This is a genomic window from Myxococcus sp. AM010 (assembly GCF_013372585.1).
Taxonomy (GTDB): Bacteria; Myxococcota; Myxococcia; order Myxococcales; family Myxococcaceae; genus Myxococcus; species Myxococcus vastator.
This window is the reverse complement of record NZ_JABXEO010000001.1, coordinates 57,672-114,425: the sequence shown is the minus strand read 5'-3', so window position 1 is coordinate 114,425 and position 56,754 is coordinate 57,672. Positions and strand designations below refer to the sequence as shown.

At 70.4% G+C, this 56,754-nt stretch carries 51 protein-coding genes and 1 riboswitch (2 of these 52 running past the window's edge); of the genes, 27 read left to right on the top strand and 24 right to left on the bottom strand.

Going from position 1 to position 56,754, the window contains the following annotated elements:
• A protein-coding gene (locus HV826_RS00485) for a DUF3526 domain-containing protein (RefSeq protein WP_176415035.1) crosses the window boundary here: on the top strand, nt 1-666 show its 3' portion. Its footprint begins 750 nt before the window's first position; only the last 666 of its 1,416 coding nucleotides appear in the window; its start codon lies off the left edge, out of view; the stop codon is at nt 664-666.
• 214 nt (nt 667-880) lie between these two features.
• Nucleotides 881-1,363, top strand: a complete 483-nt coding sequence (locus HV826_RS00480; protein WP_176415034.1) for a MerC domain-containing protein — start codon at nt 881-883, stop codon at nt 1,361-1,363.
• Between the two features lie 32 nt (nt 1,364-1,395).
• Here HV826_RS00480 and HV826_RS00475 read toward each other — a convergent pair whose 3' ends face one another.
• From HV826_RS00475 to HV826_RS00460, 4 genes are all read right to left on the bottom strand, one after another.
• Nucleotides 1,396-3,654, bottom strand: coding sequence for a di-heme oxidoredictase family protein (locus HV826_RS00475; RefSeq protein WP_368670804.1), 2,259 nt, complete (start codon nt 3,652-3,654; stop codon nt 1,396-1,398).
• A 102-nt stretch (nt 3,655-3,756) separates the two neighbouring features.
• Complete coding sequence (locus HV826_RS00470) at nt 3,757-4,779, bottom strand: hypothetical protein (protein WP_176415032.1); 1,023 nt, start codon at nt 4,777-4,779, stop codon at nt 3,757-3,759.
• Nucleotides 4,770-5,267, bottom strand: coding sequence for a hypothetical protein (locus HV826_RS00465; protein WP_176415031.1), 498 nt, complete (start codon nt 5,265-5,267; stop codon nt 4,770-4,772). Before HV826_RS00465 ends, HV826_RS00470 begins: the two co-directional genes overlap by 10 nt.
• Nucleotides 5,264-7,489, bottom strand: a complete 2,226-nt coding sequence (locus HV826_RS00460; RefSeq protein WP_176415030.1) for a hypothetical protein — start codon at nt 7,487-7,489, stop codon at nt 5,264-5,266. The genes HV826_RS00465 and HV826_RS00460 overlap by 4 nt, the downstream gene beginning before the upstream one ends.
• A 425-nt stretch (nt 7,490-7,914) precedes the next feature.
• Here HV826_RS00460 and HV826_RS00455 point away from each other — a divergent pair, with 425 nt between their 5' ends.
• The 3 genes from HV826_RS00455 to HV826_RS00445 are packed head-to-tail and all read left to right on the top strand — an operon-like array spanning nt 7,915 to nt 10,896.
• Nucleotides 7,915-9,105: a sensor histidine kinase gene (locus HV826_RS00455; protein ID WP_176415029.1), complete on the top strand. Its 1,191-nt coding sequence runs from the start codon at nt 7,915-7,917 to the stop codon at nt 9,103-9,105.
• Nucleotides 9,080-9,793: a response regulator gene (locus HV826_RS00450; protein WP_176415028.1), complete on the top strand. Its 714-nt coding sequence runs from the start codon at nt 9,080-9,082 to the stop codon at nt 9,791-9,793. The genes HV826_RS00455 and HV826_RS00450 overlap by 26 nt, the downstream gene beginning before the upstream one ends.
• On the top strand, nt 9,790-10,896 hold the full coding sequence (locus tag HV826_RS00445) for a sensor histidine kinase (protein ID WP_176415027.1): 1,107 nt from the start codon (nt 9,790-9,792) through the stop codon (nt 10,894-10,896). The genes HV826_RS00450 and HV826_RS00445 overlap by 4 nt, the downstream gene beginning before the upstream one ends.
• Before the next feature lie 24 nt (nt 10,897-10,920).
• Here HV826_RS00445 and HV826_RS00440 read toward each other — a convergent pair whose 3' ends face one another.
• The 6 genes from HV826_RS00440 to HV826_RS00415 form a co-directional block, all read right to left on the bottom strand.
• Nucleotides 10,921-12,834, bottom strand: coding sequence for a M56 family metallopeptidase (locus HV826_RS00440; RefSeq protein WP_176415026.1), 1,914 nt, complete (start codon nt 12,832-12,834; stop codon nt 10,921-10,923).
• Nucleotides 12,831-13,226, bottom strand: a complete 396-nt coding sequence (locus HV826_RS00435) for a BlaI/MecI/CopY family transcriptional regulator (protein WP_176415025.1) — start codon at nt 13,224-13,226, stop codon at nt 12,831-12,833. The genes HV826_RS00440 and HV826_RS00435 overlap by 4 nt, the downstream gene beginning before the upstream one ends.
• Nucleotides 13,227-13,310: 84 nt before the next feature.
• Nucleotides 13,311-14,726: a sigma-54 dependent transcriptional regulator gene (locus HV826_RS00430; RefSeq protein ID WP_176415024.1), complete on the bottom strand. Its 1,416-nt coding sequence runs from the start codon at nt 14,724-14,726 to the stop codon at nt 13,311-13,313.
• Between the two features lie 27 nt (nt 14,727-14,753).
• Entirely contained in the window at nt 14,754-15,251 is a 498-nt protein-coding gene (locus HV826_RS00425; RefSeq protein ID WP_176415023.1) for an OsmC family protein, read from the bottom strand.
• A gap of 117 nt (nt 15,252-15,368) precedes the next feature.
• Nucleotides 15,369-16,760 carry a DASS family sodium-coupled anion symporter gene (locus HV826_RS00420; RefSeq protein WP_176415022.1) on the bottom strand — a complete coding sequence of 464 codons (1,392 nt, stop codon included), beginning with the start codon at nt 16,758-16,760 and terminating at the stop codon, nt 15,369-15,371.
• A 71-nt stretch (nt 16,761-16,831) separates the two neighbouring features.
• Entirely contained in the window at nt 16,832-17,260 is a 429-nt protein-coding gene (locus HV826_RS00415; protein ID WP_176415021.1) for a CBS domain-containing protein, read from the bottom strand.
• A 219-nt stretch (nt 17,261-17,479) separates the two neighbouring features.
• Nucleotides 17,480-17,587: riboswitch (TPP riboswitch) on the top strand.
• A 49-nt stretch (nt 17,588-17,636) separates the two neighbouring features.
• Between HV826_RS00415 and thiC the strand changes: the two genes are divergently transcribed.
• Entirely contained in the window at nt 17,637-19,511 is a 1,875-nt protein-coding gene (thiC, locus tag HV826_RS00410) for a phosphomethylpyrimidine synthase ThiC (protein WP_176415020.1), read from the top strand.
• Nucleotides 19,512-19,627: 116 nt separating this feature from the next.
• Nucleotides 19,628-20,017: a DUF4870 domain-containing protein gene (locus HV826_RS00405; RefSeq protein WP_020478852.1), complete on the top strand. Its 390-nt coding sequence runs from the start codon at nt 19,628-19,630 to the stop codon at nt 20,015-20,017.
• Nucleotides 20,018-20,100: 83 nt separating this feature from the next.
• Here HV826_RS00405 and moaA read toward each other — a convergent pair whose 3' ends face one another.
• From moaA to thiO, 3 genes are all read right to left on the bottom strand, one after another.
• Nucleotides 20,101-21,105, bottom strand: coding sequence for a GTP 3',8-cyclase MoaA (gene moaA, locus HV826_RS00400; RefSeq protein WP_176415019.1), 1,005 nt, complete (start codon nt 21,103-21,105; stop codon nt 20,101-20,103).
• A gap of 15 nt (nt 21,106-21,120) precedes the next feature.
• Nucleotides 21,121-22,356 carry an HD-GYP domain-containing protein gene (locus tag HV826_RS00395; RefSeq protein ID WP_163786561.1) on the bottom strand — a complete coding sequence of 412 codons (1,236 nt, stop codon included), beginning with the start codon at nt 22,354-22,356 and terminating at the stop codon, nt 21,121-21,123.
• A 177-nt stretch (nt 22,357-22,533) separates the two neighbouring features.
• Nucleotides 22,534-23,652 (bottom strand): glycine oxidase ThiO, encoded by a 1,119-nt coding sequence (thiO, locus tag HV826_RS00390; RefSeq protein WP_176415018.1) that lies wholly within the window; start codon nt 23,650-23,652, stop codon nt 22,534-22,536.
• Between the two features lie 299 nt (nt 23,653-23,951).
• On the opposite strand from thiO, the gene hisG reads away from it, so the two are divergent.
• The 10 genes from hisG to HV826_RS00340 all read left to right on the top strand — a co-directional run bounded on the left by hisG (nt 23,952) and on the right by HV826_RS00340 (nt 31,854).
• Nucleotides 23,952-24,812, top strand: a complete 861-nt coding sequence (gene hisG / locus HV826_RS00385) for an ATP phosphoribosyltransferase (RefSeq protein ID WP_176415017.1) — start codon at nt 23,952-23,954, stop codon at nt 24,810-24,812.
• Complete coding sequence (gene hisD, locus HV826_RS00380; RefSeq protein WP_176415016.1) at nt 24,812-26,122, top strand: histidinol dehydrogenase; 1,311 nt, start codon at nt 24,812-24,814, stop codon at nt 26,120-26,122. Before hisG ends, hisD begins: the two co-directional genes overlap by 1 nt.
• A complete protein-coding gene (locus tag HV826_RS00375) occupies nt 26,119-27,156 on the top strand; it encodes a histidinol-phosphate transaminase (protein ID WP_176415015.1) in 1,038 nt (345 codons plus the stop codon). Before hisD ends, HV826_RS00375 begins: the two co-directional genes overlap by 4 nt.
• Entirely contained in the window at nt 27,153-27,746 is a 594-nt protein-coding gene (gene hisH, locus HV826_RS00370) for an imidazole glycerol phosphate synthase subunit HisH (RefSeq protein WP_176415014.1), read from the top strand. The genes HV826_RS00375 and hisH overlap by 4 nt, the downstream gene beginning before the upstream one ends.
• Nucleotides 27,743-28,459, top strand: coding sequence for a HisA/HisF-related TIM barrel protein (locus tag HV826_RS00365; protein WP_176415013.1), 717 nt, complete (start codon nt 27,743-27,745; stop codon nt 28,457-28,459). Before hisH ends, HV826_RS00365 begins: the two co-directional genes overlap by 4 nt.
• A complete protein-coding gene (locus tag HV826_RS00360; protein ID WP_176415012.1) occupies nt 28,456-28,992 on the top strand; it encodes an imidazoleglycerol-phosphate dehydratase in 537 nt (178 codons plus the stop codon). The genes HV826_RS00365 and HV826_RS00360 overlap by 4 nt, the downstream gene beginning before the upstream one ends.
• Nucleotides 28,989-29,753, top strand: a complete 765-nt coding sequence (gene hisF / locus HV826_RS00355) for an imidazole glycerol phosphate synthase subunit HisF (protein WP_368670803.1) — start codon at nt 28,989-28,991, stop codon at nt 29,751-29,753. The genes HV826_RS00360 and hisF overlap by 4 nt, the downstream gene beginning before the upstream one ends.
• A complete protein-coding gene (gene hisN / locus HV826_RS00350; protein ID WP_176415010.1) occupies nt 29,750-30,529 on the top strand; it encodes a histidinol-phosphatase in 780 nt (259 codons plus the stop codon). Before hisF ends, hisN begins: the two co-directional genes overlap by 4 nt.
• Nucleotides 30,529-31,137: a bifunctional phosphoribosyl-AMP cyclohydrolase/phosphoribosyl-ATP diphosphatase HisIE gene (gene hisIE / locus HV826_RS00345; protein ID WP_176415009.1), complete on the top strand. Its 609-nt coding sequence runs from the start codon at nt 30,529-30,531 to the stop codon at nt 31,135-31,137. The genes hisN and hisIE overlap by 1 nt, the downstream gene beginning before the upstream one ends.
• Nucleotides 31,138-31,404: 267 nt before the next feature.
• Complete coding sequence (locus tag HV826_RS00340; RefSeq protein ID WP_176415008.1) at nt 31,405-31,854, top strand: DofB protein; 450 nt, start codon at nt 31,405-31,407, stop codon at nt 31,852-31,854.
• Between the two features lie 14 nt (nt 31,855-31,868).
• Here the strand turns inward: HV826_RS00340 and HV826_RS00335 are convergent, their stop codons facing one another.
• Nucleotides 31,869-33,005, bottom strand: a complete 1,137-nt coding sequence (locus HV826_RS00335; RefSeq protein WP_368670802.1) for a hypothetical protein — start codon at nt 33,003-33,005, stop codon at nt 31,869-31,871.
• Between the two features lie 80 nt (nt 33,006-33,085).
• Here HV826_RS00335 and lpdA point away from each other — a divergent pair, with 80 nt between their 5' ends.
• The 5 genes from lpdA to lipB all read left to right on the top strand — a co-directional run bounded on the left by lpdA (nt 33,086) and on the right by lipB (nt 39,628).
• Entirely contained in the window at nt 33,086-34,483 is a 1,398-nt protein-coding gene (gene lpdA / locus HV826_RS00330) for a dihydrolipoyl dehydrogenase (RefSeq protein ID WP_176415006.1), read from the top strand.
• A gap of 257 nt (nt 34,484-34,740) precedes the next feature.
• A complete protein-coding gene (lipA, locus tag HV826_RS00325) occupies nt 34,741-35,670 on the top strand; it encodes a lipoyl synthase (RefSeq protein WP_176415005.1) in 930 nt (309 codons plus the stop codon).
• A gap of 60 nt (nt 35,671-35,730) precedes the next feature.
• Nucleotides 35,731-36,987: a dihydrolipoamide acetyltransferase family protein gene (locus tag HV826_RS00320; RefSeq protein ID WP_176415004.1), complete on the top strand. Its 1,257-nt coding sequence runs from the start codon at nt 35,731-35,733 to the stop codon at nt 36,985-36,987.
• Nucleotides 36,988-37,124: 137 nt separating this feature from the next.
• Nucleotides 37,125-38,558, top strand: coding sequence for a ClpX C4-type zinc finger protein (locus tag HV826_RS00315; protein ID WP_255207627.1), 1,434 nt, complete (start codon nt 37,125-37,127; stop codon nt 38,556-38,558).
• Nucleotides 38,555-39,628 (top strand): lipoyl(octanoyl) transferase LipB, encoded by a 1,074-nt coding sequence (gene lipB, locus HV826_RS00310; protein WP_176415002.1) that lies wholly within the window; start codon nt 38,555-38,557, stop codon nt 39,626-39,628. The genes HV826_RS00315 and lipB overlap by 4 nt, the downstream gene beginning before the upstream one ends.
• On the opposite strand, the gene HV826_RS00305 is transcribed toward lipB, so the two are convergent.
• The 3 genes from HV826_RS00305 to glp form a co-directional block, all read right to left on the bottom strand.
• Entirely contained in the window at nt 39,618-40,451 is an 834-nt protein-coding gene (locus tag HV826_RS00305) for an MBL fold metallo-hydrolase (protein WP_176415001.1), read from the bottom strand. The two genes, lipB and HV826_RS00305, sit on opposite strands and share 11 nt — an antisense overlap.
• A 49-nt stretch (nt 40,452-40,500) precedes the next feature.
• Complete coding sequence (gene ribA, locus HV826_RS00300) at nt 40,501-41,175, bottom strand: GTP cyclohydrolase II (RefSeq protein ID WP_176415000.1); 675 nt, start codon at nt 41,173-41,175, stop codon at nt 40,501-40,503.
• A gap of 117 nt (nt 41,176-41,292) precedes the next feature.
• Nucleotides 41,293-42,525 carry a gephyrin-like molybdotransferase Glp gene (glp, locus tag HV826_RS00295; RefSeq protein ID WP_176414999.1) on the bottom strand — a complete coding sequence of 411 codons (1,233 nt, stop codon included), beginning with the start codon at nt 42,523-42,525 and terminating at the stop codon, nt 41,293-41,295.
• A 195-nt stretch (nt 42,526-42,720) separates the two neighbouring features.
• Here glp and HV826_RS00290 point away from each other — a divergent pair, with 195 nt between their 5' ends.
• The 3 genes from HV826_RS00290 to HV826_RS00280 all read left to right on the top strand — a co-directional run bounded on the left by HV826_RS00290 (nt 42,721) and on the right by HV826_RS00280 (nt 48,026).
• On the top strand, nt 42,721-44,130 hold the full coding sequence (locus HV826_RS00290; RefSeq protein ID WP_176414998.1) for a protease inhibitor I42 family protein: 1,410 nt from the start codon (nt 42,721-42,723) through the stop codon (nt 44,128-44,130).
• Between the two features lie 112 nt (nt 44,131-44,242).
• Entirely contained in the window at nt 44,243-47,758 is a 3,516-nt protein-coding gene (rnr, locus tag HV826_RS00285; RefSeq protein WP_176414997.1) for a ribonuclease R, read from the top strand.
• Between the two features lie 49 nt (nt 47,759-47,807).
• A complete protein-coding gene (locus HV826_RS00280) occupies nt 47,808-48,026 on the top strand; it encodes a DUF3185 family protein (protein WP_163777026.1) in 219 nt (72 codons plus the stop codon).
• Nucleotides 48,027-48,157: 131 nt separating this feature from the next.
• On the opposite strand, the gene fghA is transcribed toward HV826_RS00280, so the two are convergent.
• From fghA to HV826_RS00255, 5 genes are all read right to left on the bottom strand, one after another.
• Nucleotides 48,158-49,009, bottom strand: a complete 852-nt coding sequence (gene fghA, locus HV826_RS00275; protein WP_163777028.1) for an S-formylglutathione hydrolase — start codon at nt 49,007-49,009, stop codon at nt 48,158-48,160.
• Nucleotides 49,006-50,118, bottom strand: a complete 1,113-nt coding sequence (locus HV826_RS00270; protein WP_176414996.1) for an S-(hydroxymethyl)glutathione dehydrogenase/class III alcohol dehydrogenase — start codon at nt 50,116-50,118, stop codon at nt 49,006-49,008. The genes fghA and HV826_RS00270 overlap by 4 nt, the downstream gene beginning before the upstream one ends.
• Before the next feature lie 159 nt (nt 50,119-50,277).
• Entirely contained in the window at nt 50,278-51,063 is a 786-nt protein-coding gene (locus HV826_RS00265; RefSeq protein ID WP_176414995.1) for a tetratricopeptide repeat protein, read from the bottom strand.
• Between the two features lie 148 nt (nt 51,064-51,211).
• Nucleotides 51,212-52,384 carry a metallophosphoesterase gene (locus HV826_RS00260; RefSeq protein WP_176415244.1) on the bottom strand — a complete coding sequence of 391 codons (1,173 nt, stop codon included), beginning with the start codon at nt 52,382-52,384 and terminating at the stop codon, nt 51,212-51,214.
• A 173-nt stretch (nt 52,385-52,557) separates the two neighbouring features.
• Nucleotides 52,558-53,079 carry a hypothetical protein gene (locus HV826_RS00255; RefSeq protein WP_176414994.1) on the bottom strand — a complete coding sequence of 174 codons (522 nt, stop codon included), beginning with the start codon at nt 53,077-53,079 and terminating at the stop codon, nt 52,558-52,560.
• 159 nt (nt 53,080-53,238) lie between these two features.
• Here HV826_RS00255 and HV826_RS00250 point away from each other — a divergent pair, with 159 nt between their 5' ends.
• The gene (locus HV826_RS00250; RefSeq protein WP_176414993.1) at nt 53,239-54,558 is read left to right on the top strand and encodes a DUF4105 domain-containing protein; all 1,320 of its coding nucleotides are present in this window, start codon (nt 53,239-53,241) and stop codon (nt 54,556-54,558) included.
• Here the strand turns inward: HV826_RS00250 and HV826_RS00245 are convergent.
• The gene (locus tag HV826_RS00245; protein ID WP_176414992.1) at nt 54,536-55,867 is read right to left on the bottom strand and encodes a sensor histidine kinase KdpD; all 1,332 of its coding nucleotides are present in this window, start codon (nt 55,865-55,867) and stop codon (nt 54,536-54,538) included. The genes HV826_RS00250 and HV826_RS00245 overlap by 23 nt on opposite strands.
• A 19-nt stretch (nt 55,868-55,886) precedes the next feature.
• Between HV826_RS00245 and HV826_RS00240 the strand changes: the two genes are divergently transcribed.
• The gene (locus tag HV826_RS00240) at nt 55,887-56,441 is read left to right on the top strand and encodes a response regulator (RefSeq protein WP_368670801.1); all 555 of its coding nucleotides are present in this window, start codon (nt 55,887-55,889) and stop codon (nt 56,439-56,441) included.
• A gap of 9 nt (nt 56,442-56,450) precedes the next feature.
• Here HV826_RS00240 and HV826_RS00235 read toward each other — a convergent pair whose 3' ends face one another.
• Nucleotides 56,451-56,754: the 3' portion of a type 1 glutamine amidotransferase domain-containing protein gene (locus HV826_RS00235; protein WP_176414990.1), read on the bottom strand. It continues 254 nt past the right edge of the window; the window shows 304 of its 558 coding nt (coding positions 255-558); the start codon falls outside the window, past its right edge — the gene reads right to left on this strand; its stop codon occupies nt 56,451-56,453.

Here is a 56,754-nt window from a genome sequence, read left to right as displayed (position 1 = left end):
CTGAGCTCCGCCACCAACGCGCTGGTGCTCGTGGGGGCGTGGCTGGTGCTGGTGGTCGTGGTGCCCGCGGTGGCGCAGCTGGGCGTCAGTGGACTGTACCCGGTGCCGTCCCGCGTGGCGCTGGTGGGGGCCACGCGCGAGGCGTCCCTGGAGGCGCAGAAGCGCGGCAGTGAGGTGCTGTCCGCCTACTTCGAGGACCATCCGGAGCTGGCGCCCAAGGGGGCCAGGGCGGAGGGGTACTGGCCCACGGCGCTGGCCGTGCAGGACGAGGCGGCTCGGGCGACCGCGCCCGTGGTGGCGGCCTTTCAGTCACAGCTGGAGCGGCAGCAGAATGCGCTGGGTGTGCTGCGCTTCCTGTCTCCCGCGCTGGCTTTCCAGCAGGCGCTCCAGGACGTGGCGGGCACGGGAGGCTCACGGCACGAGCACTTCTTGCGGCAGGTCGACCACTTCCACACCAGGTGGCGTGAGGCACTGCTTCCTCGCGTCTTCTCGGGCGCCACCTTGGGGGCCGCGGAGCATGCGCGGCTGCCGCGATTCGCATATGTCGAGCAGCCTGGCACCGACGTCGTAGCCCAGGTGGCGCTGGGGTTGCTCGCGCTCGTGCTGCCGACGCTGCTGACGTTGGGGCTGGGCCTGGCCTGGTTGGGACGGCCCCGCATCGCTTGAGCGTGTGGCGGGCGTCGTCAGGAGGTCAGCGCGGTTCGCGGCCCGCGAGGAGGGACTCCTCGCGGGCCGTTGCCGTGTGTGGGCGCTCTTCACGCCTCTTCGCTGCGGAACGTCCGCGCGCTGACCCGCCGCGCACGGGCACGTGTGTCGCGGGATTGTCGAACAACTCGGCTCCGGAATTCACCGGGGCCACCTTCTCCCTGGAATGACCGTGATGCGCTCCTCCTCTTCCTCCGTCCCTGATGCGGCCTGCGACTGCGCTCATCACCGAGGGCAAGCCGCTACCGACCCGACCGAGCCCGTGAAGGTGCCGGGAGGCCGCTGGTCGATGCTGGTGCCGTTGCTGGCGTGTGCGCTGTGCCCCACCTGCCTGGCGGCCTACGCGCAGGTGCTGTCGTTCCTCGGCGTGGGGCTGTCGCTGACGGAGTCCGCGCACCAGGTGATGCTCGTCGTGGCCGTCACCGTGTCATTGGCCGTGAGTGGCTGGCGGTCGCGGCGGCTGCGGCGGGTGGGCCCGCTGCTGGTGACTGCCGCGGGGTGCTCGCTCCTGGTGCTGGGGCATGCACTGGAAGAGGATCCGGTGCTGACTTGGAGCGGGGTGGTGGTGTTGCTCGCGGGGGGCCTGTGGGAGCGCCGTGTCTGGCGCCAGCTCTTCACCCGCGGTTCCGCTTCCGAGCGCCCCGCCGTCCAGCCCTGAGCGGGCGGGACGGCGGGACTCCGGAACGGCACTCAGAGCGTCTGGAGGAATGCGAGCAGGGCGTCTCGCTCCGGCGCCGAGAGGGCTTCGTAGGCGCGCCGTGAGGACTCCGCCTCGCCGCCATGCAGGGTGATGGCGCTGGCCACGGTGCTGGCGGCGCCGTCGTGGAGGTAGGGCGCCGTCTGGGCAAGGCCCCACAGCGGCGGGGTGCGCAGCTCGTTCACCTTGGCCTCCCCGTCCTCCACGCCCCGGCGTCCGTCGCGCATCACGTCATGCAGGAGCAGGTCGCTGAAGAGGCGGACGTCGCGGCCATCCGTCGTCGGGAAGGCGGGGACATGACACTTCGCGCAGCCCACGTCATGGAACAGCGCGAGGCCCGCGTCGTCCAGGTCCGGTCGGGCACTGGTGCGAGGCGGAGGCGCCAGCGAGGCCAGATAGAAGGTGAGGGTTTCAATGGTGGGCAGCCCCACCTCCGGGTCCGCGACGTCGTCGTCATCCCGGGCGGTGCCGAAGGTGCGCCCTGGCTCGTCGACCAGCGTCAGTCCCAGCTCGTTGCTGAGCGCGTCGCGAACGAACTCGTGCACGGTGGGCACATTGGCCTTCCAGCCGAAGCGCCCCAGCCGGCCGTCGGCCAGGCGATGGGCCCGGCCGCGAATCCCGTCGCCGTCGACGTCATCGGGGTCTTCGTTGGCGAGGATGCGCGCCGCGGGGATGAGCTCGATGAGCCCCAGGCCCAGCACAGAGGGCGTCTGACGCCGCTCGAAGAAGTTGCTGCGCGGGTCCAACGGCGGCCGAGCGTCCACCGCGCCGTGCCGGTGCGCCATGGTGCCGGCCATGGGGTAGACGAAGGTGCCGTCCACGAAGATGCCCTGGCGCGTGACATCCAGGTCCAGGCCTCCCGCGCCCCCCGGCACCGGGTCGAAGTGACAGGCACGGCATGAGTCGCCATTGAAGTGGGGGCCCACGCCTTCGCGGAGGCCGAAGTCCCGGTCGAACAGGTGCTGGCCCTGGCGGAAGCGCTCCTGGTCCCGCGCGTTGAGCGCGGCCGCGGGCCCCCCCCAGTCGCCGGTGGGAGGCACCGGCGCGTCTTGCGGCAACATGCCATCGCTGCGTTGTTCACGCCCGCCCAGGGACTCCAGGAAGTGGATGACGCGCGCCTGCTCCGCGTGGCTCAGGGCGACGTAGGCGTCCCGCGAGCGTTGGCCTTCACCTCCGTGGAGACGGATGGCCTCGTCCAGGTCATCCGCGCGGCCGTCGTGCAGGTAGGGGCCCGCGGCGGCGATGCCCCACAGCGGCTGGGTCCGGAACTCCGAGCCACCCGCCAGCTTCATCACGATGCCGTCGTCCAGCGCCGGCCCCATGTCGTGCAGGAGCAGGTCACTGTAGAGCGGGATGAGCCCACGAGGTCCCTCCAACGCGGGCACGTGGCAGGCATCGCAGCGAAGCTGGGTAAAGAGCTGCTGCCCGGCCGCCGACGCTGGCGTGGGCGCGTCCGGCCGAGGCGCCGCCGTGAGCATGGAGAAGGACACCAGGTCGAACAGCTCCTGCTCGCTCATCTCCGGATCTGTCACCCCGTCATCATCCACGGTGGGCTCGTCGGGGGCCGCCGCCTGGGCCTGGCGCACTGTGCGCAGGCCGTCCGCGCGCCGACTGGCGCCAGGCAGTCCATCCAGCGCGCTGGGCACCGGAAGGCGTGCCTTGGCTTCCTCCGACAGGGGGTTGGAGGTGAGGCCCATGTGGTTGAAGACAGGGCCACGGATGAAGCCCTCGATGGACACCGTCTGCGACTTCCGGCCGAAGCGCCCGACGAAGCCGCGGTCGTAGTTGGGCCGGCCGCTGATGCCGTCGCCGTCCGAGTCGTCAGGGTCCGCGTTGCGCAGGATGACCTCGTCGGGAATCTCCGCCAGCAGGCCCACGCCAAAGAAGGGGATGGGGTTGCGGGTGGCCAGGGTGTTGGTGGCGTCGTCTGTGGGACGGCGCACGCCCTCCAGCGTGAAGTGTGGCTGCACGCCATTGACGCCGGTGGGGACGAAGGAGCCATCCGGCAGTGTCTGGCCCACCAACAAGAAGTTGCGGTACCGGCCAGCGCCGCCACCGACCACGGGCTTCTCGTGGCAGTTCACGCAGCTCGCCACGTTGAAGGAGGGGCCCAGGCCTTCCTCCGGCGTGAAGCGGCGCAGCATCACCTGGCGTCCCCGCTCGAAGCTCTCCCGTTGCTCCGGCGTCGCGAAGGGGATCACGTCCCCCAGGGCGCCGAAGATGTCTGGGGCAATCCGGGGTTCTTGGGGCACGGGTGTCTCCGAGGCCGTGGGCGAGCACCCCACGAGTCCCAGTGCGCAACCCAGCCCACGCATCCAGCGTGTCATCTTTGTCATCGTCGTTGTCTCGGGTGATTACTCGTTGGGACCCAGCGGCCGGGTCCAGGCAAGGCCCTGGTACGCATCCGCCAACGCGCCCAGATTGCCGCCCACGGCGGTCAGGTTTCCGGACGCGTCGCCGAACACACTGTGGAAGGTGAGCCGCGTGGTGGCGGGCACGGGGTGGGCGGTGAGCGTGTCCACGTCCAGCACCGCCAGCGTCCCTTCGATGCCCACCACGTGCGCCACGGAGGGCGTGCGCATCCACACCCCATTGAGGCCGGGCAGCGGTGCCAGCTCGCGGGAGGTCCAGGCCTGGCCATCCCATCGGGCCACGACGCCGTTGCTGCGTCCGCCCACGACGATGACTCGCTCCCGCCCGGCGCCCCAGACGGAGATGAGGTCGTCGCTGATGCCCACGAAGTGCTCGGTCCAGGCCGTGCCGTCCCAGTGCAGGACGGCGCCCTTCTGGCCCACGACCCAGACGTCATCGTGCGCGCTGCCCCAGACCTTGTAGAAGGCGGCCACGCGGTCACGCTGGAGCGGCGGCACCTGCACCCCCGTCCACTCGCGACCGTCGAAGTGGAGCAGGGTGGCGTCGCCCGCCTGGCGGCCGCGACCGCCGACCGCCCAGAGGTCATCCGGCGCGGCGCCCCAGATGCCCCAGAGGTCCTGGTCCGTGGGCACCGGCACGCGCCGCCACTGCACGCCATCACCGTGCAGCACCGTGCCTTCATTGCCCACCACCCAGACGTCGTCCGGGCCGAAGCCGTGGCTCCAGTTGAGCAGCGGTACCGCTTCGGTGAATGACACCAGTGCCCAGCCGTCGGCGCGCCGCTGGTACATGGCTCCCTGGTCGAAGCGCCCCCCCACGGCGAGCAGCGGGCCGCCGGGGGGCGCGGAGACGTTCATCAGCCAGCCCGCGTCCGTCGCGTCGAACGCGGGTGCCCAGCCCGCGGGCGCGTCCGGTTCCGGAGTGGGCGCGGGCTCGCCACAGCCGGTGGCGAGCGCCCACCACAAGGCGGCCCCCATGAGGCCAGACAGGCGCTTCACGGGCATGCGTCTGGCCCCCACTGAACGACGCCCTCCCGGGAGGCGGTCGCGGACTGGCCGCCCGCGTCCTCCAGCCGCGCCTCCAGGGTGACGCGCTCCCCCAGCGCCTCGGAGGGCTCCGGGACGACGAGCAGCAGGCCGGAGAGCATCGCGGGGCGCTGCTCCGTCGCGGGCTCGAACGGCAGGCGCAACTGGTAGGGCAGCGACACCCGCTGGCCATCCGACTGACGCGTGAGCGACAGCGACACCGTGGCGGTGAGGGGCTCCAGGCTCCAGGCCTGGAGCGACACGAAGACGTGCTGGCTGCCCTGACACCCGCGCTGCAGCCGCAGCGTGTCACCGGGCTGCACGGGAGCGTATTGGCCCGGCCGCCCGACGCCAACGGCCACGCGCGGAGTCCTCTCCGCAGGGGGCTCCTCGGCGGGGCCGCTCTCTCCGCCGCAGCCCGCGAGCCACGCCGCCGTGGTGACGCACAAGAGGCGCGGCGTCCTCACGGCGCCGCCTGGGGCCGCGCCAGGTAGACGCCGTGGTCGGAGAGGAGCGCGATGTCCTGCTCACCCACCGCCACCGACTGCGGGAAGTAGAGCGTCGCCTCGCGGAAGGCCACCCGCTGCCCGGGGCCGATGCCCCCGCTGCGCACGGGATTTCCCAGCCACGTGGACACCGTGCCCGCCTCCAGATTCACCGACCGGATGACGTGGTTGCCGCTGTCGGCGACGTAGAGGCGCGTGCCCGCCGCGTTCAACGCGACTCCGGAAGGCCCCTTGAAGAGGGCCTCCGCCACGGTGCCGTCCACCACGCCCGTGGTCCGGTCCTGCCCGGCGACGGTCGTCACCTCGCCGGTGGCCAGGGTGATGGAGCGCAGTGTCTGGGCGGTGGCGTCGGCCACGTAGAGGCGGCCAGCCGCCGCGTCCAGCGCGAGGCCCGCCGGCTCCCGGAAGCGCGCGGCGGCGCCCACGCCGTCCACGGTGCCTTGCTCGCCCGCCGCACCGGCCAGCGTCGTCACCCCGCCCGTGGCCGTGGTGATGGCGCGCACGGTGCCGTTTCCCGAGTCCGCGACGTACAGCGTGAGGCCATCCGGTGACAGCGCGAGGTGCTGCGGGCTGGAGAAGCGCGCGGCGGAACCTTCGCCGTCGGTGGCGCCGGCCTCGTCCGCCGCTCCCGCCAGCGTGCGCACGGTCCGGGTTTGCAGGTCGATGGCGCGCACGGTGTGAGCGCCCATGTCCGCGACGTAGAGCCGCTGCGTGGCCGCGTGCCAGGCGAGCCCCACCGGATAGCTCAGCGTCGCCGTCTCCCCGGGGCCGTCCACGCCGCCGGACGTCCTGGGCCTGCCCACCAGGGTCCGCGTCTCCCCAGTGGCGAACGCCACGGCGCGCACCGTGTGGTTGTACGTGTCGGCGACGAACCAGGCGCCGTCCCCCGCGACGATGGCGGAGGGGCTGTCGAAGCGGGCCTGGCTACCCGGGCCATCGGCGCTGCCGGACGGCTGCGCGGCGCCCGCGAGCGTCGTCATCTCCAGCGTGACCAGGTCCAGCCGGCGCAAGGCGTTGGCGTCGCGGTCGTTGTAATAGAGGATGCCGCGCGCGGCGTCGAGCAGCGGCGGACCGAAGGCGATGCCCAGCCGCACCGCTTCACCGATGCCATCCACCGGGCGCACGTCGTCCGCGTTGCCAAGCAGGGTGGTGGTGCTCCCATCCGCCAAGGCCACGCGCCGCAGCAGCCCGTCCCAACCGGTGATGTACAGGAAGGAGGCGTCGCCCGTCAGCGACTGGGGCGTGTCGAAGCGCGCCGCGGCCCCCACGCCGTCCTGTGCCCCAGCCTCTCCCGCGGTGCCCGCCAGGGTGGCGACGTCGAACGTCGTCAGGTCGACCCGGCGCACCGTATGGTTGAAGGTGTCCGCCACGTAGAGGTTGGTGCCCACGCGGACGATGCCGCCCAGGCCGCTGAAGCGCGCCGCCGCGCCGCGCGCATCCACGCTCTGCTCCGCGCCGGTGTAGCGGGTCCCCGCCACGGTGCTCACCCGCCGGCTGGCCAGGTCCAGTGTCCGGAGCACGCGGTTGGTGCGGTCCGCGATGTAGAGCGTGGCGCCGTCCTCGGAGATGGCCAGGCTGTGGAGGAGCGAGCCCAGTCGCGCCTCGTCACCCACGCCGTCCACGTTCCCCGGTGAGTCCGGGCTGCCGGCGAGCGTCGACACCTGCGCGTCCGGCAAGGAAATCTTGCGGAGGGTGGGGCCATCCGCCAGGTACAGGGCGCTGCCGTCCGGGGCGTAGGCCAGCGCGCGCGGACTCTTGAAGCGTGCCTCAGTGCCCGTGCCGTCCACGGCGCCCATCTGCTGCACGCGACCCGCCAGCGTCACGACGTCGCCCGTGGTGGTGTCGATACGCCGCAGCAGGTTGTTGAACGTGTCCGCCACGTAGACGAACGCGCCGTCGGGCGTCAGCACCGCTCCCGCCGGGCCGCTGAAGCGCGCCGCCGTCCCCAGGCCGTCCACGAAGCCCGTGGCCGTGTTTCCCGCCAGCAACTCCAGGGTGTCGCGTGTTTCAACCACGCCGCCGTCTGGCAGCGAGCCTGCGTCCGGTGTCGTCCCCGCGTCCGGTCGAACGCCGGCATCGGGTTCCGCGGGAGTGGACGTGTTGCTGCACGCCGAGCCTAGCAGGAGCAGGGCCGAGGTGAGCGTCCACCGGAAAAGCCACGTCCTCGTGCTTCTGAAATTCATGGTGCCTCGTGGGTGAGGCATTCTGGTTATTGTAATCGTGTTTCATTTGCAATGAAGATGGTGAGCGGGAGCGGTGTCGTTCCCGCGCGGAGTCGGGCGACGCGGACAGGAGTTCTCTGTTGTCCGGATTTGCCGTGAGCTCAGGCGCGCGCAAGCCTTGCGCGGAGCGGAGCTGGACGGGGGGGGGCGCGCACAGCTTGCGCGCGTCTTCATGTCTTCCCACGCGCACAGGTACTGGCCTGGGGCTTGCTGAAGAGTTCCCGCCGGGCCGGAATGGCCAGGCTCGCGGTCCAGTTCATGTCCCCGGCGGAGTCCTTGGACTCGCGGGAGGTGACCCCTGGGCGGCGTGCCGAGCCGATACGATGCGGGGGAGGAAGTTCCTGCTCTCAGGCGTTCAGCGCGGATAGGCTCGCACCCCAGGACTCATGGCGGAAACCTTGTTCGAGGAATTGAAGCGGTATGTGGGGTTCAGCTCGGTCGACGAGCAGGCTCTCGTGACCTTGCACGCCACCGCGAAGCCCCACTTCCCGCGCTTCGCTCGCGTCTTCTACGACCGCATCCTGGAGCATGAGAGGGCCCGGCAGGCGCTCGAAGGGGGAGAGAGCCAGGTGGGCCACCTGCGCGGCACCCTGCAGGTGTGGATGGACCAGCTCCTCCGCGGCCCCTGGGACGAGGCCTACTACGCGCTGCGCTGCCGCATTGGCCGCATGCACGTGCGCATCGCGTTGCCACAGCACTACATGTTCGGCGCGATGAACGTCCTGCGGCAGGAGTTCAACAGCCACATCGACGCCACCTACCTGGATCAGCCCGTGGCGCTCCGGGCGGCCCGCTCCGCGTTGGGGAAGATTCTGGACCTGGAGCTGGCCATCATGCTCCACACGTACCGGGAGGACCTGCTGGCGCAGCAGGCGCGCAGCGAGCGGCTGTCGACGTTTGGCCAGCTGGTGGGCTCCATCGGCCACGAGCTGCGCAATCCGCTGGGCGTCATCGAGACGTCGCTCTACATCCTCCGTGGCCGCCCGGGGGCCGTGGACGAGCGCACGACGAAGCACCTGGACCGCATTGGCGACCAGGTGGGCATCGCCAACCGCATCGTCTCCGACCTGCTGGACATGATTCGGGACCGACCCCTGCACTGGCAGGAGGTCTGGCTGGACGAGGTCTGGCAGGAGGCGCTCAAGGCCGTGCAGCGGCCCGACACGGTCACCGTGAGCGCGGAGGGCCTGACCTCATTGCCCGCGGTGCAGGGAGACGCGGGGCAGCTGCGCCAGGTGTTCGTGAACCTGCTCGACAATGCCGTCCAGGCCTTGGAGGAGACGGGCGGGACGGTGTCGCTGTCCGCCGCCACGAGCGAGCCGGGGATGGTGGAGCTGGTGCTGGAGGACTCCGGGCCGGGCGTCAGCGACGTCATCCGCCGCCGCCTCTTCGAGCCGCTGATGACGACGAAGGCGCGCGGCATCGGGCTCGGGCTCCCGCTGGTCAAGCGCATCCTGGAGCGGCATGGGGGGGGCATCGCGTATGCCCCCCGTCCCGGTGCGGGGGCGCGCTTCGTGATTCGGCTTTCCCTCATCGCTTCGGAGGAGACGCGTGCGCCAATACCTCCTGCTGGATGACAACCGGGCGTTCGCGGAGAACCTCGCGGAGATCCTCCGTGACGCCGGGGACGCGGCCACCGTCGTCACCAGCGGCGACGAGGCCGTGCGGCTGGCCCGCACCACGCGCTTCGACGCCCTGCTGACGGACATGCGCATGCCCGGCATGAGCGGCGCGGATGCCGTGCACCACCTCCGCCGCGTGGACCCGGGCCTGGCCGCGGTGGTCATCACCGCGTACCCACGCCAGGACGATTTGGAGACGGCCCGGCGGGAAGGACTGCTCGCGGTGCTGCCCAAGCCCGTGCCCATCCCCACGTTGGTGGAGCTGCTGTCCGGTGCTCGCCGGGATGGGCTGGTGGTGCTGGTGGAGGACGACCCGGCGCTGAGCGACAACCTCGCCGAGCTGCTGCGCGGGCGCGGCTTCTCCTGTGTGACGGCGGCCTCGGTGCTGGACGCGGACCGCATCCTCTGTGTGCGCCCCTTCGCGGCGCTGGTGGACCTGCGCGTTCCCGGTGGGCCGGATGGCGAGGCCCTGCGCCGGCTTCGCGCGCGTTATCCGCGCCTGCCCACGTTCGTCATCACCGCCTATCCCGACGCGGCCCCGCTCGATGGGGCCACAGGCGTCTTCTCCAAACCCTTCGACCCGGGCGCGCTGCTGGAGGTGCTGGAGACGGCGCACGCGGCACGCCCCACCCACGCCTCATGAGCGAGCCCACCCCTCCGTCCCTTCCGTCCGTCCTGGTGGTGGATGACAACGCGGCCTTCCTGGACAACTTGGAGGAGCTGCTCGGGGACGCGGGCTACGCCGTCCGAGGTGCGTCCAGCTGCAAGGCGGCGCACGCGCGGGCCCGCGAGGGCTTCGACGTGGCCCTGGTGGACCTGCGCCTGCCGGACGGAGATGGGACGGCGCTGGCCGCCGAGCTGAAGGCCGCCTCGCCGGACTCGGAGGTGGTGCTGCTCACGGGCTTCGCCACGCTGGAGACGGCGGTGGCCGCGGTGCGGGCGGGCGCGTGTGCATATCTGATGAAGCCGTGCGCGCCGCAGGAGCTGCTGCTGACGTTGGAGCAGGCGATGCGGCAGGTGCGTCTGCACGCGGAGAAGCGCGAGCTGGCACGGCGCGCCCAGGTGACGGAGAAGCTGGCGGCGGTGGGGACGATGACAGCGGGCCTGTCCCACGAGATCCGCAACCCACTGAACGCGGCGGCGCTCCAGCTCTCCGTGCTCGAGCGGCGGCTGCGGCGGCTGCCAGACGGACAGCAGGCGCCCTTGCTGGAGCCCCTGCTGTTGGTGCGTGATGAGATCCGCCGCCTGGACCACGTCCTGGAGGACTTCCTCCAGTTCGCGCGGCCTCGCGAGTTTCGTCCCGCCGCCGTGGATGTGAACGAGCTGCTGCGGCGGGTGGTGGACCTGCTGAGCGGACAGGCCGCGTCCCGCAAGGTGTCGCTGGAGCTCACGCCGCGCGAGGCGCCGGTGTCGTCGGTGGCGGGCGAGGAGGAGCGGCTGCGTCAGGTGCTCATCAACCTGTGCCTCAACGCGCTGGAGGCCACGCCCGCGGGGGGCCGCGTGACGCTGTCCGCGGGGCACGAGGGCGGGCGCGTGTGGCTCACCGTGGACGACAGCGGCCCGGGCGTTCCCCAGGAGGTCCGGGATCGCATCTTCGAGCCCTTCTTCACCACGAAGGCCCAGGGCTCGGGGCTGGGGCTGTCCATCGTCCATGCCATCGTCACGCAGCATGGCGGTTCGCTGGAGGTGGACACGGCGCCCGGTGGGGGCGCCCGCTTCATCCTCCGGCTGCCGCTGGCGGGGTAGGGCCCGTCAGCGGCAGGCGGGACGCTACCGCTGCGCCGTCGGGCTGTGGAACTCGAAGGCGTCGCAGTCGTCGCACGTCCGTGGGGCCGCGGCGCCCACCACGTCGGAGAGGTCGAGCCCCGCGAGCTGTCGGGACTCGCTCGTTCCGCCACCCGGATCCTTCGTGAACCAGATGTCGAAGACGTAGCGCACGGCCACGGGCTTCCCGTTGAGCGTGGCGGGCTCGTAGCGCCAGGTGGAGAGCGTGCGGATGACGCCTTCCTCCAGGCCCCGCAGACCCTGGATGGGCTGGCACTCGGTGACGGAGCCCTGCGCGGTGATGATGCAGCGGGCCACCACCGCGCCCTTGGGGAAGCCCCCGAAGTGGGACTGAATCCCGTAGGCGATGTTGGGGAGGTGGATGCGCTCGCCCGAGAGGAACCGGGGCGGGGTGATGCCGGGTCGGAGCGTCTTGACGGGGGCCGACGCCTTCATGGCCTTGTAGACGGTGTCGAACGCGGACGCCCGTGAAGGAGCGGGCGCGGAGACGACCACCCGGGGCAGCTCGGCGGCGTGTTCATCGGCGTGCGCGGAGGCGGCCTCGGCCAGGGCGGCCTCGGGTGACTCCAGGGGGGCCTCGAGCAGGACGGGCGAGGCCGGCTCCCCGTCGAGCGAGTAGGGCACGCGCGACAGCTCCGTGCGGGCAATCGTCGCCGTGTCCGGGATGAGCAGGGGCGCGGGCTTCGTGGAGCGGGCCCTCGCCGCGGGTGCTCGCTCCGCCTTCGCCGCCGCCTTCGGGCGCTCGACGGGCGCGGGGGCCTGCCGGGCCTGGGCGGAGAAGGTCGCCGGGGCCACGAGCAGGTGGTGCATGGGCAGGGGGCTGGACAGGCGCTGCCTCGTGCCGGGTGTTGCCTCCACGAGGAGGGACGGCGCGTTCACAGGCTCCGTGGCATGGGCCGTCTCCGGCAACTGCGACGACCCCAGGGCCACGGCGAGCACGGCGCTGCCCAGCCCGCTGGCGAGTCGCCAGGACCGGCGCGGCGTCATTCCCTCGGACACGGACAGCAGGCGGCGCACGCGCATCAGCAGCGAGCCGTCGCTGACGCCCAGGGCGGGGTGAGGTGAAGGGGCCAGGCGCAGCTCCTCGATGTGGGCCAGGGCGCGGGCGTAGAGCAGCGCATCTCCACAGCACTGGACGGCCAGGTCATCCGCGCAGTGCTCACGCTCCTCGCGGATGCGGTGGGACAGCCACCAGACGGCCGGGTGGTAGAAGAGGAGCGTTTCGACGAAGGACTGGAGGAGGTTGACCAGGTAGTCGTGGCGCCGGATGTGGGCCAGCTCATGGGCGAGGATGGCCTCCAGCTGCGCGGAGGACAGCCCGGTGAGGGCACCCGCCGGCACCAGGATGAGGGGGCGCCACAGGCCGATGACCATGGGCACGTCGACGCGGGCCGAGGCCAGCAGGCGCACGGTCCGGGAGAGTTGGACGTGGCGCAACGCACGCGTCAGCGCCTCGCGCCAGGGGGCGGAGGGGGCCTGCGTCTCCTGCCGGGCCAGCCGGTGGGTGATGACCCACGCGACCACGGTCCGGGCCGACAGGAGGAAAACGCCGCAGCACCACGCCGGCAGCAGCCAGGGCCGGAGCACCTCCGTCCAGTGCGTCGCCGCCAGGGACGCGGTCTCCGTCGTGACCACGGTCAGCATGCTGGGCTGGGCCAGGGAGTCGAAGGCGCCGAACGTCACGGCGCGCGAGGCCTCCGCCAGCGCCTTCAGGAACGTCACCACGGGCAGCACGGCCATGGCCACCAGCCCCAGGCACGCGGTGGCGTAGCGCGTCCGCGCGGCGCGCTGCGGCGTCAGGGCCAGGATACCCGCGACAGCCAGGGCCACCGCCGCGCCCTGCCACAGGAAGCCGAGCAGGGCCTGTTCCAAGGCGTGGAGATAACGCGCGTCCATCACATCCCCCGCTTTTCGTGTGCGTCGAGCAGCCTGCGAATCTCCGCCAGCTCCTCGGCGGAAGCGCGCTTCATGGACAGCGCCTGGGCCACGACCGACGTGGCCGACCCCCCGAAGGCCCGGTCCATCAAGTCGCGCAGGAGGTCGCGCTGGGTGCGCGTCTCGCTGATGGCGGCTTCATAGACATGGGTCCGCTCGCTCTCGTCACGCTGGACGATGCCTTTCTCCGTCATGTTCTGGAGGAGCTTGAGGACCGTGGTGTAGCCGGTGTCCTTGTCCTGGGTGCCGCGGAGCAGCTCGTGCACCTGCCGGACGGTGCTGGGGCCCTGCTTCCAGAGCACACGGAGGATGGCCAGCTCGGCACGCGTCGGCTGCGGGAGGGCGTGGGTGGTCATCTCGCGGAGTATTACGACGGCCGTCGTAAGAGTCAACGACGGCCGTCGTAGATGTCCGGTCCTGGAAGGCCTTGCCCAAAGCCGCTACGACTCCGCGGCCAGGTCATCCGCCTCGTCGGCCAAGGCCTTCAGCGGCGCGCCGCCCGGCGTGCCGTACTCCTTGAGCCGGTACTGAATCTTCCGCACGCTGATGCCCAGCACCTCGGCGGCCCGTGACGTGGAGCCCTGCACCATCTCCAGCGTGCGCAGGATGGCCTCGCGTTCAATCGCCGCCAGCGTGGCGCCCGGGATGAGCGCCCCCGTGGACGTCCCGTGCGGCCGAGGCCCCCGCAGCACGGGCGGCAGGTCATCCGTGCTCAGCTCTTGCTCCTGCGCCAGCACCACCGCGCGCTCGATGGCGTTCTCCAGCTCGCGGATGTTGCCCGGCCAGTCATGGGACAGCAGCGCCTGGAGCGTCCCGGGCGCCAGGCCCCGCACCTGCTTGCCGTACGAATCGCTGTACTTCTCCAGGAAGTGGTTCACCAGCGCGGGGACGTCGCTCTTGCGGTCCCTCAGCGGCGGCAGCGTCACGCTCACCACGTTGAGCCGGTAGTAGAGGTCCTCGCGGAACCGGCCCGCCTTCACCTCGGCCACCAGGTCCCGGTGCGTGGCCGCGACGATGCGCACGTCCACCTTCAGCGTCTGGGTGCCACCCACGCGCTCGAACTCACGCTGCTGGAGCACGCGCAGCAGCTTCACCTGCACGGCGGGGGAGATTTCTCCAATCTCGTCCAGGAACAGCGTGCCGCCGTCCGCCAGCTCGAAGCGGCCCTCCTTCCGGGCCAGCGCCCCGGTGAATGAGCCCTTCTCGTGACCGAACAGCTCGCTCTCCAACAGGTTCTCCGACAGGGCCGCGCAGTGCACCCGGATGAAGGGCTTGTCCTTGCGTGGCGACTCCTGGTGCAGGGCCTGGGCAATCAACTCCTTGCCCGTGCCCGACTCTCCCAGGATGAGCACCGTGGCGCGCGTGCCCGCCGTCCGGCGGATGACGTCGTAGATGCCCTGGAGTTGGGGCGACTCACCGATGATGTCGTGGAAGCGGCGGACGCGCGAGCGCACCTGATCTCTCAGGGCCTCGGCCTCCTGGCGCAGGCTGCGCTTCTCCAGCGCCTTGCCCAGGGTGACGAGCACCTGGTCCGCGTCCAGCGGCTTGAGCAGGAAGTTGTCCGCGCCGGACTTCATGGCCTCCACGGCCGTCTCCACGCTGGCGAACGCCGTCATCATCACGAAGGTGGCGTCGCTGCCCTGCTCGCGCGCCGTCTTCAGCAGCGTGAGGCCGTCCATCTGCGGCATGCGCACGTCGGTGAGCACCACCGCGGGGGAGAACTCGCCGATGCGGACCAGGGCCTCGGCGCCGTTGGCGGCCTCGGCCACATCGTAGCCTTCCTCATTCAGGATGGTGGCAATCGCCCGGCGGGCATTGTCCTCATCGTCGACGACCAGGATGCGTTGTGGGGACATGGGGGAGGTGGAGCCTTTGCTGTCAGGTCAGGATGCGGGGGCCATCGCGGCGGGCACGCTTCGCCCGCTGCTACGAGCGTGCCACGCCTCGACCACCGGTTCGATGCGCGGAGTGATGTTGATGACGGAGCTGGGGAAGCAGTGCGCGGGGAGCTCGGTGAAGATGAGGCGGACGGCCTCCGCGTCGGCCTCGGTGGCCACGGCCACGTGGGGGCGCACGATGAGGTCGGTGAGGTGCGGCGGCCCGTCCACGCCAGACACCACGCGGGCCACCGCGGAGCTTTGGTAGAAGAGCACGCGCACGTCCGCCTCCCGCGCGTGTTCCAGGAACGCCAGCAGGGTGCGCCCCTCCACCGCGCCCACGAGCAGGGCCTCCGGGGACCAGGGGCCCACGGCCACCGCGTCCTGTCCGGTCAGCGGCTGGCCAATGGGCACGGGCGGCGCTCGGTCGCTCGTCAGCACGGCGCCGCGCGCTCCTTGCCAATAGAGGCGCGTTTCGTATTCAGTGATGGTCACGTTCGTCACGAGCTCACCTCCGCCGAAGCCTGAGCAGGCAGTGCCCCTTCAACGCGCATGCCGCGCGACTGCTTCTTCCGGGACGCCGCGTTCGTACCGTGGTGCCGGCCAGGCGGGGAGAGAAACTCATGGCAGTCCAAAGAGGCGCAACACGGCCGGTCCCGAGAGGCTCACCAGCAGACAGCCGCCCAACATCAGGGGAACCCCCAACTTCATCAGCTCTGAGGAGGCCAGGCCTTCGCCCACCGCCATCGCGTTGGGCGGGGTGCTGATGACGAAGGGCATGCCCAGCGAGCATCCCAGGGCCACGAGGACCGGCGTCGACGCGGCGGGATGCAGCTGCGTGGCCAGGGGGATGAGGAGCGCCGCGGTCCCCGTGTTGCTCATCAGCGCGGACAGCACCGCCGCCGCGGCCACCAATATCGCCAGTTGCACCGGCACCGGCCAGCCCGCGAGGTCCGCGCTGGCCAGCGCGCGAGCGATGAGCCCGGAGTGCTCCAGCAGCCGGCCCAGGGCGATGCCGCCGGCGATGAGGAGCAGCGTGGCCCAGTCCAACCGGCCCAGGTCCTCTCGCCTCAGCAGGCCGCTGCCGAAGAGCAGCGCGGTGGCGGCCAGCGCCACCACGGGCGCGGGCACGCCGTGGAGCGGCTCCGTCAGCCAGGCCACCACGCACGCCGCGCTCACCCAGAGCACGCGGCGTCCTGGGCGCGCCAGGGGCACGGGCGCCTCGGTGGGCAGCGTCAGGCTGCCGCCCACGCGGAAGCGCAGCAGCACCAGTCCGAAGCCCACCAGCAGCAGGAGCAGCGTGAGCGGCAGGGCGAAGGACATCCACTTCGCGAAGGTGACTTGCGCATGCCCGGACGCGGCGGATACGGCGAGCGCATTGGGACCGCTGCCCATGGGCGTGGCGATGCCGCCGACGTTGGCGCCCAGGGCCACGCCCAGCAGCAGCGCGGGCCGCAGCGGCGCGCCAGCGGGCATCGCCTGGAGCAGGGGACGCAGCGCGGCCAGCATCATCGCCGCCGCGGCCACGTTGGACATCCACATGGAGAGGAAGGCCACGCCCGCCATCACCCACAGCACCAGCCGCCGCGGCCGTCCACCCGACAGCCGCATCACGTGCCGCGCCACCGAGGCGTCCAGGCCGTGCCGCATGGCGGCCACTTCCAGCGTGAAGCCACCCAGGAACAGGATGAGCACCGGGTCCGCGCACCACGCGAGCACGGACGGCAATTGGTAGGCGCGGTCCAACGGCCCCAGGAGGACGGGCGTGGCGCCCAGCAGCAGCAGCGTGGGCACGAAGGACGGCACCACCTCTGTCAGCCAGAGCACCAGACACGCACCGCCGATGAGCACCGTGCGCGTGGCCACCGGCCCCTCGACGCCGAGGAGCGCCACCAGCGCCACCCCCGCGAGCCCGGCCAGCGCGAACGCATGCCGGGACGCGGAGACGCCGGGGGGAGTCGCGGAGAGGGGCGCCTCGGCGGAGGCCGCTCCGGCCAGGGGAGTGGTGGACATGGGATGGCTGGGGGAGCGCGCGCCAGGCGGAGCGGGGACGTGGGGCCGCCGCTCACGCGCTGGCAGCGACGTCAGGTGTATTCGGCGGCCAGCTCCCGGCGGTCCTGCTCTCCGATGAGGTGCTGGGCGTAGCGGACCAGGTCCGCCTCGGTGAGGAGGCCCTGGAGGACGCCGCCCTCATCCACCACGGGCAGGCAGCCGTACTTGTGATCGAGCATCAGCGTCACCGCCCGGCGCAGCGGCGTGTCCGGACGCACCGTCTGCACGTCGCGCGTCATGATGTCCGCGGCCCAGAGCGGCTGCGCGGCAGGATCCGTGGCGTGGTTTGCGGCGGCGCGCAGCAGGTCTCGGTGGGTGATGAGGCCCACCAGCTTCTCTTGCCGTACCACCGGCAGGTGCCGGATGCGGTGCAGCCGGAGCAGCTCGTCCGCCTTGGCCAGGTTCTGCGTTTCCTTGAGCGTGACGACGTCACGGGTCATCAGCTCTCCGACAATCTGCATGGCGGTGCTCCTGGCGGGTGGAAGACGTCTACCGTCCCTTCTTTACTGCATCTACTGCATCTCTGGGGCCAACCGGTCTACCCCAGGGAACGGTGTTTCCTGGCCTGGGGCCGCGCAAGGTTTGCGTGGAGGCTCGTCGCTCCGCAGACATTGCGCGGTCGACAAGCGCTTGGGCCCGCGGCCGGGTTGAAGCCGGCCTCGCTGTGCGCTAGATGCTCACCCTGTCGCTAGGGGTGCCCCGGAAGGGGCTGAGACGGCCGTGGTTCCGGCCAACCCTTGGAACCTGAACCGGTTCGTACCGGCGGAGGGAAGCGGCCCGGGAGGCTTGCCGCCCTCCGAGCGTCTGCCCGTCCGCCCTCTGAAGAGGAGATGCGTGATGAGCGGAGCGTCCAGAAGCCTGAAGGTCGACGGGAAGGTGCTGGAGGGAGTCAGCCGGGGCCCGCTGCCAGCCTCGCGCAAGGTGTACGTGTCCGGCGTGCTGCACCCGGAGCTGCGCGTGCCCCTGCGCGAAATCAGCCAGACGCCCACGCGCCACGGCCATGGGCCGGACGCGAAGGAGACGGCCAATCCGCCCGTGCACGTCTACGACTCCAGCGGGCCGTACACGGACCCGGCGGCCGAACTCGACCTGCGGCAGGGCCTGCCCGCGCTGCGCGAGTCCTGGATTCTAAGCCGCAACGACACCGAAGCGCTGTCCGGGGTGAGCTCCGAATACGGCCGCGCCCGTGAAGTGGATCCGCGCCTGGCGGGGCTGCGCTTCGCCCACCGCCGCGCGCCGCGCGTGGCGCGGTCCGGTGCCAACGTCACGCAGCTGCACTACGCGCGCAAGGGCATCATCACCCCGGAGATGGAGTACGTGGCGCTGCGGGAGAACCTCCAGGTGGAGGCCGCGCTCGCCGCCCAGCACCCGGGCCAGTCCTGGGGCGCGGCGATTCCGCGCATGATGACGCCCGAGTTCGTTCGAGACGAAATCGCGCGCGGCCGCGCCATCATCCCGGCCAACATCAATCACCCGGAGCTGGAGCCGATGATCATCGGCCGCAACTTCCTGGTGAAGATCAACGCCAACATCGGCAACTCGGCCGTCACGTCTTCCATCGAGGAGGAGGTGGAGAAGATGGTGTGGTCCATCCGCTGGGGCGCGGACACGGTGATGGACCTGTCCACGGGCCGCAACATCCATGAGACGCGCGAGTGGATTCTCCGCAACGCCCCGGTGCCCATCGGCACCGTGCCCATCTACCAGGCGCTGGAGAAGGTGGGCGGCAAGGCGGAGGACCTCACGTGGGAGCTGTACCGCGACACGCTCATCGAGCAGTGCGAGCAGGGCGTGGACTACTTCACCATCCACGCGGGCGTGCTGCTGCGCTACGTGCCGTGGACGGCGAAGCGCCTCACCGGCATCGTCAGCCGCGGCGGCTCCATCATGGCCAAGTGGTGCCTGGCCCACCACCGGGAGAACTTCCTCTACACGCACTTCGAGGAGATCTGCGAAATCATGAAGGCGTACGACGTCAGCTTCAGCCTGGGAGACGGGCTGCGGCCGGGCTCCATCGCGGACGCCAACGACGCGGCGCAGTTCGGCGAGCTGGAGACGCTGGGCGAGCTGACCAAGGTCGCCTGGAAGCACGACGTGCAGGTGATGATTGAAGGCCCGGGCCACGTGCCCATGCACCTCATCCAGGAGAACATGACGAAGCAGCTGGCCGTGTGCGGCGAGGCGCCGTTCTACACGCTGGGGCCGCTCACGACGGACATCGCGCCGGGCTACGACCACTTCACCAGCGGCATCGGCGCGGCGATGATTGGCTGGTTCGGCACGGCGATGCTCTGCTACGTGACGCCCAAGGAGCACCTGGGCCTGCCCGACCGGGACGACGTGAAGGAAGGCGTCATCACGTACAAGATCGCCGCCCACGCCGCGGACCTGGCCAAGGGACATCCAGGGGCCCAGGCCCGGGACAACGCGCTGTCCAAGGCCCGCTTCGAGTTCCGCTGGGAGGACCAGTTCAGCCTGTCGCTGGACCCCGAGCGCGCCCGCGCCTTCCACGACGAGACACTGCCGGCGGAGGGCGCGAAGGTGGCCCACTTCTGCTCCATGTGCGGTCCGCAGTTCTGCTCCATGAAGATCACGCAGGAGGTGCGCGACTTCGCGGAGAAGCAGGGCATGAGCGACGACGCCGCGCTCCAGGCCTCGCTCGAGGAGAAGAGCGAGGAATTCAAGAAGGCGGGGAGCCAGTTGTACCGCTAGGCGGGCGACCCGTCAGATCACCTGTCCTGGACGTGACAATCAGCGCGGGTGCGTGTCATGGTGAACCCCAAAGGGCGCGGTGTGCGCGCCCGAGACATCTTTGGAGGGGATTTTCAATGGAGACTCCGCCGCAGGAGCAAATGGGTTCGTTCATCAGTGGCACGCCGATGCCGACCCAGGATGAGAAGACGATGGGCCTGCTCGCTCACATGGGCACCATCCTGGCCAACTTCGTGGGCCTGGGCTTCGCCGTGCCGCTGGTGTTGATGCTGACGAAGGGCAAGGAGTCCTCCTTCGTCCGCGCTCACGCCGTGGAGTCACTGAACTTCCAGATCACGGTGTTCATCGCGGCCTTCGTCAGCGCCATCACCGTGTGCATCGGCATTGGCGCCGTCCTGCTGCCCATCGTCGGCATCGTGGCCATCGTCTTCGCCATCATCGCGGGCCTGAAGGCGAACGAGGGCCAGCTCTACAAGTACCCGGTCAACATCCGACTGGTGAAGTAGCGCGCCGCTTCGGGCCCAGCGGACACGGGCCAGGAACACTCGGGCGGGCCAGGCGCGAAGGCGCGGGCCCGCCCGTCGTTTTTTCAGCCGCCGATGCCCATCATGGACAGCAGCGTGGCGCCGTTGCCGGGCTCGGTGAAGCGGTGGCCCTCCGGCTTGTCACCCAGCGCCCGGCGGATGGCCACCGCCAGCTCCTCGTCGCTGGCGCCGCCGCGGATGAGCTGGTGCAGCGGCGCCTGCGCCCGGCCGCCCAGGCAGCTGCGCAAGTCGCCGTTGGACGCCACGCGCACGCGGTTGCAGCTGCCGCAGAAGTTCTGGGTGAGCGGGGAGATGAAGCCCACGCGGCCCCCGGGCGCGCGCCAGTAACGGGCCGGTCCGGCGGCGTCGCCCGTGTCATCGGGCTCGGGCTCCAGCGGCAGGCCCGAGGCCTGGAGCCGCTCCACCAGCTCCGCGGTGGGCACCGGCGTGCCCTGGCCAAAAGGCATCAGCTCGATGAAGCGGGGCGTGACGCCGCGCGCGTGCGCATAGGTGACCAGGGCGGGGGCTTCCGCGTCATTCACGCCGCGCATGACGACGACGTTGAGCTTGAGGGACGCGTAGCCGGCGCCCGCCGCCGCGTCCAGGCCTCGCAGCACCGCGTCGAAATCCCCCTGCTTGGAGATGCGGCGGAACGTCTCCGCCAAGAGGGTGTCCAGGCTCAGGTTGAGCTGGGTGACGCCCGCCTCGCGCAGGGGGCGGGCGAGCCGCTCCAGGTGGCTGGCATTGCTGGTGATGGCCAGGTGCTGGATGCCGGGCACCGCGGAGATGCGCCGGGCGATGTCCAGGATGTCCGGGCGGATCAACGGCTCGCCGCCGGTGAGCCGCACGCGGCGGATGCCCATGCGGGCGAAGACGGAGGTGATGCGCTCCAGCTCCTCGGGGCCCAGCAGGTCCCGCTTGCCGCCCCACGAGGCGGGCGAGCAGTAGTTGCACCGGAAGTTGCACCGGTCGGTGATGCTCAGCCGCAGGTACGTCATCCGCCGCCCCTGCGCGTCCAGCAGGGGCGGCGCCAGCACGGAAGGCGGAGGCTGGAGGGTGGGGGCGGTCATCTCATCCAGCCAGGCTCACCCCTTGTTGCCAGCCGCCGAACGAACGACGCCCGGCTTGGGCGCGTCATCGTCGCTGGCGGGGTGGCCGGGCACGGCGGCGTCCACGTCGTCGTCCAGGTCCGTGAGCCGGGCCAGCTCCGCCTCGGCGTCATGGGCGTCCTGCTCGGCCTGTGGGAGCTGGAGCTTCTTCAGCGCCATCTCCTGCTTGATGCGGATCAGCCCCTCCTCGCCAATGTCGAGGAACGCCCGGACGACCTCCGGATCGAACTGCGTGTTGGCGCAGCGTTTGATCTCCTGGATGGCGTTGGTGAACGTCGTCCCCTTGCGGTACGGCCGGTCGCTCGTCATCGCGTCCAGCGTGTCCGCCACGGCGAAGATGCGCGCGCCAATGTGGATTTCGTGCCGCTGGAGGTTGCGCGGATAGCCGGCGCCGTCCCAGCGCTCCTGGTGCGACAGGACGATGGAGGCGGGCGTGTCCAGGAACGGAATGGCCTGGATCATCTGGAAGCCGATGTCCGGGTGCTTGCGCATCTCCAGCCACTCGTCCGGCGTGAGCTTGCCGGGCTTGAGCAGCACCGCGTCCGGCACGCCAATCTTCCCGATGTCGTGCAGCAGCGCGCCGCGTCCAATCTCCTCCATCTCCTTGCCCTGGATGCCCATGCGCTGCGCGATGGCGGACGTGTAACTGACCACGCGCTGGGAGTGGTCGCTCGTCTCGTGCTCGCGCGCGTCCAGGGCGGCCACCAGGGCCAGCAGCGTGTTCTGGTACGTGTTGGCGATGTCGCGCAGGGCGCTGCGCAGCTCCGCCGTCCTGTCCCGGACCTTGCGCTCCAGCTTCTTCTGGTAGCGCTTGCGGGCCATCTCGATGCGGCGCTTGGCCAGCGCCCGCTCAATGGCCCGGATGAGGTCCGTGAGCTTGGGGGGCTTGAGCAGGTAGTCCACCGCGCCACGGCGCAGGCAGTCCACGGCGGACTCGGTGTCACCGTAGCCCGTGAGCATGATGACGGAGGTGTCGGGGAGCCGCTCGCGGAGATTCTCCAGGAGCCAGAGGCCGTCCTTGCCCGGCATCTTCATGTCGCTGATGACGAGCGGAGTCTCCTCCTCGCCCGCCAGGTCCAGGGCCATCTCGGCCCCGTTGGCGACGACGCAGTTGTAGCCTTCCTCACGCAGCAGGACGGAGATGACGTCGCGTACGGAGTCGTCATCGTCGACGATGAGGATTCGGGGTGGGGCAGGGGGGATGGCTTCCACGGCGAGCGATTCTAGAGGTTTCCGGGTTTCATTGGCCAACGACTACGGGAATTTACCATCGGATCAGGCTCCACGGCTGAGCGAACGGGCGGCCTGGCGAGGGGACGGCCCCTGGCGGCAGGTGGGACAGGCAGTCACAGCGCCCCGTCCGCCCCCGACCCTTCACGTCGGGTGGCCTCAGGTGCGGGGCAGGGTGGGCGCGCGGTCGTACCGGAAGGGGGCCAGGTCCACCGAGGGCCGCTCACCTAGCACGGCCTGTGCGACGAGCTTCGCGGTGATGGGGGCCAGGAGGATGCCGTTGCGGAAGTGGCCCGTGGCCAGGAAGAGGCCGGGGAAGGGGCCTTCGCCCAGGAAGGGCCGCTGGTCCTCCGTCCAAGGTCGGAAGCCCGCCCACGTCTCCGTCACGGGCGCCGAGCCCAGCTCCGGGCACAGCTCCAGGGCCATGTCGAGGATGCGCGCCAGCCCCGCCGCGGTCACCTGCTTGTCGAAGCCCACCAGCTCCATGGTGCTGCCCGCGATGACCCGGCCGTCCGCGCGCGGCACCAGGTAGCCCTTCTCGGACGTGACGACGCGGTCCAGCAGGGGCAGCCGTGTCTGGAATTGAACCATCTGCCCGCGCGCGGGCCGCACCGCTCGGGCGTCCACGCCGGCGCCGTGGACCAGGGCGGACCAGGAGCCCGCGGCCAGCACCACCGCGTCGGCGCGCAGCAGCTCGCCGTCCAGGTCCACGCCCACCGCGCGGCCCCCTTCCCGCACCACGCCGCGCACGTAGCCGCCGCGGAACTCCGCGCCCACCCGGGCGGCGGCCATCGTCAGGGCGCGCACCAGGAGCCGGTTGTCCAGCTGATGGTCGTCCGGGAAGTGCGCGGCGCCCACGGCCTTCGCGGACAGGCGTGGCTCCAGCTCGCGGGCCGCGGCGCCGTCGAGCAGCTCGGCCCGCAGGCCCATGCCGCGCTGCCATGCCACCGTGGCGTCCAGGGGGGGCAGGCTGGCCTCGTTGAACGCGACCTTGAGGATGCCGCAGGGCCGGTAGGCCACGTCCACGCCGGACAGCTCACGCAGCTCGGCGGCGAAGGCGGGGTAGAGGCCGCGGCTGCGGAGGCACAGCTCCAGGAAGGGGCCCGGACCGTCGGACTCCATCTGGGGCGCGAGCATCCCCGCCGCCGCGCTGGAGGCCTCCGCGCCTGGAATGGAGCGCTCCAGCACGACGACGCGAACGCCGGCCTGCCGCAGCCGCAGCGCGATGCCGCAGCCCATGATGCCCCCACCCACGATGATGACGTCCGCGACTCGCATGGGCGCTTCCTGCTCGCCCGCGAGGGTGTTTGCAAGCGTCGCGCGGGCTCCACCCCGGGCCCGGTTGACGGCGCGGCGGTTTGTCGTTACTCATACGGCGATGCTCTCCGCGTCCCTTCACCATCACCATGCGCATCATCGGCTCGGCCCCGACGGGACCGTTCGCCATGCGCATGCCTGGGTGAGACGCTAGACGCACCCACCACGGCACCTGCCGCAGCGACCGAAGGCCCGTCCCCCCAGGACGGGCCTTTTTTCGTTTCCGCGTCGTTGTCTCCTCGCAGTCTTGAAGGTTCCCCATGCTGCTGAAGATTGCTCTGCCCAACAAAGGCCGCCTCTCGGACGAAGTACGGGAGTTGTTCAATGACGCGGGCCTGGAGGTGCGGGCCCGGGGTGAGCGCGCGCTCACCGCGTCCCTGGGCGGAGAGTTCGAGGCCATCTTCGTCCGCGCCCAGGACATCCCGGAGTTCGTGGCGGATGGCGCCGCGCACGCGGGCGTCACCGGTTGGGACCTGGTGTGCGAGTCCGGGCGCGAGCTGGACCTGCTGATGGACCTGGAGTTCGGCAGGTGCCGCCTGGTGGTGGCGGCGCGGGAGGAGGGCGGCTTCGCCTCGCCGGAGGACGTGAAGGAGGGCATGCGGGTCGCGTCCTGCTTCCCCCGGTTGACGCAGGAGTACTTCGCCCGGCGGGGGCAGCGGGTGGCGGTGGTGCCTGTGTCGGGCGCGGCGGAGATCGCGCCCCACCTGGGCATCGCGGACATCGTCGTGGACCTGACGTCCACCGGCTCCACGCTGAAGATGAATGGCCTGCGCGAGGTGGCCACGGTGCTGGAGTCCAGCGCGCGGCTGGTGGCGTGCAAGGGCAATCTGGTGGACGCGCAGCGGAAGCTGGACGAGCTGAAGCAGGCGCTGGGCTCGGTGCTGGCGGCGCGCGGCAAGCGCTACCTGATGGCCAACGTGCCAAGGGGCTCGCTCGTCCGGGTGCGCGAGGTCCTCCCGGGCCTCAACGGCCCCACCGTGGTGAACGTGCTGGACGGCGGCGACTTCGTGGCCGTGCACGCGGTGGTGCCGGCGAAGAGCATCTACCGCACCATCAACGCGCTGAAGGCCCTGGGCTGTGAGGGCATCCTCGTCACCCGCATTGAAAGGTTGATGGCGTGATGGCCGCCCTTGCTTCGTCGACCCTGAGGTACCGCGGTCCTTTGTCCTCGCTCGCTCGGGAGGACTTCCGGCGCCTGCTGGACCGGGCGAGTGGCTCCGATGCCCGCGTCGCGCTGCGCGTGCGAGAGCTCATCGCCCGCGTGCGCGCGGAGGGAGACCAGGCGCTCTTCGAACTCGCGCGGCAGCTCGACCGCGTGGAGCTGACGGCGCTGGAGGTGCCGCGAGACGTCTGTGCCGCGGCGCTCGCCGGATTGGAGCCATCGGTCAGAGACGCGCTGGCCCGGGCGGCTCGCAACATCGCCCTGGCGCACGCGCCGCAGAGGCCACAGTTGGTGGAGGTGGAAACGGAGCCTGGCGTGCTCGTGGGCCGGCGGCCGGATCCGCTGGGCCGCGTGGGGGTGTATGCCCCGGGAGGCCGCGCGGTGTACCCCAGCAGCGTCCTGATGGGCGTGGTGCCCGCGAAGGTGGCGGGCGTGGGTGAGGTCATCGTGTGCTCGCCGCCGGGGCCCGATGGCTTGCCACACCCCAGCGTGCTGGCGGCGGCATCCCTGGCGGGCGCGGACCGCGTCTTCTCGCTGGGCGGCGCGGGTGCGGTGGCGGCCATGGCCTATGGCACGGAGAGCGTGCCGCGCGTGGACCGCATCGTGGGGCCGGGCAATGCCTACGTGGCCGAGGCCAAGCTGCAGGTGGTGGGCGCGGTGGCGATTGAAGCGCCCGCGGGCCCCAGTGAAATCCTGGTCGTGGCCGACGACACGGCGAACCCGGCCGCGGTGGCGCGAGAGATGTTGGCCCAGGCAGAGCATGATCCGGAGGCGGCCTGCGTCACGCTGGCGCTGGGCGACGCGTTGGCGGACGCCATCGCCGCGGAGGTGGAGCGACAGGCCGAGCGCGCGAGGCGGTGGGAGATTGTCACCTCGGCCCTGGGCTCGCGCGGCGCGGTGTTGACGGTGGCGTCCCTGGAGGAAGCCTGGCCCTTCGTGGCGGACTTCGCGCCGGAGCACCTGCTCATCGCCACCGCGACGGCGCAGGACGACCTGGGACGGGTGCGCAACGCGGGCACCGTCTTCCTGGGAGAGCGTTCGTCAGTGGCCTACGGCGACTACATGACGGGCTCCAACCACGTGTTGCCCACGGCGGGGTTGGCGCGGGCCTACTCGGGGCTCAACCTGCTCGACTTCTACCGGTGGACCACCTACCAGCGCGTCACGGCGGCGGCGGCGGCGGCGCTGGCGGAGGACGTGGGGCGGCTGGCTGACAGTGAAGGCCTCTTCGCGCACGCGGACGCCGCGCGCGCCTGGAGGCGGCCATGATTCCCAGGCGGGCTTCGTATCGGGACATTCCGCTGTACGCGCCTTCGAAGCGGCCGTGCCGGGTGGACCTGAGTGACAACACCAACCTCTTTGGTGTGCCGCCCTCCGTGGAGCGGGTGCTTGTCTCCACCGCGTCCCGCGTCCCGCGCTATCCCCCGGGCTATGCGCCGGAGCTGCGCCGGGCGCTGGCGGCGTCCATTGGCGCGGCGCCCGACGAGATAACGACGGGCTGCGGCTCGGATGACGTCATCGACTCGGCGCTGCGCGCCTTCCTGGAGCCCGGGGACACGCTGGCGTTCCAGGACCCGACCTTCGTCATGGTGCCGCTGTTCGCCAAGGTGAACGGGCTCAAGGCCGTGCCCGTCCCGCTGAAGCCGGACTTCGACGTGGACGCGGACGCGCTGCTCGCCACGGGGGCGAAGGTCATCTACCTGTGCTCGCCCAACAACCCCACAGGCACCGCGCTGTCGCGGGCGGCGGTGGAGCGTGTCGCCGAGGACGCGCCCGGCATCGTCATCATCGATGAGGCCTATGCGGACTTCGCGCCGGGGAAGGCCTTCCTCGACCTGGCGCGACGGCGGCCGAATGTGCTGGTGACGCGCACCTTCTCCAAGGCCTTTGGGCTGGCGGGGCTGCGGGTGGGGTGGGGCGCCGGCTCGCCCGAGCTGGTGTCGGAGGTCGAGAAGGCTCGCGGACCCTACAAGCTCACCAGCGTCGCGGAGGCGGTGGCCGTCTCGGTGCTGAACGATGACGCGCAGTGGGTGCGAGCCCGTGCGGAGGAGGCCGTCGCCTGTCGCGAGCGGCTGCGCGGCGCGCTGGTGTCGCTGGGCCTGTCGCCGCTGCCATCGGAGGCCAACTTCCTGATGGTGCCGCTTCCGGGCGCGCTGGCCGTGGCGGAGCGGATGCGGGAGCGGGACGTGAATGTGCGGGCGTTCCAGTCGCTGACGGGCGTGGGCGACGCGCTCCGAGTCGGTGTGGGGCCCTGGCCGTTGATGGAGACAGCGCTGGCGGCGCTGCGGGAGGCGTTGCGATGAGAGTCACCTTGTTCGACTACGGCGCGGGCAACCTCCACTCGCTGGCCAAGGCCCTGGCCACGGTGCCGGGCGCGGAGGTGCGCGTACAGGAGGACCCCTTGCGCGCGCTGGACACCGACGTCCTGGTGCTGCCGGGGGTGGGCGCCTTCGGGGCGGCGGTGGCGCGGCTCGAGCCGGCGCGTGAAGCCATGCGAGCGGCACTGGAGCAGGGCCTGCCGTGCCTGGGCATCTGCCTGGGCATGCAGTTGCTCTTCGAAGGCAGTGACGAAGGCGCGGGCGCCGGCCTGGGCTACTTCGCGGGCCGGGTGACGCGGCTGACGGCGAAGCGCGTGCCAGAGATTGGGTGGAATCAGGTCGACGAAGAACGCACGCTGGCGGGAGCGCGGCTGGACACCGTGTACTACGCGCACAGCTTCGTCTGCCGCGCCGCGGATGCTTCGGTGGTGACGGGGTGGACGACGCACGAGCAGGACCGCTTCCCGGCGGCGGTGCGAAGGGGGAGGGTGGTGGGCGTGCAGTTCCACCCGGAGAAGTCCTCCACGGCGGGCGTGCGCTTCGTCCAGGCTTTCTTGCGGGAGGTGACGTCGTGATTGCGATTCCCGCCATCGACCTGCGCGAGGGCGCGTGCGTCCAACTCGTGGGCGGCTCGTATGCGGCGGAGAAGGTCCGGGTGGAGGACCCGCTGGAGGCGCTGAAGCAATGGCGCAGCCACGGCTTCCGCGCGTTCCATGTCGTGGACCTGGACGCGGCGCTGGGCAAGGGCTCCAACTCGGACGCCATCTTCCAGCTGACGGCCTACGAGCGCGGGCTCACCTTCTCGGTGGGCGGCGGCGTGCGTGATTCCGACCGGGTGGAGGCCGTCCTGGCAGGCGGCGCCGAGTTCGTGGTGGTGGGGACTCGCGCCATCGAAGACGCCGCCTGGCTGGCGGACATCGCGAACCGCTTTCCCGACCGGGTCGTCGTCGCCGCGGACGTGAAGGGGCGCGAGGTGGTGACGCGAGGCTGGACGGCGGGGAGCCACCGCGACATCCGCGAGGTGCTGGCGTCCTTCGAGCCCTTGCCGCTGGGGGGCCTGCTCGTGACGGCGGTCCACAAGGAGGGGCAGCTGTCGGGCGTGGACCTGCCGCTGATGCGGGAGGTGGCGAGCACCAGCCGGCACCGCCTGTACGCGTCGGGTGGCGTGACGACGATGGAGGACCTGAGGGCCCTGGCGGAAGCGGGCGCCTACGGGGCCGTCATTGGCATGGCGTTGTACACCGGAAGACTGGATGCGAGCGCAGTCGCTCAGGAGTTCGCGGGATGACCACTGTCATTCGGGAGACGAAGGAGACGCAGGTTCGGGTGGAGTTGTCGCCGGGCAAGGGCGTCACGAACGTGGACACGGGGCTGAAGTTCTTCGACCACATGCTGGCCACCTTCGCGCGCTACGCGGGGTTGGACCTCACGCTGCATGCGCGGGGGGACCTCACGCACCATGTGATGGAGGACGTGGCGATAACCCTGGGCACTGCGGTGCAGCAGGTGATTCCGGCCACGGCCGCGCGCTTCGCCGAGCGCACCATTCCCATGGACGACGCGCTGGTGCAGGCCTGCCTGGATGCAGGGGGACGCTTCTATTACCAGGGCCCGTTGAAGAACCGGCTCTACGAGCACTGGATGCGCTCGTTCAGCGAGCACGCCCGGGTGACGCTGCACCTGCGGGTGCTGCGCGGAAAAGACAGCCACCACGCGACGGAGGCGGCCTTCAAGGCGCTGGGGCTGGCGCTGCGGGATGCCATGGTGGATTCGGGCACGGTGTTCAGCATGAAGGGCGCCGTGTCCCTGGAGGTGAAGTGATGCTCACGCGACGGCTCGTCGTCTGTCTGGACGTGAAGGGCGGACGCGTGGTGAAGGGCGTCCAGTTCGAGGGACTTCGCGACGTGGGTGACCCGGTGGAGCTGGCCCGGCGCTACGAAGCGGAGGGCGCGGATGAGGTGACGTTCCTGGACATCTCCGCCAGCGCCGAGGAGCGGGACACGTTGTGGGAGTTGGTGCGGCGCACCGCCGAGCAGCTCTTCATCCCCCTGGCGGTCGGCGGCGGGGTTCGCACGGTGGAGGACGTGGGCCGGGCGCTGCGCGCGGGCGCGGACAAGGTGAGCATCAACTCCGCGGCGGTGGCCAATCCGGCGCTGCTCACCGCCTGCGCGGAGCGCTTCGGCGCACAGTGCGTGGTGGCCAGCATCGACGCGAAGCGAGACGGCGACCGCTGGCGCGTCTACACCCATGGCGGCAGGAGGCCCACGGACCTGGACGCGGTGGCCTGGGCGCGTGAGTGCGTGGCGCGAGGGGCCGGGGAAGTGCTCCTCACCAGCATCGACCGGGATGGCGCGCGGACGGGCTATGACCTGTCGCTGACGCGGGCCGTGTCGGAGGCGGTGGCTGTGCCAGTCATCGCCTCGGGCGGCGCGGGCAGCGCGGCGCACGTCCGGGAGGCGTTCCAGGAGGGCGGCGCTGACGCGGCCTTGGTCGCGGGCATCCTGCACGACGGCCTCACCACGGTGGGGGACATCAAGGCGCTGCTCCGCGAGGGCGGCCTTCACATTCGGAGCGTGGCATGACGGACTCGGGAACCCTGATGCAGGCCGCCGCCGAGGTGGCGCGGCTCGCGGGTGACGTGGCGTTGGGCTTCTTCCGCGGTGGCGTCGCGGTGGACACGAAGTCGGACGGCTCTCCGGTGACGGTGGCGGACCGCACGGCGGAGTCCCGTGCGCGCGAGTGGCTGGAGGCGCGCTTCCCCCAGGACGGCATCCTGGGCGAGGAGTTCGGCGAGACGCGGCCGGGCGCGAAGCGCCGGTGGATTCTGGACCCCATCGACGGGACGAAGACGTTCATCCGCGGTGTCCCGCTGTGGGGCACGCTGGTGGCGCTGGCGGAAGGCGAGCGCATCCTCGTGGGGGCCGCGTACTTCCCCGCGGTGCGTGAGCTGCTGGTGGCGGCGCCGGGGCAGGGCTGCTTCTGGAATGACCGGCGCGCGGCCGTGTCCACGCAGGCGGAGCTGTCCAAGGCGGTGGTGCTGTCCACGGATGCGCGCTTCCCGGTGTACCCGGAGCGCGGGGCCGCCTGGCGCGCGCTCGCGCGGGACGCGGCCGTGGACCGCACCTGGGGGGACTGTTACGGCTACCTGCTGGTGGCCACCGGGCGCGCGGAGGTCATGGTGGATGAGCTGCTGTCCCCCTGGGATGGCGCGGCCTTGCAGCCCATCATCGAGGAAGCTGGCGGTGTGTTCACCGACTGGACGGGCCGGCGGACCGCGTTCGGCGGAAACGGTATCGCCACCAACGCGGCCATGGCACGCGTGGTGCGGGAACGGCTCGGCGCCGTGGAGACACGTTGATGCTCGACCTGGACGCGCTCGACTTCGCGAAGGGCAACGGACTGGTGACGGTCGTCACGCAGGACGCGAGCACGGGTGACGTGTTGATGGTGGCGCATGCCGACCGGGAAGCCCTGGCGCGCACGCTGGCCACCGGAGAGATGCACTACCGGTCGCGCACGCGCGGCCTGTGGCACAAGGGCGCATCCAGTGGAAACGTCCAGCGCGTGGTGGCGCTCCGCGCCGACTGTGACGGTGACGCGGTGCTCGCGCGCGTGGAGAAGGCGGGCCCCGCATGTCACACGGGGACGGAGACCTGCTTCGGGCCTGGCCGCTGGGATGCGCTGAGCGCGTTGGATGACACCCTCGCCCGGCGCGCCGCACCCGTGGACCCGCCCGATGATGCGCCCCCGAGCTACACGCGCCGCCTGCTGGAGGACCGCAACCTGCGCTTGAAGAAGCTGGGCGAGGAGGCCGCGGAGTTGGTGACCGCGTGCGCGGACGCGGATCCATCACGCGCCGCGGAGGAAGCGGCGGACGTGCTCTACCACGTGCTCGTCGCCGTCCGGCCGCTGGGCCTCTCGCTCGACGACGTGAAGGCGGTGCTCGCCAAACGCGCTTCGCGCTGATTCACCTCTCATGTCCGCTTCACGACAATATCCGGCGAATCCTGGAGATGACGCAGGCGTATACGTGTTTTCCCTGAGTGTCGGTGTCGGTGCGGTTGAATTTGTCCGTTTCCGCTGCAGGGCAGGCCCACGGTGCCGGGCGAAATGAAGGCCGGTTCAGGTGTCGCGCACTTCAACGAATGGAGTGTTCCTGCTACAGATCCGACGGCACGGCAGCGTGGCATGCCGGGCGGGTGCCGGTCCGGCGCTCGCCTCACCGGAGGCATCGTGAACGGCCCTACCTACAAAGCGGAGATCATCGACCGAGTCATCTTCTCCCGCTGGGAGAATCCTCCGACCAAGGAGGACGTGACGCTGGTGCTGGCGCAGATGCAGGAAGCGGCGACGCGGCTCAACACGAACCTCATCTACGTGGGGTCGGTGAGCTCGAAGTCGAAGGTTCCCGACGCGAACGAGCGCGCCGTGCTCAACCAGTTCCTCATGGATGCCCGCCGCACCTGCGTGGAGCAGGCGTGGCTCGTCTACGAAGGCACGGACCTGCAGCACAACCTTCAGCGCGTCATCATCTCCGGCGTGCTCATCCTCACGCGCACCTTCGACAACTTCCTGTCGGTCGCGAAGTCGGGTGACTCCATCGTCAAGGACGTGAGCGCGGTGCTGAAGAAGGACGCCGCGCCGCTCTTCACGATGGCCAAGGAGCGCGGCCTCATCGCCTGACGTCGGCGGCGCCTTCAACGGGCGCCGTGGACCTCCAGCTCCTTCAGCTCGGTGTCCACGCGCTCGGGGAAGACGCTCACCGCGTCCACGTCGCGCAGCGGCACCTGGAGCGGGCACTGCTCCCACTGACCCGTGCCGTTGAAGCGGCACACGGTGGGGTTGACGAAGGCGAAGTCCTTCTCCGGGTCCTTCAAGCCCACGCCTTGCGGCGTCCGGACGATGGCCCGCACCGTCCCCGGCCCCGTGGCGCGGACCATCACCGACACGAGCTGCTTCAGCGTGGGCGCGTAGCTCGCGCGCAGCGCGCCGTCCGCCTCCCAGCGCTTGCTCTTGCGCGCCTGTCCTACCGGGACGCCTGTGTTCTCGTCCTGGTCGAACGCCTGGAAGCCGGGCTCGGTGCCTTCAATCCGGTCCGGCTTCATGGCGCTCGTCTCGGGAGGAGTGGGGCCCGCGGCCAGGGCGATCAGCGCGGGCGTGGGCGCCACGAGGTTCGCGGCGGCGGCGCGCAGCAGCGCGTCATCCAGGAGTCCTGTCCGTGAGCAGCGGGGCGCCAGCGCTCCGGCGAGCGCGAGCACGGGTTGCCGCACGGTGAGGCCCGACTGGGCCGCGGGCGCGATCCCCAACTGGACGAGCGAGGCACACGCCCCTCCCAGGCCTGCCCCCGCGTGCTCCAGATTCCATTTCGCGCTCGCGGTGTCGGCATGCGGACCCACCGCGGCGCTCAGCAGGGCCTGTCCCACGGCCTGGGCGCACGAGTTGGCGGCGGGCGGGCAGCGCTCACACAGGCTGGCCAGCAGGCCGCGCAGCGGTGTGGCTTCTCCTTCGGATAAGGGCGAGCGGGCGTCCAGGGCCGCGCCCAGCGCGCAGGCGCGGGCGGGCGGCTGACGGCATGCGTCGAGCTGCTGGCGGGCCTCAGCCAGGGCCCGGGGGGCCTGGGGCGTGCGGAGGGCGCTTTCGAGGGCCCGCTCCAGCGTGCGGCACTCCGGGGTGGAGGCGGGAGCGGGGGCTCCGGCCGGGACGTCACCCGCCTGGGCCGTTCGCGCTGGCCGAGGACCGGGCGCTTCCTCCTGGTGCGTCACACACCACAGGCGTCCGAAGGCGATGAGTGCCACCAACATCAAGAGGAGGGTTCGGAGCGGGAAACGGCGCACGAGCAAACTCCTTGATTCCAACCGGGACCGGGGGTTATCAGCCCCACCGGGTTCCATCCGCAATAATTACGGAGGCGTGCGTGGCTGAGACGTTCGACGTGGTGATCATCGGTTCGGGCCCCGGCGGCTACGTGGGCGCCATCCGCGCGGGTCAGCTGGGCCTGAAGACGGCCATCATCGAGAAGGACAAGCGGCTGGGTGGCACCTGCCTCCATCGCGGCTGCATCCCGACCAAGTCCCTGCTGTGGACCGCGGAGCTGTTCCACCACGTCCGCGAAGCGGCTGACTTCGGCGTTGATGTGAGCAGCCCGGCCATCAACTGGCCCAACGCGATGAAGCACAAGGACAAGATTGTCACCAAGGGTGCCAACGGCATCGACTTCTTGATGAAGAAGAACAAGGTGACGGTGGTGAAGGGCCACGGCCGCATCGCCGGCAAGGGCAAGGTGGAGGTCACCGCCGAGGACGGCTCCAAGCAGGTCCTGGAGGCGAAGAACATCATCATCGCCACGGGCTCGGTGCCCAAGTCCCTGCCCAACGTCCCCGTGGACCACAAGCGGGTGCTGAACAGCGACTCCATCCTGCAGATCGACCGCGTCCCCAAGAGCATCATCGTGCTGGGCGCTGGCGCGGTGGGCTGTGAGTTCGCCTCCGTGTTCAACCACGTGGGCAGCAAGACCGCCATCGTGGAGTACCTGCCCGCGCTGCTCCCCATCGAGGACGCGGACATCTCCAAGGAGCTGGAGAAGATCTTCAAGCGCCGCGGCATCGACGTGCACACCGGCTCCGCGGTGGAGAAGGTGGAGCACACGGCGGACGGCGTGCGCGTCACCATGAAGGTGGGCAACGAGACCAAGACGCTGGATGCGGAGATCCTCCTGTCGGCGGTGGGCCGCTCGCCCGTCACCGAGGACGTGGGCCTGAACAAGACGAACATCCAGGCCGAGCGCGGCTACATCAAGGTCGATTCGATGCTGCGCACCTCCGAGCCGAACGTCTACGCCGTGGGAGACATCATCCCCACGCCGATGCTGGCGCACATGGCCAGCGCGGAGTGCGTGGTGGCCGTGGAGCACATCGCCGGGAAGAACCCGCAGCCCATCAACTACGACCTGACGCCGTCGGCCACGTACTGCTACCCCGAGGTCGCCTCGGTGGGCCTGACGGAGAAGAAGGCCAAGGAGCGCGGCTACGACGTGAAGGTGGGCATCGCTCCGATGGGCGCCGTGACCAAGGCCGCCATCTCCAACGAGGCCACCGGCATGATCAAGATCGTGTCGGACCGGAAGTACGACGAGGTCCTCGGCGTGCACCTCATCGGGCCGCACGCGACGGAGCTGCTGGCCGAGGCGTGTGTCGCGCTGAAGCTGGAGATCACCACCGAGGAGCTGGCCAACACCATCCACGCGCACCCGACGCTCTCGGAAATCGTGCACGAGGGTGCCGAGGCCACGCTGGGCCACCCGCGCCACTTCTAGGCGGCGGTGCCTCGCTTGAAGTCCCAGGGGCCGTCCCGGTGTGCCGCGGACGGCCCTTCGTATTTCCGGCCCACGCGGCCGCGCGAGGTGACGCTCTCCTGACTGGCCGCCCTCACGGGGGCTCCTGGCCTGTGCCCAGGCGCCGGGGGCATTAGTAGAGAGGCGACAACTGGCGGACGACTGGTGGATGCTGACGCCTTGCGTCAGTGGCTTCCGCTTGAACGTCCTCCGTCCAACCCATAGAAGGCCCGCGATCCATGGCGACTCCCGACCGGTTCCCTCTCCCCCAGGTGACTGAGACCACCCGCAAGCCGGAGTGGCTGAAGGTGCGGCTCCCGCACGGAGAGGGCTACGAGCGGGTCAAGGCCATCGTGAAGCGCACGAAGCTGGCCACGGTGTGCGAAGAGGCCCGCTGCCCGAACATCGCCGAGTGCTGGGGCGGTGGCACCGCCACGGTGATGCTGATGGGCGAGGTGTGCACGCGCGCGTGCCGCTTCTGCCACGTGAAGGTCGGCGCGCCTCCGCCGTTGGATCCAATGGAGCCCATCCATCTGGCCCAGGCGGTGAAGGAGATGGACCTGGAGTACATCGTCGTCACGTCCGTGAACCGGGATGACCGGCCGGACGGCGGCGCCAGCCACTTCGCCTCCGCCATCCGCGAGCTGCGCCGGGAGAGCCCGCGCACCATCGTCGAAGTGCTCATCCCTGACTTCAAGGGCGTGGAGCAGGACCTGACCACCGTGGCGGAGGCCAGGCCCCACGTGGTGGCGCACAACGTGGAGACGGTGGAGCGCCTCACGCCGACGGTGCGAGATCGGCGCGCGAAGTACCACCAGTCCCTGCGCGTGCTGGAGTACCTCAAGCACCGCCCCGAGGGCCTGTACACCAAGACGTCCGTCATGGTGGGCCTGGGGGAGACGGACGCGGAGCTGGAGCAGACGTTCAAGGACCTGCGCGACGTGGGTGTGGACGTGCTGACGCTGGGCCAGTACCTGCAGCCGTCGCAGTACCACCTGCGCGTGGAGCGGTTCGTGACGCCCGCGCAGTTCGAGGCGTACAAGACGCTGGCCGAGTCCTACGGCTTCCTCTACGTGGCCTCCGGTCCGCTGGTGCGGTCCAGCTACCGGGCCGCTGAGTTCTTCATGAAGGGCCTGATGGAGCGCGAGCGGATCGAGCGGCTCGGCTGAGCGGTGACGCTCCGATTCATGGCTTGACCCAACACCCCTGCTTCCCGGAAAGACGACTCCATGGCGATCTTCGAATTCAAGCTCCCCGACCTTGGTGAAGGCGTGATGGAGGGTGAGCTGGTGAAGTGGCACGTGAAGGCGGGGGATTCCGTCAAGGAAGACCAGGTGCTCGCCGAGGTGATGACGGACAAGGCCACCGTCACCGTCCCCGCGCCCAAGGCGGGCCGTGTCGTGAAGACGCACGGCAATGAAGGCGACCTGGCGAAGGTGCACCAGCTCCTCGTCACCCTGGAGGTGGAGGGCGACGCGCCGGCGCAGTCCAGTGGCCATGGCGAGGCCAGCGCGGCTCCCGTGGCCGCGGCGCCCGCGGCGGGTGGCCAGGGCGGTGGGGCGCCCGCCTCGGCGTCCAAGGTGCTGGCCACGCCGGTGACGCGGCGGATGGCCCGCGAGCACGGGCTGGACCTGGCGGCCATCTCCGGCACGGGGCCGCAGGGCCGCGTGACGAAGGCGGACGTGGTGGCGGCGCTGGAGGGGGGCGAGAAGAACGTCGTCGCGGCTCCGGCCGAGCAGAAGGCGCGTCCCGCGGCTCCGCCGGTCAGCTCGGGCGCGGCGGACGAGCGCGTTCCGCTGCGGGGCCTGCGCAAGAAGATCGCCGAGAAGATGGTGCGGTCGAAGTTCACGGCGCCGCACTTCGCCTTCGTCGAGGAAGTGGACGCCACGGAGCTGGTGGCCCTGCGCGCGCGGCTGAACGCGCAGCTGGCGGCGGCCGGTGAGAACACCAAGCTCAACTACCTGCCGTTCATCATCAAGGCGACGGTGGCGGCGCTGAAGAAGTTCCCGCACCTGAATGCGAACTTCGATGAGGCGGCGCAGGAGCTGGTGGTCCGCGGCGAGTTCAACATCGGCATGGCGGCGGCGACGCCGGACGGCCTCACCGTGGCGGTGGTGAAGAACGCGGACCGGCTGACGCTGGCTGACCTGGCGCGTGAGACGGCTCGCCTGGGCGCCGCCGCGCGTGACCGCAAGCTGAAGATGGAGGAGCTGACGGGTGGCACCTTCACCATCAGCTCGCTGGGGCAGAGCGGCGGTCTGTTCGCCACGCCCATCATCAACCACCCCGAAGTGGGCATCCTGGGCGTGCACCGCCTCAAGAAGCGCCCGGCTGTGGTGGGGGACCAGGTCGTCGTCCGCGACATGATGAACCTGTCGCTGTCGTGCGACCACCGCGTCATCGACGGCTCGGTGGCGGCGGACTTCACGTACGAGATCATCAAGTACCTGGAGAAGCCGGACCTGCTGTTCCTGGCCATGGCGTGAGGTGAGCGCCGTGGCAGGTCCACGCCCCCGACGTGAGGGGCGTGGTGGCCCTGGAGCCGGGCCGGGAAGCGCCTGACGCTGGGGCTCGCGTTCAAGGGCCGCGCGCGGGGGCTTCGAGCCGGTTAGGCTCTCTCCGTATGGCCGAGAACCCTCGCGAGCTGATCCGCGCCGCGCAGTCCGCCGAGACACAGGGGGACGTGGCCCGTGCGGTGGAGTGCCTGCAGAAAGCGGCGGAGCTGTACCGTCAGGCGGGCAATCCGTCCCGCGCGTTGCAGCTGCTTCGTCATGCGCAGCGGCTGGACGGCAGCCGCGCGGACATCGCGGATGCGGTGAACCGGCTGGAGTGGATGCCGGAGCCTGTGCTCGCACGGTCGGAAGCGGACACCGACGACGAAGAGGCCTTGCCTGGGGCCGGGCTGGTGCGTTCCCTGGAGTCGGAGTTGCTTCCGGACGTCGGCCACCGGCAGCGGCTCATCGAGGATGCGCTGCGCGAGGCGACCCTGCACGCCGGCGACGACGCGCCTGGCGACGCCGCCCAGGCCTGGGTCATCGAGACTGCGGTCGCGGAGGACGCGCAGCGGCTCGAAGCGCAGCTTGCGCGTGTCGCGGGCGCGGTCGAAGGCGCCGAGGAGTCCTCGCGCCAGACGGATGCCCCGCCTCGGCGTCGCGGAGAGGCCCGGCTCATCGAGCGCGGCCCCACGCGCGCGGATGCGGCGCTCGACGCGTGGTGCTCCTTCTGTTGCCGTCCACGCACGGACACGGGGGACCTGGTCGCGGGGCCCGCGGGCGCGTTCATCTGCAAGCGCTGCCTGAACGAGTCGCAAGCCCTGCTGGGCGACGTCACCCCGGTGCCTCCACTTACGGTGTCGCGGAGGGGCCGTCCCGCGGTGCCCAGCATGGGGCTCGTGGGGCAGGGCGCGACGCAGGCGCTGCTGACGCAGTCGCTTGAGGCCCACGCGCGGACCCTGCTGGTCGTCGGGCCCGAAGGCAGCGGCAAGAGCGCCTGGTTCCAGGAGCTCCAGCGAGAGGGCGTGGGCGTCATCACCCCCGTCGCGGACCTGGACCTGACGACTCAGTCGCGCGCCCTGCTGGTGGAGGACGTGGATCGCCTGGATGCGTCATCCCACGCGGCCCTGCGAGCCTTCCTGGCCCAGGACCGCCGGCCTGTCGTGGTGCTGAGCGCGAGGGGCGTGGGCATGGAGGCTCGGGGCCTCAGCCTTCGCGGGGCCTCACACAGCGTTCCCGTGCCCACCACCGCCGCGCTGACTCAGGCCGTGCGCGGCACCGTGCCCACGGACCTCCTGGAGCATGTGCAGGTGCTCCTGCCGCTCCAGGTGCCGACTCACGCTGAATTCATGGAGATTGCCCGCCAGCGCCTGGCCTCGCGCGAGCCCGCGGTCTCCGCCTCCGAGGACGTGCTCAAGGCGCTGGCCCTGGAGGCCAGCCGCGCGCCGCGCGCGGGCCATGAGCTGCACGCCCTCCTCAACCGGGTGCCCACGGGAGCGTGGAGCCTGACGCCCACCGTGAAGCCCGCGTCCGCGCGGAAGGCACGAAGGAAGCGAACATCATGAACACCATCACCGTCTACCGGCTGGGCCGTGTGGAGTACGAGGACGGGCTCGCGCTGATGCACCTCTTCAGCGAGTCCCGCCGCCAGGGGCTCTGCGGCGACGCGCTGCTCCTCTTGGAGCACCCGCCCATCCTCACCCTGGGCCGGGCCGCGAAGCGCGAGAACATCGTCGCCAGCGACGCGCGGCTGGCGAAGGAGGGCGCGGAGGTCTTCGAGACCAACCGTGGAGGCGACGTCACCTACCATGGCCCCGGCCAACTGGTGGGCTACCCCATCTTCCTGCTGCCGGAGGGCCGGCACGACGTGCGCCGCTACGTGCGCGACGTGGAACGCGCCGTCATGCAGGTGCTGGCCCAGTGGGGCATCACCGCGGGCCCCATCCCCAAGTGGCCCGGTGTCTGGATTGGCGAGGAGGGCGCCGCGGACGCGCGAAAAATCGCAGCCATTGGCGTGCACCTGTCGCGCTGGCTCACCACGCACGGCTTCGCGCTCAACGTGAACACGAACCTGGACCACTTCCAGCTCATCGTCCCGTGTGGCATCCGCGAAGCGGGCGTCACGTCCATGCAGCGCGAGCTGGGCCGCGCACTTCCCATGACGGAGGTGGAGGAGGCCATCGCCAGTAGCTTCTGCACCGTGTTTGACAGCGAGCGCTTGGACGCGCCGCCACCGCTGCGGACGGTGAGCATCGCGGTGGTGAAGGGCCGTGGCCCCGAAGCGCGGGTGCTGCTCGTGCGCCGGCGCCCTGAGCGGGGGGGCTTCTGGCAGGTCCTCACGGGGAGGCTCGAAGCGGGTGAATCGCCCGCGCGGGCCGCCGCGCGGGAGCTGGAGGAGGAGACAGGCCTCCGCGTGCCGCTGGTGGACCTGGACTACCGCCACGCCTTCGCCCTGGGGGAGGTGCTGCCACCTCGACTCGTGGAGGAGAACGGCTTCGCCGCCCACGTGTCGCCGGGCGCGGACGTGCGCCTGAGCGCCGAGCACGACGCCTTCGAGTGGGTCGACGTCCCCACGGCCTTGGAGCGGTTGCCCTTCCGGGGCCTGCGGGAGACGGTGAAGCGCGCTACAGCTTGATGACCAGGGACTCGCGAGCGGCGATGGCGTCGGGGCGGTGCTTGCGCACCTGACGCAGCAGCCGGTCCATGCCCGCGTCATCGCGTGACGGGTCGTGGTGGAAGAGCACCAGCTTCTTCACCTCGGCCTTGTCCGCCGCGTGCACCGCGGCCTGCCAGGTGGAGTGGCCCCAGCCGGTGCGCGCCGGCCCGGTGCGGCCGTGGTACTCGTCCTCGGTGTACATGGCGTCGTAGATGAGGACGTCCGCGTCCTGGGCGAACGCGTAGAAGGCCGCGTCCATGTCGCTGCCATGCTCCAGGTCGGTGGCGTACACCACCGAGCGGCCCTGGCACTCGACGCGGTAGCCCATGTTGCCACCCGGGTGGTTCAGCTCGATGGTGTGCACCGTCGCCGGGCCCAGCCGCAGCGTCTGCGTGGCGGCCAGGTCCGTGTACGTGAGCTGCGCCCGGAACACGCCGTCCGCCGTCACCGGGAAGTACGGCGGCACCATCTGCCCGCTGAGGAGCTGCTTCACCGACTGCCCATGCCGCGCCGGGCCGTAGACAGTCAGGGCGCTCGTGGGCAGGAACATGGGCCCGAAGAAGGGCAGGCCCTGCAGGTGGTCATAGTGGTAGTGCGAGATGAAGATGGAGCCCTTCACCGGCTTCTTCTTCGCCACCAGCGCATTCCCCAGCGCGCGCGCGCCGGTGCCCAGGTCGAAGATGAGCAGCTCGTCCCCGCAGCGGACCTCCACGCAGGGGGTGTTGCCGCCGTAGCGCTTCGTGTGCGCGCCCGGTGAAGGAATGGAGCCGCGCACACCCCAGAAGCGCACCTCGAAGGGCACGCGGGCCTGGTTGCGCGTGACGGTGTTCCGCCGCCGCGCGGGGGGCTTCTCAGCCGGCTTTGGCTTCCGTGTCGTCGTCCTCGGCGAAGAGCTCAATCAGGTGCCCCGTACGCTCGCGCTTCGTCCTCAGGTAGTCGACGTTATGCGGATTGTGCTCGGTCCGGGAAGGGATTCGACGCCGGACGGGAATGCCTTCTTCGACCATGCCCGCGATCTTCAGCGGATTGTTGGTCATCAGGTCCACCGAGCGCACATCCAGGCTCCGCAGCATCTCCGCCGCGATGTCATAGGTGCGCAGGTCGTCCGCGAACCCCAACTGCCGGTTGGCTTCGTAGGTGTCCAGTCCCTTGGACTGCAGCGCGTAGGCCTTGATCTTGTTGCCCAGGCCGATGCCGCGCCCCTCCTGCCGCAGGTACAGCACGACGCCCTGTCCCGACTGGGTGATGAAGTCGAGCGAGCGGTCCAGCTGCTGGCGGCAGTCGCACTTCAGGCTGCCGAAGACCTCGCTCGTGAGGCACTCGGAGTGGATGCGCACCGGGACACCCTCGTGTCCTGAAACCTGTCCGACGACGAGCGCGACGTGCTCCCGCCCGTTGCGCCTGTCCCGGAAGACGATGGTCCGCAGCGAGCCGCGCTCGGTGGGGATGTCCGCCTCCGAGAACCGCTCCAGGTGCTGCGTGGGCTTGCGGGTCGGAAGGACCTGAGGTGAGCGTGTGTCCGACATGTCGAGTCCTCTCCAGATGCGGGCCCCTGTTTGGAGTCCTCAGGTTCTCAAGTCAAGGCGGGCTCGAACTTTCGAACACGAGCCCCTACGAGGATGCTCCACGGCGTCCTTCGTTCCTCAGGCCACCCATGAGAGCGGAAGCAGTTCTACCGCGTCCCCATCCGTCAAGCTGCTGGCTTCCCGGGGGAAGTGCAGCAGATGGGTGGCCGCCGCGGCAGAACGCAGGGCACCGGACGTTTGTGTCGCCAGAGGACGGGCCCACAGGTTGCCTTCTCGCCAGGCAGCCGTGACGCGGACGAAATGCGCCAGACCGGAGGGCTTGGACAGCTTGCCTTCCAGGCGTCCGGCCACGCGTCCGGGCCCCACCTGCGCATGCCCCATCAGCTTGCGCAGGGCCGGGCGCACGAAGAGCTCGAACGTCACCAGGGAAGACGTGGGATTGCCCGGGAGCCCGAAGAAGAGCGTGTCGCCACGACGGCCCACCACCAGCGGCTTTCCCGGCTTGATGGCGACGCGCCAGAAGTGCTGCTCCACGCCCAGCGCGGCCAGCACTTCCTTCACGTAGTCGCGCTCGCCCACGGACACCCCCGCGCTGGTGATGACCACGTCGAACCCGTCCAGCCGGGAGAGGGCGGCCAGCACGGCGTCGCGCGTATCCCGGGCGATGCCCAGCCGCGTGGGAAGGCCGCCCGCGCGGCGGACCGCCAGCGCCAGCGACGGCGCGTTGGTGTCCACGATGCGGCCGTTGGGTGGCTCGTCCGCGTGGCACAGCTCGTCGCCAGTGGAGAGGATGGCCACTCGCGGTGCGCGCGACACGGGCACGATCTGCCGGCTCTGGGCCCAGAGGAGGCCCAGCTCGGGGATGCCCAGCGGCGTGCCGCATGCCAGCAGCAGCTGCCCCTCCCGAGCGTCCTCGCCCCGGGGCCGCACGAACTGTCCCGGCCCCACCGCTTCGAGCACGTCGACCTGATCCGCGCCGCCCTGGCCCACGGGCCGCGTCCGCTCCCGCATCACCACCGCATCCGCGCCCGCGGGGAGGGGAGCGCCCGTCATGATGCGGGCGCACACCCCGGGGAGCAGCGCCTGATGGCCCACCGCGCCCGCGTAGAGGGTCTCCCCGACGTCGAGCCGGACGGGCAGGGGACCCGCCAGGTCCGCGCTGCTCACCGCGTAGCCGTCCATGGCTGAGTTGTCCCAGGGAGGGAGCGTACGCTGCGCCGTCACGTCCTCGGCGAGCACTCGCCCCAGGGCGTCATCCAGCGGCAGCCATTCGCTGGGAAGGGGCGCGCACAGGGCCAGGATCCGCGACCGGGCTTCTTCTTCCGGCAGCAATGTGGCGGAGTCGTTCATGCCCGGCTTATAGCCATGCCGTGGCCCTGTGGCTTCGATGCGTTCGCGAACAAAGTCCGTGAGATAATCAAGTGTTAGTTTGACAGTCTACCTGATCATCGTTACAAGCAGCGGTGATCGCGAGGCTTGCCTGCCCTCTGGGTAGGTCCGCCAACCCGTTGAAAGGACACGGGAACTCTAAAGGAGACTGCGTCGATGGCCAAGCCCAAGTCCGGGGCCAAGAAGACGACTCCCGCTGGCAAGGCTGGCGCAAAGCCCGCTGCGAAGAAGGACTCCGCTGCCCGGCTGGATCTGATCAAGAACGCCTCCAAGCGGGCGGCGAAGGCGGCGACGAAATTGGCGAAAGCGGCATCGGACGTAACGAAGGGGGCCAAGAGCGCGGCGAAGAAGGCCGTGCAGGAGAAGGCCACCGCGAAGAAGGCCGCGCCCGCCGGGAAGACGGCCTCGGCCGCCAAGGCGGCGCCACCAGCCGCGAAGGCCCCGAAGGCACCTCCTGCGAAGGCACCTCCGGCGAAGGCGTCTCCCGCGAAGGCGTCTCCCGCGGCGAAGTCCGCCGCGGGTGCCAAGACGGGGAAGGCGAGCGCGGTGCCCGCCGCCCCGCCAGTGGAGAGGCCCCGTCCTCGCGCCACCAAGCTCCCACCCCCGGGCGAGCCGCTCACCAAGCGTGAGATGGAGCAGCTTCTGACGGCCGGCGAAGGCCGCGGCGTCACGGGCGAGGGCAGCCTCAAGGGTCGCTTGGTGGTCACCAACGACATGCCGCACCTGGTGGTCGTCGGGCGCGACAAGCGCGAGCTGACCTTCCTCCTCCAGGGCCCGGATCAGGAAGTGCTCCCGGCCTACCTGGACCACAAGGTCTCCGTCAGCGGGCTGATCCGCAAGACGACCAACCACGCTGGCGTGGTGGACGTGCGCAAGTACTCGGCCAAGAAGCCAGACGCGGAGGTGGTGGAAGCCACCCCGGTGGAGACGGAAGCGCGGCTGCGCTACCTGTCACCCGGCGAGGTCTCCATGGTGACGGCGGCCGGCATGGGCGCGGGCATCAAGGGCTTCGCGGGCGTGCGTGGCAACCTGGAGATGACGGGCGAGGAGTTCGTTCTCGTCGTGTCCAACGGCGGCACGCGCCAGCAGGTGTCATTCATCATCGAGGGCAAGTTCGCCACCAAGGCCCTGCGCAAGCACGTGGGGCACACGCTCCAGGTGCAGGGCGTCGTCGACAAGACGTCCGGCTGGGGTGGCCGCATCCACGCGGAGAACGTGGAGCCGCGGCCGTCCGAAGCGCGCGCCGTGTCCCGCGATGAGATGGAGCTGGTGCACATCGAGGGAGAGGTTCCCGCGTCCGTGGACGTGCGGCTCAACCACGGCCTCACCGTGCGCCTGCCCGAACATCCCGGCTTCACCTGGGCCATCGAGCCCACGGTGGCCAAGCGCGTGGGCCTGCGCGAAGCCAACTTCGAGCCCGCGCCCGAGGACGGTGCCGGCACCCGCGAGTTCTTCTTCACCCCTCGCAACCCGGGCACCTTCGAGGTGGAGTTCTTCCTGGCCAAGGCGCTGTCGCCTGGCCTGGTGGACCGCTCCTTCAAAATCAACGTCACGGTCAAGCCCTGAGGGTCGCCGCCCCGCCCGGAGCAGGTTCCGAGGGGCGGCCGGTCGCCGGGGGGTTCCCGTTCGGCCGCTTCGGGCTTACCCGTTCCCGTAGCGGCCGAGCCGCGACCCCACCGTGAGCCTTTCTCCAGAACACCTCAAGCAGCTTCTCTCTGACGCAGACCACCCGCTGGGCATCAAGGAGCTTCTCCGGCTCGCGGGCCTGCACCCTGGGCAACAGACGGAGCTCAAGCGCACCCTGCGCGAGCTCGTCCGTCAGGGCGACATCCTCAAGGACGGCAAGCGCTTCGTGCCCCGGCATCCGTCACGGCGCGAGGCCGACGTGCGTGCAAAGGAGCAAGGCGCTCCCGAGGCGTGGCGTCAGCGCGGCGCGGAAGGGCCCCGCGAAGGCGGTCCGAATCGAGGGCCACGGCAGGCAGGACCGCGTGCGGCGGGCCCTGGCGGCTTCGCGGGCCGCCGGCCTGAGCCGGGGGCGCGCGGCAAGCGCGCGGGCTGGCAGGAGCGGGGCCCGGGGAGTGAGCGCCGGGGCGCCTCGAAGCACGGAGGGGGCTTCCGGCAGGAGCGGGCGCAGGGGCCCGGCCGCCGGGGCAGCTTCAGCGAGGCCGAAGGTGATGGCCTGCTGGAAGGCATCCTCCATGTCCACCGGGATGGCTTCGGCTTCGTGCATCCGCTGTCGGCGGAGGGAGGGGACAACGTCTTCCTGCCGCCGCACGAGGCCCAGCGCGCGCTCGACAATGATCGGGTGGTGGTGGCTGTCTCGGGGCGGCCTCCGCGCCTGGAGGGCCGGATCATCCGGGTGGTGCAGCGCCGTCGCGAGCTGGCGGTGGGCACCTACGTCGTGAAGGGCCGCTACGCCGTGGTGTACCCCACGGATTCGAGCCTGCCCGGCCCCATCCGCGTGCCGCTGACGCAGATGGCGCGCGAGGGGGACCTGGTGAAGGTCCAGCTGGGCATCGGTGCCCAGATGTTGGACCCGGACCGGGGGCTGCACGGCGAGGTGGCCGGCTCCCTGGGCAAGCCCGGCACGCCGAGCGCCGAGGTGCTGGGCGTCGCCTACTCGCAGGGGTTCTCCGACGAGTTCCCGCCGGAGGTCATGGGCGAGGCGGACCGCTACGCGGTGACGGTGTCGGAGGCAGAGGCCCGCGGCGAGCACCGGCGCGACCTGCGCGCCATGCCCCTCATCACCATCGACGGTGAGGACGCGCGCGACTTCGACGACGCTGTCTACGTGGAGGACGGCGCGGACGGGTGGCGGCTGGTGGTGGCCATCGCGGACGTGACGCACTACGTGTGGGAAGGCAGCGCGCTCAACGCGGAGGCGCTGCGGCGCGCCACGTCCGTGTACCTGCCGGACCGCGTGCTGCCCATGCTGCCGGAGCGGCTGAGCAACGGCATCTGCTCCCTGCGCCCGGACGAGGACCGGCTGTGCATGGTGGCAGACCTGACGTTCGACCGCCGGGGCCACCGCCGCTCCTACGACTTGTACCCAGCGGTGATGCGCAGCGTGGCGCGGTGCACGTACAACGAGGTGCAGGACGTCCTCGACGGCAAGGACGTGCCGCACCGCAACGCGCACAAGCCCCACTTCGAGCGGCTGATGTCGCTGGCCCGCGCGCTGATGAAGATGCGCAAGGCGCGCGGCGCCATCGACTTCGACCTGCCCGAGCACAAGGTGGTGCTGGACGAGGAAGGCCTGCCCGCGCGCATGGACAAGCGCGAGCGCAAGGACAGCCACCGGCTCATCGAGGAATGCATGCTCGCCGCCAACGAGGCGGTGGCGACCTTCTTCCAGGACGAGGGCCTGCCCACGGTGTACCGGTTCCACGGAGAGCCGGACCCGGAGAAGCTGGCCACCTTCGCCGCGCTGGCGGAGGCCTATGGCTTCAAGATGCGCGTCGAGGACGGCGTGTCGTCGAAGGAGCTGGATGCCTTCGTCAGCCAGCTCCAGGGCCACCCTGAGCAGCGGGCGCTGAACCAGCTCCTGCTGCGCTCCATGATGCAGGCCGTGTACACGTCGTCGCGCGTGGGCCACTACGGCCTGGCCGCCGAGCACTACCTGCACTTCACGTCGCCCATCCGCCGCTACCCGGACCTGCTGGTGCACCGGCTGCTCAAGGCCCACTGGGCGCGGAAGGGGCGCAAGCCGACCCCGTCGATGCTGGAGCGCGAGGAGGACCAGCTCGAGGACATGTCCGCGCAGTGCTCCGAGCGCGAGCGCGCGGCGATGCAGGTCGAGCGGGAGGTGGTGTCCTTCTACGCGTGCCTGCTGATGAAGGACCGCGTGGGCGAGGAGTTCGCCGCCACCGTGGCGGCCATCACCGACTTCGGCTTCTTCGTCGAGCTGGACGAGGTGCACGTCGAAGGCCTGGTGAAGGCGGAGACGCTGGGGCCGGGGGCGAAGCTGGACAAGCTGACGCACTCCCTGGTGTACGCGAATGGCCGCCGGGTGCGCGTGGGACAGAAGCTGCGGGTGCGGCTGACGTCCGTGAACGTGACGGCGAAGAAGCTCGACTTCGAGGCGCTCCAGTTCGAGGGCGAGGCGCTGCTGCCCCGTGTCGAGGCGCGGGGCCAGCAGCCGCACCGGCGCCGGGCGTGGACGGCCGAGGCGCCGCCGCACCGCGAGCGGGATGAGCGGCGGGAGCGGGCAGGGCGCCCGGGCCGCCGCGAACGCGAAGCCTCCGAGAGCCGGGGCGCGCCCGCGTCCCAGGCGCCTCGCGAGGAGACCGGCGCGGGACGTCCACGTGGGCGCTTCTCCCGCGAGGGCCGTCGTGAGGAGGCCGCACCGCACCGGAAGGAGCCTCGGTTCCCGCCCAGGGCACCGGAAGGACAGGAGCCTCCCCGTTCTGAATCGCCCGCGTGGCCCAAGCGCAGGACGTTCATCCGCCCGGAGCCACAGGCGCCGGCGCCTGTGTCCGCCGAAACGGCCGAACCGCTTCCGCCCGAAGCGCCGCCCGCGCCGTGGGAAGTGCCGACAGGGGATGACGCCGCCCGGTCTCCGCACCCGGGTTTCGACCGGATCCGCGCGTTGGCGTCCCAGCGTCAGCCTGGGTCCGAAACCCGCGGCGCCTCCCATGGACGGTCGTTCCAGAAGCAGAAGCCGCAGGGCGGACCGGGACCCCGGTTCCCCGCGCCCAAGCCCAGGAGCGAGTCCGAGGACGACATGGTCTTCTCGATGGAGCCCCCGCGCCCTGCTCAGCCCGAGCCGCCCGTCGAAGCGCCCGAGCGGGCCCACGACAAGCCCGTGACGGCGGCGCCCCTGCAGGCGACGCCGGAGCCCGTCCGGGCCGCGCCTGTGGACGTTGATGCGCCGAAGCGCAAGGCGACGCGGAAGAAGACCGTGGTGAAGGCGGCGCGGCCCCCGGCGCGGAAGAAGAGCCCGGCTGGAAGCGTCAGGAAAGCCACCGCCAAGAAGGCCAAGAAGCCCGAGAAGCCCAAGAAGGCCACGGCCAAGGCGAAGAAGGCCGTGCCCGCTCGGTCCGCGAAAGCCACCAAGGCGGCCGCGTCCAAGCCCAAGGCGAAGGCGCCGTCGAAGAAGGCCGCGAAGCCGTCCGTGGTACGTGCCACGAAGTCAGCGAAGGCTTCGGGGACCGCCGCGAAGAAGAAGGCGCCTTCGGGGCGCAAGAAGCGCTGAGAGCGACGCGGGCCTCACCTTCATGGGGCCCGCGACTTCAGGAGGCAACGTGAGCGTCGTCCGGTTGCTGGGTGTCATGCTCGCCATCGCGGGCGCCGTTTTGCTCTGGTCTGGGCTCAAGGCCCGGGACTCGCTCGCGGAGCGGGCCACGGAGTTGTTCACCGGCCGGAACACCGACCGCACCACGCTGTATCTGGCGGGTGGCGGCGCGGCGTTGGTGGGCGGAATCCTGATGGTGCTCGCGGGCGGAGGCAGACGGCGGCGCTGAGCCGGGCGTCGCGCGGCGAAGCGTCGAGCCGCCAGCGCGGTCCTCCTCGGCGACGGCGTGGGCCCCGTGGCGACAGTGGACATGCGCCGTCACCGCGCGCACGGGGCTCACGTGAAGGACTGGCGTTTCGCCTACGCGTTCAGCAGCGCGGCGTGATGCCGGAGGTGGTCCTCCATGAAGGTGGAGACGAAGTAGTAGCCATGGTCGTATCCTTCCTGGATGCGCAGCGTGAGGGGCTGGCCCACCGCGTCGCAGGCCTCGCGCAGCAGCTCCGGCCGGAGCTGTTCCGCGAGGAACTTGTCCGTCGTTCCCTGGTCCACCAGCAGCGGCGGCAGGCGGACCTTGCTGGACCGCAGCAGCTCCGTGGCGTCGTAGTCCCGCCACGCCTCCTGGTTGTCGCCCAGGTAGCCGGTGAAGGCCTTCTGGCCCCAGGGCACGCGCATGGGCGCGGCGATGGGCGCGAACGCGGACACGGAGCGGTAGCGCCCCGGGTTGCGCAGCGCCGTCACCAACGCGCCGTGGCCGCCCATGGAGTGACCGAAGATGCCCTCACGGTCCGCCTGGGCGGGGAAGTGCGCGGCGATGAGCGCCGGCAGCTCCCGGGTGATGTACGTCCCCATGCGGTAGCGCGCCGACCACGGCTGCTGCGTGGCATCCAGATAGAAGCCCGCACCCACGCCGAAGTCCCACGACGCCTCCTCGCCCGCATAGCCCGCGCCACGCGGACTGGTGTCCGGTGCCACCAGCATCAGCCCCAGCTCCGCGGCCACGCGCTGGGCGCCGCCCTTGATGAGGAAGGTCTCCTCGGTGCACGTGAGGCCGGCGAGGTAGTAGAGCACCGGCACCTTCCGCTCCCGCGCCTGGGGCGGAGCGAAGATGCCGAAGCGCATGTCGCCGCCGCACGCCTCGGAGGCATGCCGGTAGAAGCCGACGGTGCCCCCATGGGAGCGGTGCTCGCTCAGCAGGGTGGGGGCCGCCGTCATGAGTACTTCACCACGCTGCGGATGGACTCTCCGCGGTGCATCAGGTCGAAGCCCTTGTTGATGTCCTCGAGCTTCAGCGTGTGGGTGATGAGGTCGTCGACGTTGATCTTCCCGTTCATGTACCAGTCGACGATCTGCGGCACGTCCGTGCGGCCACGCGCGCCGCCGAAGGCGCTGCCCTTCCACACGCGCCCGGTGACGAGCTGGAACGGACGGGTGCGGATCTCCTGCCCCGCGCCGGCCACGCCGATGATGATGCTCTCACCCCAGCCGCGGTGGCAGCACTCCAGCGCCTGGCGCATGGTGTTCACGTTGCCAATGCACTCGAAGCTGTAGTCCGCGCCGCCGCCCGTGAGGTTGACGAGGTACGGCACCAGGTCCTCGCCAATCTCCTTCGGGTTGACGAAGTGCGTGAGGCCGAACTTCTCCGCCATCGCCTTGCGGCCGTTGTTGATGTCCACGCCGACAATCATGTCGGCGCCCACCATGCGGGCCGCCTGCACCACGTTCAGGCCGATGCCACCCAGACCGAACACCACCACCTTGGCGCCGGCCTCCACCTTCGCCGTGTACACGACGGCGCCAATGCCCGTCGTCACGCCGCAGCCGATGTAGCAGACCTTGTCGAAGGGGGCGTCCTCGCGAATCTTCGCGACGGCGATCTCCGGCAGCACCGTGAACTGCGCGAAGGTGGACGTGCCCATGTAGTGGTGCACCGGCTTGCCGTGCAGGCTGAAGCGGCTGGTGCCGTCCGGCATCAGGCCCTTGCCCTGTGTGGCGCGGATGGCCGTGCACAGGTTCGTCTTCTGGGAGAGGCACGACTTACACTGGCGGCACTCGGGCGTGTAGAGCGGGATGACGTGGTCGCCCTTCTTCACCGACGTGACGCCCGGCCCCACGTCCACGATGATGCCGGCGCCCTCGTGGCCCATGATGGCGGGGAACAGCCCCTCCGGATCCTGCCCGGACATCGTGAAGTCGTCCGTGTGGCAGAGGCCGGTGGCCTTCAGCTCGACGAGCACTTCGCCCGCCTTGGGGCCTTCGAGCTGCACCGTTTCAATGCTCAAGGGCTTGCCTGCCTCGAGCGCTACCGCTGCGCGGACGTCCATGGTTCTTCTCCTCGAATCGTTGAGGCGGCGCAGGTTAGGTCAGCGAGCCCTGGACCGCGGGCCAAAAAGTCAGCGGGCCGCCATAGGCTGAAACACGAAGGGCCCGGAACCGGCTCGCGGTCCCAGGCCCCTGTGGACTGTCCAGAAGGTCGCGGAGGGTTACGGCGCGGGCGCCGCCGCCTTCGCGGCCTTCTGTGCCTCACCGAACTTCTTCGTCATCTCCGCGAACTGCGCCTGGTACTCGTCCATGCGCTTCTGGTGCTCCTCGGCGCGGGCGGTCGCTTCGGCGACGACTTCCTTGTTCTTCGCGTTCTCAGTCACCTCGGAGAGCGCCATCTCCTTCTGCTGCCGCTCGAACTCCATCAGCCGGCCCATCACCACGCGCTTGTTGAGATAGGTGTTGGCGGAGTTGGGGTTGAGGGCGAGGACCTGGTCGTAATAGCTGAGCGACTTCTCCAGGGACTCCTTGATGATGGGCGCACCCATGGAGCGGGCGCCGCCGCGCTGCGCGTAGATCTCCGCGATCCACCCGAGCGACGCCTCGTCCTTCGGCTCCAGCTTGAGGGCCTCGTTGAAGTACTTCTCGGCCTCCTCGGTGGTGCCGCCGGTCATGTGCATGCTGGCCAGCGTCCGGTAGATCTCCGCCTTCTCCGCGGGCGTCGTCTTGAACTCGCCCATCTTCAGGACGGCCTCGGAGGCCTCGTTCATCTGTCCCAGCTGCATGTGGGCGAAGGCCTTCTTCTCCCAGACCTTCTCCTGCTTGGGGTCCGCCTGGAGCGACAGCGCGTAGGCCGCGGCGGCTTCCTTGAACTCCTTCTTGCTCAGGTGGTTGCTGCCGGCGATGCGGTGCTTCTTCGCGGTGTCGTCCTCGGCCTTACACCCGACGACGGCACCACCCAGCGCGAGCGCTCCGACCAGCAGACCGACTTTTCCCAGGCGCTTCATATGTGTGCCTCTCAAGATTTTTGGAGGACCCACCCTCACGGGTCCTGATTTTGCGGGGAGCATACCCGAAGTCGAGCCGCCGGGGCCCTTCGCCCGCTGGCCTGCTCCCTGGTGAGCAGGCAGGCCGCGCACCGGATGTCCCAGTGCGTCATGCCGTCAGCACGAGCTTCACCAGCTCCGGCGGGCTGCCGACGCGCATGGGCGGTCCCCAGAAGCCGCAGCCTCGGCTGACGTAGATGTTCGAGTCACCGTGCGCGTACAGCCCCGCGGAGTGCTCCCACGCCAGACCAATCAGCATGGTCATGGGCATGAGCTGTCCACCGTGGGTGTGCCCCGAAAGCTGCAGGTCCACGCCGCGTTCGGCCGCCACCTTGAAGTTCGCCGGCTGGTGCGCCAGCAGCACCGCGGCGCGGTCGGGACTCCGCCCCGCGAGCGCCTGGTCCAGGTCGTAGCCCTTCTTGTTGCGCCGTCGGCCGCCGCTCCAGTCGTCCACGCCCACCAGGTCGAAAGAGGCGCCCTTGTCACCGATGGGGACGTGCCGGTTGCGCAGCACCTCGATGCCGAGTGACTCCAGGAACGCGGACCACTCCTCGTCGCCGGAGGAGTAGTCGTGGTTGCCGGTGACGAAGAAGCTGCCGTAGCGGGACTTCAGCGCGGCGAGCGCGGCGACGTGGCCGCCGAGCGAAGCCACGCCACCGTCCACCAGGTCTCCGGTGATGGCGAACAGGTCCGGGCGCAGCGAATTGGCCTGCTGGACCAGGGCGTCCATGTAGCGGCGCTGGATGAAGTGGCCCACGTGGATGTCGGTGAGCTGCACGATGGTGAGCCCGTCCAGCGCCCTGGGCAGCTTGGGAATCTTCACGGCCAGCTCGGTGACGAGCGGCGGTGAGAAGGCACGCCAGCCGCCAAAGGTGGCCAATCCGCCGCCCGCGACGAAGGCGCTTCCCGCCACGGCCTGCCCCAGGAAGCGCCGCCGGTCTTCGTCCACGGTGGTGCTGGGCACGGGCGTGTCAGGCGCGGGCGAGGCGTGGGGCCGCAGCCGCTTTGTCAGGGCCGCGAGTCCCTGGCCCACGTCCGTCAGGAGCAGGGCGGTGACGAGGCAGAGCGCCACGCCCATCCACGTGTACACCGCCATGGTGAGCAGCCCTTGGGCGCTCTCCGGAAGCAGGCCCAGCACGGTGCGCCGGTTCCCCATCACGCCCGTCATCACGACGAGCACGGCCAGCGCCAGCCGCCGAGGCAGGCGGCCAGGCAGCAGGGGCCGGACCAGCCGACAGTACAGATACAGATGGCCCAGCACCGCGCCGAGCCCGATGAGCATCGAAAAGGAGAAGAGTCGCACCGGTAGGGATGAAGGAGCGCGGGAGAAGCCACACGGTACCACGGCTCGGCCCACGGCAGGCGGGGCGCCTGGGTGGAGGAGCGGACGACCAGGATGTGGAGGCCTTCGAGCGGGGGACCGCTCGGCGCGACCGAGCCGTCCCCACGGCGACCTCAGAGCACCCAGGCTCGCCGGGTGTTCACGTCACTCTTGAAGCGGTAGTAGGGGTTGCCCGAGTCCTGCACGACGAGGGTCTCCGTCCCGTCGTCCAGGATGGCGGTGACCCGGATGTCGTTCAGGTTCCAGTTATCACCGGTATCAAAGGGGTTTGACTGTCCGGACTGAAACCGGATCGCGAACTCGCGCATGTTGCTGTAGAGGACGAGCGCGGGGAGCTCGACTTCCACGGTGCGCGTCGACCCGTTGGGCCAGCTGACGCCGTTGTTCAGGTTCTGGCTGATGGAGACGTGGTTGCCATTGAGCGCCGTGTAGCTGAACTCGGCGAAGGCGTTGCTCGCCTGGCGCAGGTCGTCGCTTCCGGTGACGATGCGGACACGAAGGTGCGTCACCTGCCGGTCACCATCCACGGCGTGGGCCTTGCCAGGTGTCATGACGAGCAGGGCGACGGCCAGGGTTGCCGTGAAGGCCGCCGCGAAGCGCTTGGAGTACATGTTCGGCGTGTGGGTCGTGTTCATGTGGGACTTCTCCATGCCAATTCGGAGATGGGTGTGTGTCATTGACTCGGTGCACGAGGCCCGCGAGCCGATAGGGACCCTGCCTTGACGGGCTTCGCGTGAACACTGCCAAAGTTTTTGCACTGCCCGGACCCCGCGGCCGTGGGGCATTGCGCTGGGATGGCGAGACACGCGGTGCTCATCCTGGTCGTGGCCCTGTTCCGCGCGGCGGCGTTCGCCGCGCTCCCACCCGAGGGCTTTGGCGGGCATCCAGAGTCCCTGCGCATCCGGCTGGTGACCATTGGCCCCGGCGCGGACCTGCACCAGCGCTTCGGCCACAGCGCGCTGTGGGTCGAGGACACGCGCCTGAAGACAGGTCTCCTCTACAGCTATGGCACGACGTCCATCGCGAATGGGGGGCCGGTCCGCTTCCTCCTGGGCCAGCCGACGTTCTGGGCGGCGCGCCTGTCCGTGGAGCGGACCTTCCTGCTGTATCGCGCGCTGGCGCGGTCCATTGACGTGCAAGACCTGTCGCTCACGGTGGCGCAGCGTCAGCGGCTCCTGGCGCGGCTGGAGCGTGATGTCCAGCCCGCCTCGCGTGAATATGCCTATCACCCACTCAGGGACAACTGTGCGACGCGTGTGCGGGATGTCCTTGATGAAGCATTGGGTGGCGCGCTCCGGGATGCGCTCACGGAGCCGGCGCGCGCCACCCAGCGAGCGCTCCTCCGGCGATACGTCCAGACGCAGCCGGTTACGGAGCTGCTCCTGATGTCATGGCTGAACGACGCCGTGGACGCGCCCGCGACCCAATGGGAGGCGGCCTTCCTTCCTCGGGAGCTCGCCAGGTTGCTCATGGGGGTGTCCTATGTGGATGGCTCCGGCAGGCGCATCCCGTTGGTGAAGCGCGAGGGGGGGGCGTCCCCGTCCATTGACGGGGCCACCCCTGTCGGCGCCGGCTGGGAGGGGGCCGCCGCCTGGGGACCTGGCGTTGGCGGCGCGGCCCTGGCCGTCATCCTCGCGGTCCTGCGCGGGCGCGGCACGCACCGGGTGTTCCAGGTGCTCTTCGGCCTCTATCACGCCGTGTTCGGGCTCACGCTCGGCGCGGCGGGCGTGGCGCTGGGTGGTTTGATGCTGTTCTCCAGGCTCGACGTCATGCAGCGCAACGAGAACCTGTTGCTGGCCAATCCGCTTGCCTTCGGGTTGCTTCCGCTGGGCATCCTCATGATGTCCGGCAGCGGGCGCGCGGAGCGCTGGGCACGCGGATGCGTCTGGCTGCTCGTGGCGGGCTCGCTGCTCGCGGTGGTGCTCAAGCTCTTGCCCTCATTCGACCAGGACAACCGCGGGCCCATGGCCTTGTGGCTGGTGGCGAACCTGGGACTGGGGCTCGCTCACGTCTGGCGGTTGCGCCGGCCGTCCGTTGCGCCTGGCTGCGAGGTGGGGCCCGCCGCGGGAGAGCGGGAAGGGGCCCGCGGAGCTACCCGCTGGACGGCAGCGTGACTTCGACCCGTGCGCCTCCCTCGGGCGGGTTGCAGGCGCGCAAGGTGCCGCCGCTTGCCTCGACGAGCCCGCTCACCAGGAGCATGCCCAGCCCAGACCCCTCTGGCTTGGTCGTGCCGCCTCGGGGGCGCTCCCCCTCCAGCAGCCCTGGCTGGAAGCCCGGCCCGTCATCGCTCACGCTGAGCAGGACGCGGTGCAGCGCCGGGTTTGGCGCCACGCTGATTCGCACCGTGCGCGCGCCTTGCCGGCCATCGCCTTCACAGGCGTTCACGAACAGGTTGGTGACCACGTGCGTGAACCCGCGCTCTCCGCCGACAACGCGGACGCAGACGTCGTTGGCGGCACGCCCCAGGCCCGCTGCTCCTTCCAGTTCGAACCGGACCCGGGAGAACCTCGTCTGGACGACCTCCATGGCGCGGCGCAGCGTGGCGCTCACGTTCACCGCCGTCGCGTCTTCAATCACGGTCAGCTCGCCCAGCGTCCGGGTCTTCACGCTCTCGATGAAGCGGGTCAGCTCACCCAGGTCCTGGACCAGGGCGCTCGCATGGCCGGGCGCGCTGGCGCCCATGGGCTCGCGGAGGAGGAGGTCGGCGCGCAGCCTCGCCGCGGACAGCAACGTGCGCACGTCATGGTGTTCGCGCAGCAGCGCGCGCAGGTTCGTGCGCGCACGCTCGATGTGGGCGCTCGCCGTCCCGGCATCGAGGACCAGCCGCCGTGCGATGCCACAAATCACCGAGGCGACGATGCCCGCGCTGCCGATGAAGATGAACAGGAGCAGCAGCTCCTTCGCCCCATAGGTGGCCTTCCCGGCATTGACGTGGAGGTCGAGCGCCGTCAGGCCCCCCATCAACAGGAGGTTGGCCGTCGTCCCAATCCACGCGGCCGCGGGCGACAGCCGCAGCGCGGTGATGAAGGCCACCGCGATGGCCGCCGCGGGGTCCGGCATTCGCAGCAGCCCGGTGTAGTGAGGGCCATGCCAGAGCACCGTGGAGAGGAGGGACGCATGGGCGAAGACGGCGTCCAGCACCGTGGAGGCCACGAGCAGCTTCGCGCCAAACATCCGCCGCCGGGCCGCCCACAGCGCCAGCGCCGACACCGCGATGCTGCCCAGCAGCAGGGGAAGCTGGAGCCAGGCCGCCGCGGCGCCGCCCTCGGCGTGGGCTCCACCCAGCGCCAGGAAGCGCGCCAGGATGAGGGCACAGAAGACCATCCGGACCCCGCTGACCAGCGCTTCGCCCACGTTCGAAGCGTCGGACAGGACCCGCTGCGCCATCTGCTCCAGCGCCGGCGGTCGAGGACTCAAAGACATTCATGGTAGGTTGCCATGGGTGGGGCGGGTCCGACATCTCCTGGTCGTCGAGGACGCCTCGCGTCTGGCGCGTGCGATCGAGGAGGCGCTGCGCGCTCGCGTCGAGCGGTGCACCCATGCGGCTTCGCTCGCCGCGGCACGTCAGGTCCTCCAGCATGACGCGCCCGACGCCGTCATCCTGGATGTCAGCCTTCCGGATGGGGAGAGCATCGAGCTGCTGGCGCCGCTGTGTGGGTTGGAGCCGCTGCCGCACGTCATCGCCATCAGCGGGACGGCGACGGCGGAGCAGGCCTTCCAACTGGCGCAGGCGGGCGTGCGTGCCTTCCTTCCCAAGCCGCTGGACCTCGCGCGGCTGGAGGCCGTCTGGTTGGAGACGTTGGCGCGCCCCCCCGACCTGGTCACCGCGCTCCGGGCGAGCGCGGGACGGGTGCCGCTGCACGGCTTCGAGAGCCTCGTCCGCGACACATTGGTGGACGAGGCCCTGGCGAAGTCCGACGGGAGCGTGCGCGGGGCCGCGAAGCTGCTCCGAATCTCACGCCAGCTCCTCCAGCACATTCTCAGCGGCCGGAAGTAGGACGCCAAGTCAGGTGCGGGCTTCGCGCTCACCTCGGGTGCCCGCGGCCTTCAGGTCCTCGATGATGGCGCGGCTGAAGTCCTCGAGGTCGTCCGGCTTGCGGCTGGTGATCCAATTGGCGTCCCGCACCACCGCCTCGTCCTTCACCTGGACATTGGGGATGCGGCGCAGGTCATGCTGAATCGTCGTCCACGCGGTGAGCGTCCGTCCATCCAGGATGTCCGCGGAGATGAAGAGCTGGGGCCCGTGGCACACCGCCGCGATGAGCTTGCCGCGGTCGTCGAACGCCTTCACGAACTGGACGAAGCGCTCG

Excerpts from the sequence above, each read along its gene's own strand:
- fghA (WP_163777028.1), bottom strand. The coding sequence starts at position 49,009 with ATGACGGCGGCCCCCACCCTGCTGAGCGAGCACCGCTCCCATGGGGGC.
- HV826_RS00430 (WP_176415024.1), bottom strand. The coding sequence starts at position 14,726 with ATGTCCCCACAACGCATCCTGGTCGTCGACGATGAGGACAATGCCCGC.
- HV826_RS00245 (WP_176414992.1), bottom strand. The coding sequence starts at position 55,867 with ATGTCTTTGAGTCCTCGACCGCCGGCGCTGGAGCAGATGGCGCAGCGG.
- HV826_RS00250 (WP_176414993.1), top strand. The coding sequence starts at position 53,239 with ATGGCGAGACACGCGGTGCTCATCCTGGTCGTGGCCCTGTTCCGCGCG.
- HV826_RS00460 (WP_176415030.1), bottom strand. The coding sequence starts at position 7,489 with ATGAATTTCAGAAGCACGAGGACGTGGCTTTTCCGGTGGACGCTCACC.
- hisD (WP_176415016.1), top strand. The coding sequence starts at position 24,812 with ATGGCCGCCCTTGCTTCGTCGACCCTGAGGTACCGCGGTCCTTTGTCC.
- thiC (WP_176415020.1), top strand. The coding sequence starts at position 17,637 with ATGAGCGGAGCGTCCAGAAGCCTGAAGGTCGACGGGAAGGTGCTGGAG.
- thiO (WP_176415018.1), bottom strand. The coding sequence starts at position 23,652 with ATGCGAGTCGCGGACGTCATCATCGTGGGTGGGGGCATCATGGGCTGC.
- hisH (WP_176415014.1), top strand. The coding sequence starts at position 27,153 with ATGAGAGTCACCTTGTTCGACTACGGCGCGGGCAACCTCCACTCGCTG.
- HV826_RS00480 (WP_176415034.1), top strand. The coding sequence starts at position 881 with ATGCGCTCCTCCTCTTCCTCCGTCCCTGATGCGGCCTGCGACTGCGCT.
- HV826_RS00455 (WP_176415029.1), top strand. The coding sequence starts at position 7,915 with ATGGCGGAAACCTTGTTCGAGGAATTGAAGCGGTATGTGGGGTTCAGC.
- HV826_RS00470 (WP_176415032.1), bottom strand. The coding sequence starts at position 4,779 with ATGCCCGTGAAGCGCCTGTCTGGCCTCATGGGGGCCGCCTTGTGGTGG.
- ribA (WP_176415000.1), bottom strand. The coding sequence starts at position 41,175 with ATGTCGGACACACGCTCACCTCAGGTCCTTCCGACCCGCAAGCCCACG.
- HV826_RS00270 (WP_176414996.1), bottom strand. The coding sequence starts at position 50,118 with ATGGACGTCCGCGCAGCGGTAGCGCTCGAGGCAGGCAAGCCCTTGAGC.
- hisG (WP_176415017.1), top strand. The coding sequence starts at position 23,952 with ATGCTGCTGAAGATTGCTCTGCCCAACAAAGGCCGCCTCTCGGACGAA.
- moaA (WP_176415019.1), bottom strand. The coding sequence starts at position 21,105 with ATGACCGCCCCCACCCTCCAGCCTCCGCCTTCCGTGCTGGCGCCGCCC.
- glp (WP_176414999.1), bottom strand. The coding sequence starts at position 42,525 with ATGAACGACTCCGCCACATTGCTGCCGGAAGAAGAAGCCCGGTCGCGG.
- HV826_RS00290 (WP_176414998.1), top strand. The coding sequence starts at position 42,721 with ATGGCCAAGCCCAAGTCCGGGGCCAAGAAGACGACTCCCGCTGGCAAG.
- HV826_RS00315 (WP_255207627.1), top strand. The coding sequence starts at position 37,125 with ATGGCCGAGAACCCTCGCGAGCTGATCCGCGCCGCGCAGTCCGCCGAG.
- HV826_RS00405 (WP_020478852.1), top strand. The coding sequence starts at position 19,628 with ATGGAGACTCCGCCGCAGGAGCAAATGGGTTCGTTCATCAGTGGCACG.
- HV826_RS00255 (WP_176414994.1), bottom strand. The coding sequence starts at position 53,079 with ATGAACACGACCCACACGCCGAACATGTACTCCAAGCGCTTCGCGGCG.
- HV826_RS00415 (WP_176415021.1), bottom strand. The coding sequence starts at position 17,260 with ATGCAGATTGTCGGAGAGCTGATGACCCGTGACGTCGTCACGCTCAAG.
- HV826_RS00360 (WP_176415012.1), top strand. The coding sequence starts at position 28,456 with ATGACCACTGTCATTCGGGAGACGAAGGAGACGCAGGTTCGGGTGGAG.
- HV826_RS00420 (WP_176415022.1), bottom strand. The coding sequence starts at position 16,760 with ATGTCCACCACTCCCCTGGCCGGAGCGGCCTCCGCCGAGGCGCCCCTC.
- lipA (WP_176415005.1), top strand. The coding sequence starts at position 34,741 with ATGGCGACTCCCGACCGGTTCCCTCTCCCCCAGGTGACTGAGACCACC.
- HV826_RS00320 (WP_176415004.1), top strand. The coding sequence starts at position 35,731 with ATGGCGATCTTCGAATTCAAGCTCCCCGACCTTGGTGAAGGCGTGATG.
- hisN (WP_176415010.1), top strand. The coding sequence starts at position 29,750 with ATGACGGACTCGGGAACCCTGATGCAGGCCGCCGCCGAGGTGGCGCGG.
- HV826_RS00265 (WP_176414995.1), bottom strand. The coding sequence starts at position 51,063 with ATGAAGCGCCTGGGAAAAGTCGGTCTGCTGGTCGGAGCGCTCGCGCTG.
- HV826_RS00445 (WP_176415027.1), top strand. The coding sequence starts at position 9,790 with ATGAGCGAGCCCACCCCTCCGTCCCTTCCGTCCGTCCTGGTGGTGGAT.
- HV826_RS00435 (WP_176415025.1), bottom strand. The coding sequence starts at position 13,226 with ATGACCACCCACGCCCTCCCGCAGCCGACGCGTGCCGAGCTGGCCATC.
- HV826_RS00375 (WP_176415015.1), top strand. The coding sequence starts at position 26,119 with ATGATTCCCAGGCGGGCTTCGTATCGGGACATTCCGCTGTACGCGCCT.
- hisIE (WP_176415009.1), top strand. The coding sequence starts at position 30,529 with ATGCTCGACCTGGACGCGCTCGACTTCGCGAAGGGCAACGGACTGGTG.
- HV826_RS00260 (WP_176415244.1), bottom strand. The coding sequence starts at position 52,384 with ATGCTCATCGGGCTCGGCGCGGTGCTGGGCCATCTGTATCTGTACTGT.
- lipB (WP_176415002.1), top strand. The coding sequence starts at position 38,555 with ATGAACACCATCACCGTCTACCGGCTGGGCCGTGTGGAGTACGAGGAC.